Source organism: Sphingomonas lacusdianchii (genome assembly GCF_022664395.1).
Lineage (GTDB): Bacteria > Pseudomonadota > Alphaproteobacteria > Sphingomonadales > Sphingomonadaceae > Sphingomonas > Sphingomonas lacusdianchii.
In genome coordinates, this window is the sequence record NZ_JAKRET010000002.1 from 336174 (window position 1) to 393301 (window position 57128).

Below are 57128 nucleotides of genomic sequence, written 5' to 3' on the forward strand. Positions count from 1 at the left end.
AGGACGACGACGACGATCTGTGATCGGTGACACTATCGGGCGGCCAAGGTGCCGCCCGATCCTTGTTCGCTTATCGCTTACCGGTTGATCGAAGACGATTTTTCGTCGCCGATCCGGACCCGTCCAATGTCCGTTCCGTGTAACCTTCGTCAACTTCCACCGATCCGGTAACGTCCTCGTGCAACCTCGTTCGGCCTGCCGCATTGATTCGGCCAAGCCGCTGACCGCACACAGGGATGTTCCGATGATCGTCGTCCACCACCTTGAAAACTCCCGCTCGCAACGCGTCCTCTGGCTGCTTGAGGAACTGGGGCTTCCCTATGAAGTGAAGCGCTACGAACGGAACAAGGCGACGATGTTGGCGCCCCCTGAACTGCGCCGCATCCATCCCCTGGGCAAATCCCCGGTGATCGAGGACGATAGCGCCGCCGCGACCGGCGGGCCGCTGGTCGTCGCCGAAACCGGTGCGATCGTCGAATATCTGGTCGAGAAGGCCGATGGCCGGCTGGGATTACCCGCACACCGCCGTGCCGCGCTCCATTACCGTCACTTCCTCCATTATGCCGAAGGCTCGCTGATGCCGCCGCTCCTAGTGAAGCTGGTACTCGGCCGCGTCCCCCTGCTGGGCAAGGCGGCGCAGAAGAAGATCCAGCCGATGATCGACGTCCATCTCGACTATGTCGAATCGCACCTGACCGCGAACCCATGGTTCGCCGGCGAAGCGCTGACCGCCGCCGACATCATGATGAGCTTCCCCCTCGAAGCCGCGCGCAGCCGCGCCGGCCTCGACGCGACCCGCCCCCGCACAATGGCCTGGCTGGACCGCATCCACGCCCGCCCCGCCTATCAGGCCGCGCTGAAGGCCGGTGGGGTCTATGCCTATGCCTGATCGACGGCGGTGGCGCGCCCGAGGTGAAAGCGATGGGCACTCGGATCATTGGGAAATTCTGGTCGAGATGCCGGGCTCAAAGCCGATGAGCAAGGTCGATAATCACGGGATGTGCTTTGGATGTTTCGGGCGCGAACGGCAACGTGCGGTACGGTTCGAGATGGGGGAAACAGCCGCACACCTATAGAAGCGCTATTATAGCCTTCGCCCATGCCGCAACGGGATCGACATCCCGCTGCGGCATCGTCATCACCTTGGGAAGGAGGGCAGAACACGCTCCCGTTACCAGCGATGGAGGAAGTTCACCTTCACGCCATGATCCTGCGTACGCTGGCTGCCCACCTGACCGGTATAGGCGAGCGACAGGGTGGTCGCCGGGGATACCCGCCAGTCGATCCCGCCCTGTGCCACCATCGCATCCCGGGCGATCGGTACACCGGCTACGGTGAAGCCTTGATCAGCTTCGGCGAAACGAACCAGTGCCGAGGGATGCACGTCGCCATAGGCGTGGCGATAGGCGAGAAGCCCGCGCAGCAGCAGCGGCGTTTCGGTGCCCAGCAGGGCACGGGGGCGATCCTGGACCTGCATACCCACGGTCGAAGTGGCGATGTCATAGGCCGAAGAATTTGCCGTCAGTGCCGATGCGCCGCCGCGTTCCGCGAAACCTTTACGCGTCATGTGCAGCACCGCGCCGCCGATGAACGGCTCGACATAGCCGGTCGCGGATCGGATCAGGTAGCCGGCCTCGCCGAACGCCTGTCCGAGATCGCCGCCATAACGGGACGATGCGGTGTCGCTGAGCGTCGGGAAGGACGGTATCCGCTTCGTCCTGAGGTTCGCATCGCTATAGCTGACGCCAAGCCGTAGCTGTGTCGCGCCGAACGTGGTGCCAGCATAGGCGCCGCCGAAGACGCCGTCGATCGACGCATCGGAATTGCGGTCCGCTATGTCGAGTGAGCTATGGGTGTAGCCGCCCGCGATGCCCAGCCGCCATGTCGAGCCGGCCAGGGTATCGATGCCGAGCAGCAGCCCGCTGTGCTGCTGCCGCAAGCGTGCGGCGTTGTTGTCGCTGCCGGTCGTGCCGAATGTGCCGAAGCCTTGCCCCCAGATCGCCGAGCGGCGCGGCCTGACGCTCTGCGCAGATGCGCCAGCGCCACCCTCGCTGCTGCCGATCTCACCATAGCGCAAGCGGTCCAGAATGGCCTCACGCACGATATGGGCGGTTTCATAGCGGGCGTTCACGGCGCTGGCGTGGACTTCGCCCGACAGCATGTCGAAGGCCCGCCGTCCCTGATCGGCGGAAAGGGTGACGATCGCGTCGTACAACGTGCCGCCGACGCCCAACGATTGCGACGCCACGCCTGCGGCACGCTGGTTGGGCGTCGACGCGACGGTGCTGAACTGCACATCGTTGCGCGAGAGCGTCAGAAAGGCATTGTTCGCGTCATACGAGAGGTTCGGCGTCAGAAAGGCGAAATTTGCGGTCACGTCGGCGAACTGCCCCGCCACTCCGCCCGCCGCCGTGAGGATCGTATAGCGTGTCCGGGGCGCATACACCCCGGTGTCGGCATTCACCATCACGGTGCCGCCCTGAAGCGTGGCGACGCCGGAGGACAGCAGGCGGTCGGAGGCTCCGGCCGCATTGTCGTCTATCCGGTAGAACGACCCTGCGGCGAACAGCAAATCGCCCTTCACCGACAGCGCGCCGATCGTCCCGTTCGTTCCCGGTGCCACGGAGGCGCCCGCCGCCACGACGAGGCCACCGACGCTTCCCGTGCCGCTGAGCGTCGCGCCGCGTGCGACCGATACGTTCGAGGCGAGCGTGCCGGTGACATGCAGCGTGCCGGCATCGACGGTGGTGCCGCCGGAGTAGCTGTTGTTGCCGGAGAGGATGAGCGTTCCGGTGCCGACCTTGGCAAGGCTGGTGGTATTGGAGCCATCGACGATGGTGCCGGCATAGACGGTGGTGGTGTCGGCCGATCCGATCACGATGTGGCCGTTGCGCAGCACCGCGCCGCTGCTGCTGCCCGCCAGCGCACCGACGCTGAGGGTCGTGCCGCCAAGATCGACGAGCCCGTCGTTGGTCAGCGTGCCGATGCCGGTGACGGGCCCGGTGACGGACAGGCTGCCGGTATTGGCGACATCGCCGGTCAGGGTGCCGGAAAGCTGCGCGGTGCCGGTGTTGGCGAGGCCACCGGCGAGCGTGCCGGTCGAGACGAGCAGCCCGGCATTGCGGAAAGCCTGGCTGGCGGTCGCCAACGTCCCGGTGTTGGTCACGGTCGCCCCGGCCGCGTTGGTCACGTCGCCCAGGAAGGAGCCCGCGTTGGTCAGGCTGCCGGCATTGTCGAACAGCCCGGCCAGTCGATAACTGCCCGTATCCGTCACCGCGACGGCGGCAGCGGCGGTGTTGGCCAGCGTGGCATTGCCGGTGGCGGAGCCGGTGATGGTCAGGCTGCCCGCCTGGTTGACGACCGCGCCGTCGATCTGTCCGCCCGACACGATGACCGTGCCGCCGTTGGTCAACCCGCCGGTGAGGATGCCCGAGGTGGTGAAGCTGCCGCTGTTCGACACCGGACCGCTGATGGTGCCGGTGTTGCTGGCGGTGCCGGCGTTGGTCAGCGCCGCCGCCAGCGTCCCGGCATTCCGGAAGGTCGCGCCGCCGGCGACCGAGACGGTCGAGACGAGCGAGCCCCCGGTCCCCAGCACCAGCGTGCCCGCGGTGACGCTGGTCGCGCCGTCGTAGCTGTTGGCGCCGGTCAGCGTCAGCGTGCCCGCGCCGATCTTGTTCAGCCCGAAGCTGCCGCCGGTGCTGGTCAGGGCGCTGTCGATCGTCGCGCCGACACCGCCGTCGACGTTGACGAAGCTCTGCCCGGGGGTCGAGAACGGGTCGCCGGTCAGGTTGAGGCTGCCGCCGGTCAGGCGATAGCCATCGACCGTGAACTGCAGCCCCTGCATGTCGGGCGTGCCGGCCAGCGTGACGGTGCCCGCCGTGCCGCCGAAGATGCCGACGCCCGACTGCCATCCGGTATTGACGACGCTGGCCGGACCGCCGGTCCAGTTGGTGTTGCCGGCATTCCAGGTGGCGGTGCCCCCCTGGCCGCCCGGCCCGGCGCCGGTCGTGTCGGTGCCGTCCCAGAATTGCAGCGCCTGCCCGCCATTGGAGACGAGCAGGTTCACCTGTCCCGGAATGTCGGTGAAGACATGGTAGGTCTGCGCGGTCGGCGAGGTGATCGTCGCGAAGGCACCACCGAGCGCACCGCCATAGTCGAACAGGCGATAGCTGCCCGCGACCGGGGAGGCCGCCGCATTGGCGCTGTTGACGAGGCTGAGGGTGCCGCCGAGCGTGAGGTTGCCGCCGACCGTGACCAGATCGTTGGTCGACCCGCCCACCACGCCCGGCGTGCCGAGCTCGAACAGCGACGTGGCCCCTCCCGTCAGCGTGTAGTTGCCCGCGACGGTCAGGGCGCCGGGCGAGTTGCCCGCCGACACGATGCCGCCCGTATTGACCGTGACCGAGCCCGCGAAGCTGCCCGAACCATGTAGCGTGCCACCGGCGTTGACGTTGAGCGTGGCGGTGTTGGCCGCGGTGTCGCCGAACACGCCGTCAATGGCCAGGATGCCGGCATTGACGTTGGCGGTGCCGGTGAACTGCCCCGCCGTCGCGCCGTTCGTCCCCGTCAGCCGCAGCAATCCCGCACCCGCCTGCGTGAAGGTGCCAGCGCCGCTGATCGTATTGGCGAAGGTGACAGCGTCCGAGCGGTTGAAGACCAGCGCCGCGTTGGTGGCGATCGTGCCGTCGACCCAGCCGATGGCACCGCCATTACCGATCTGCAGCGTGCCGGCATCGACGGTGGTGCCGCCGGAGTAGCTGTTGTTGCCGGAGAGGATGAGCGTTCCGGTGCCGACCTTGGCAAGGCTGGTGGTATTGGAGCCATCGACGATGGTGCCGGCATAGATGGTGGTGGTGTCGGCCGATCCGACCACGATGTGGCCGTTGCGCAGTACCGCGCCGCTGCTGCTGCCCGCCAGCGCACCGACGCTGAGGGTCGTGCCGCCAAGATCGGCGAGCCCGTCGTTGGTCAGCGTGCCGATGCCGGTGACGGGCCCGGTGACTGACAGGCTGCCGGTATTGGCGACATCGCCGGTCAGGGTGCCGGAAAGCTGCGCGGTGCCGGTGTTGGCGAGGCCACCGGCGAGCGTGCCGGTCGAGACGAGCAGCCCGGCATTGCGGAAAGCCTGGCTGGCGGTCGCCAACGTCCCGGTGTTGGTCACGGTCGCCTCGGCCGCGTTGGTCACGTCGCCCACGAAGGAGCCGGCGTTGGTCAGGCTGCCGGCATTGTCGAACAGCCCGGCCAGTCGGTAATTGCCGGTATTCGTGACCGCGACGGCGGCAGCGGCGGCGTTGGCCAGCGTGGCATTGCCGGTGACGGAGCCGGTGATGGTCAGGCTGCCCGCCTGGTTGACGACCGAGCCGTCGAGCTGTCCGCCCGACACGATGACCGTGCCGCCGTTGGTCAGCCCGCCGGTGAGGATGCCCGAGGTGGTGAAGCTGCCGCTGTTCGACACCGGACCGCTGATGGTGCCGGTGTTGCTGGCGGTGCCGGCGTTGGTTAGCGCCGCCGCCAGCGTCCCGGCGTTCCGGAAGGTCGCGCCGCTGGCGACCGAGACGGTCGAGACGAGCGAGCCCCCGGTCCCCAGCACCAGCGTGCCCGCGGTGACGCTGGTCGCGCCGTCGTAGCTGTTGGCGCCGGTCAGCGTGAGCGTGCCCGCGCCGATCTTGTTCAGTCCGAAGCTGCCGCCGGAGCTGGTCAATGCGCTGTCGATGGTCGCGCCGGCACCGCCGTCGATGTTGACGAAGCTCTGCCCGGGGGTCGAGAACGGGTCGCCGGTCAGGTTGAGGCTGCCGCCGGTCAGGCGATAGCCATCGACCGTGAACTGCAGCCCCTGCATGTCGGGCGCGCCGGCCAGCGTGACGGTGCCCGCCGTGCCGCCGAAGATGCCGACGCCCGACTGCCATCCGGTATTGACGACGCTGGCCGGACCGCCGGTCCAGTTGGTGCTGCCGGCATTCCAGGTGGCGGTGCCCCCCCTGGCCGCCCGGCCCGGCGCCGGTCGTGTCGGTCCCGTCCCAGAATTGCAGCGCCTGACCGCCATTGGACACGAGCAGGTTCACCTGCCCCGGAATGTCGGTGAAGACATGGTAGGTCTGCGCGGTGGGCGACGTGATCGCCGCGAAGCTGCCGGCGAGCGCCCCGCCATAGTCGAACAGGCGATAGCTGCCCGCGACCGGCGAGGCCGTCGCATCGGCGCTGTCGACGAGGCTGAGCGTGCCGCCGAGCGTCAGGTTGCCGCCGACCGTGACCAGATCGTTGGTCGCGCCGCCGACGACGCCCGGCGTGCCGAGCTCGAACAGCGACGCGGCCCCTCCCGTCAGCGTGTAGTTGCCCGCGACGGTCAGGGCGCCGGGCGAGTTGCCCGCCGACACGATGCCGCCCGTATTGACCGTGACCGAGCCCGCGAAGCTGCCCGAACCATGTAGCGTGCCACCGGCGTTGACGTTGAGCGTCGCGGTGTTGGCCGCGGTGTCGCCGAACACGCCGTCAATGGCCAGGATGCCGGCATTGACGTTGGCGGTGCCGGTGAACTGCCCCGTCGTCGCGCCGTTCGTCCCCGTCAGCCGCAGCAACCCAGTGCCCGCCTGCGTGAAGACGCCCGTGCCCGTCAGCGTGTTGGCGAGCGTAAAGTTGCTGGTGCCGTTCACGACCAGCGCGCCCGCAGCCCCGATCGCCACCGAGCCGACGAGGTTGCCCGGCGTCGTGCCGATCGCGAGGGTACCGGAATTGACCTCGATCGCGTTCCCACCGGCGCTGGCGGCGGCGATGGTCCCGGCATTCGCCAGCTGCGTCGTGCCACTGCCGGACAGGCGCAGGCCGACCGCGCCCTGCACCCGTTGCCCGGTGGCTACCGTGACGAGGTTGCCGGCACCGTTGCCGCTCAGGTCGATGCCCGCGTTGCCTGCACCGCTGGAGGTGATGGTGCCGGTCGCGCGGACCTGCACCGTGCCCGCCCCGGCAGAGACGAAGATCCCCGCGCCGTCCGCCGCCGTGGTGGTGCCGGCCGTGATGGCGACATTGCCTGCCCCGGTGGTCGTCGCGGAGATGCCCCTGGAGGCGCCGACCACCGTGCCGGCGGTGATGGCGATCGCGCCGCTGCCGCTCACGGCGACGTCGATCGCACGGCCGCCGCCGCCTGTCACCGTGCCTAGCGGCGCGGCCGAGGTTCCGAGCGTGATGTTCCCGCTGGTCGTGTCGGCGTGGATACCGATGTAGGAGGTGCCGGTCACCGCGCCGTTGCCGCTGACGGTGACATCATTCGTCCCGGTGCTGGCGTAGATGCCGTAGCCACCGGAGATCAAACCGCTGCCGGTGTTCGTTATCGTGCCGCCGAGCTGCGCGTACACGCCGCTGCGGACATTGTTCGGCGCGATCACCGACCCGGTGTTGTTGAAGGTACCGCCCTGAAGGTGGATGCCGTCCGACACCAGGCCGCCCACGGTGATAATGCCAGCGTTGGAGAACGTGCCGCCCGCGGTGAGTTCCACCGCCTGTATGGTCCCGCCGGGGACGAGCTGAACACCGTTGGTAGTGAGTGTTCCAGCGGCGCCGAGCGCGATGGTGCCGGCGTTCGCCACGATCGAGCCACCTGATATCGCCCCGGTCAGGGTCGTGGTGCCACCGCCGATCTGCTGCACCACACCGCCGCCGGTGATCGCCCCCGCCACCGTCAGCGCGTCCGACCGGTTCAGGGCCAGAACGCCGTTGTTCGTGATCGCGCCGGGCAACGTGCCCGCCGTGCCGCCCGCACCGATCTGCAAGGTGCCCCCCGCCGTGATGGTCGTGCTGCCCAGGAAGCCGTCGTTATTACCGCTGAGGAGCAGCGTGCCGCCATTGACTGAAATCGTCGACGCATTGGATCCCAGGCCGCTCAGGCTGCCTGAAATGGTCCAGGTGCTCGTGCCGTCCTTGATGATCCTGCTGAAGTTGAAGAGGCTGCCCGGGATGATCGAGGATGGTCCGGGGTCGCTCGCGTTGCCGAGCAGGCGCAGTTCGTTCGTTCCGCCACCGCCGTTGATGGTGCCGGTGAAGGTCGCTCCCTTGTAGAATTGCAGGAGATCGTCACCGGATCCCATGGACATGGAGCCGTTGAACTGCGACCCTCCGTTCAGGGTGATGGAATTCGCGCCACTGCCCAGGCTGAGGTTTCCGTTGACGACGCCGGTTGCGCCGTTCGTGAAATTGACGGCGACGTTACCGCCGCTGTCGATGACCGCGCCGTTCCCTGACGTTCCGGCCTGGATGGTGCCGTTATTGCTGATGGTGTTCGCCAATGTATTGGCGCCGGCGAGATTCTGAAACCAGATCGTGGGGCCGCTGTCGTTCAGCGTGGCGATTTTACCGCCCTGATAGATATTGATCGTATTGCCGTTGCCGGTCGGGTTGATGACCTCGTCGCCTTGGCCGGTCCGACCGAGCCCCAGCGCGTCGGATTGAACGATGCCGTAGATGTCGATGACCGAGTTGTTGCCGACCTCGATCGTATTGGCGCCGATCCCCTGAGGGCCGGTGCCCGTCGGGTGCCCGTTCAGCGCCGGCCCGCCGCTATGGCTGTGGACCGTCGCCTTGGCGTTGATCGTGATGTGGGTGTTATCGCCCAGGCTGATCGCAGTGCCATTACTGTCGAAGGTGCCTTCGGTGGTACCGTCGCCAACCGTGACCGTGGTGATCGTCGTCCCCCCAGCCGATGGACCGATGACGCCGTCACCATTGTTCGTCGGTACGGTGCACGTGACGCTGCCCGCGCTCCGGGCGCACGCAGCATGCGCGTCCGTGGCCCCCATCGCAACGATCAAGGCGGTGATCGATACACCGATTTTCCCCCGGGTCCGGCTATTGTTCGGAAAGGGAAAGAGGGCGCAAGCGGCAATTTTGCGCGACGACGTACCAAGACTTTTATTAGTGTGCATGTGGTCCCGACCGGTGCATCAACAATGAAAGTATCGCTAGCACTTCTCCTGCCATGCAATGGTAAGCAATCAATTAACTAGGGATTCCTACTTATAAGCAACTGAATATACTTTTGATATTCCATGAAAAATATATACGGAGATCGATGTTAAGATTAGACCAGTGGTACTGCTGTTTATGAGGCCAGTTCGATCGCGGGTCTCTGGTCCATTAATGTCGGCGGAGACGAGCCGGACATGAAAATGTTCATTTATGTCGCACAAAAAAAGCCTTTATTCTGAAGCAGGCCAAGGCAGACACATCGTTCGCTGAGGCGATCCGCCGGATGGCGACTCCGGTCCGGGATCGAGACCGTCCGAAAACGTTCCAGCGGCGGAGCGGGGGCGAGCGCTGTGCGGGAAAGTAGCACGAGAGCCGGCGTCCTCACGCCCCCGGGCGCAAGATAGGGCGGGATGAACGTCGTGGAAGGCCGTATCGGGCGTGAGGGTGGCACGTTCGGGGTCGGATCAACCCTGCACCGCTCGGGTCAGTCCCGGCACGCCGGTGAGGGTGATGGCGCGTCTGAGATTATTGGCCGACGCGGTCAGGCTGAACTCGGCGCGGACCTTCTCCCAGCCCACGCATTAGGTAAGCACCCCGGTTCATCCACTGCTTGATCCAGCCGAACGAGTGTTCGACCGTGCATTCGCGGATGATGAGGATGCCCGCCGTTTCGCGAGGTGTGCTGACATGCGCTCGGTGATCCCCGCGATTGATACGCCGCCAACGACCCTTGGTACAGCGCGCCCTGATCTGGCAGCCAGCGAAGGCGGCGGGACAACAATACTGGACCGGTAGATGCCCGTGCGTCACCAGGCGTAGCGGGTGTCCAGCACCTGTCCGCCGAGCAGTGATAGACGTTGGCCTCGGAATCCTAGCGGAACCGCTCCGAGGGGAAGAGACCGTTACCGACGGCAGTGCCCCGGTGCGGGCGCGGAATGTGCGGCGTGATGGCGCTCGCCTCGTACGCGACGATATCATCGCCCGAGTGATACCCCATGTCGGCAACCGCATCGATCAGCTCGATGCCGCGTGCGTCCATCGCTGCTATGGTGGTGGACGTCAGCAAGCCCCAGTCGTTGCAGGCATTGGTGACGTGCTGCTCGACGATCGAGCTGCTTCGCATTGACCGCCAACCGTGCCCTCGAACGCCCTGGCGTCGGCGATATGTCCGCCGATGACACGGTTCGTACCTTCTTGGGTAGTTGGCGCACCCGGAGGGATTCGAACCCCCGACCAAGGAGGTAGAAGCTCCTTGCTCTATCCAGCTGAGCTACGGGTGCCCGCCGCTTCGTTAGCGTGGATTGCGGCATAGCGGAACCGCTATCATAACGCCGCCATGCACGAACCGTCCGATCCCCCCTTGTCCCGAATCGACGCCGGTACGCTCCCGGCGCAGGGGTTTCGCCATTTCGATATCGTCATGGCGGCGTTCGTCGCGATCCTGTTGCTGTCGAACATCATCGGCGCGGGCAAGGTCGCGGCGATCGACGTCGCCGGCACGCCGTTCGTGTTCGGCGCGGGCATCCTGTTCTTTCCGGTGTCCTATGTGATCGGCGACGTGCTGACCGAAGTCTATGGCTATGCCCGTGCGCGACGGTGCATCTGGGTGGGGTTCGCCGCGCTGCTGTTCATGGCGTTCATGGCCGCCACGGTCGTCGCCATGCCGCCGGCGCCCGGCTGGGTCGGGCAGGGTGCCTATGAAACCGTGTTCGGACAGGTGCCGCGCATCGTCTTCGCCTCGATCGCCGCCTTCTGGGCCGGCGAGTTCGTCAACGCCTATGTCCTTGCCCGGATGAAGATCTGGACCGGGGGGCGCGCGCTGTGGACGCGGACGGTCGGATCGACGGTGGTGGGGCAGGCGGTCGACAGCGTGATCTTCTATCCGCTGGCGTTCCTCGGCGTGTGGCCGACGGGGCAGGTGCTGACCGTCATGGTGACCAACTGGGCGATGAAGGTCGGCTGGGAAGTCGTGCTGACGCCGGTCACCTATGCCGTGGTCGGCTGGTTGAAGCGGCGCGAAGGCGTCGACGTGTTCGATGCCGCGACCGACTTCTCGCCCTTTGCGGGCGAGCGTCGGTCGCGATAATTCAGGCGCCGACGCGCGCCAACAGCCCTTCGAACAGCGCGCGACCGTCGCGGCCGCCATGCGCTGCTTCGATGCGGCGTTCGGGATGCGGCATCATGCCCAGCACATTGCCCCCGGCATTGACCAGTCCGGCAATGTCGCGCGCCGATCCGTTGACCGGTTCGGCATAGCGGAACGCCACTTGACCCTCGCCCTCGATCCGGTCGAGCGTCGCATCGTCGGCGACATAATTGCCGTCATGATGCGCCACCGGCACGCGGATCGTGTTGCCGGGGCGATAGCCGCTGGTAAAGGCCGACTTGGTCTCGCCCACGCGCAGCGCGACGTCGCGACAAACGAAAGACAGGCCGCGATTGCGCATCAGCGCGCCCGGCAGCAACCCCGCTTCGGTCAGGATCTGGAACCCGTTGCAGATGCCGAGGACCGGCAGCCCCTTGCCCGCTGCATCGACCACCGCGCGCATCACCGGCGATCGCGCCGCGATCGCGCCCGAGCGCAGATAGTCGCCATAGGAGAAGCCGCCCGGCACCGCGACCAGCCCGATATCGTCCGGCAGGTCGGTGTCGCGGTGCCACACCATGGTCGGCGCGGTGCCGGTGACCGATTCCAGCGCCACCGCGATGTCGCGGTCGCAGTTCGAGCCCGGAAAGACGATGACGGCGGTCTTCATGCCCGTTCGACCCGATAGTTTTCGATCACCGTGTTGGCGAGCAGCTTGCGGCACATCGCGTCGATCGTCTCGTCGTCGGTGCCATCGGCTACCTCCAGTTCGATCAGTTTGCCGACCCGCGCCTCGCCCACGCCCGCAAAGCCGAGCGAGGCCAGCGCATGTTCGATCGCCTTGCCCTGCGGATCGAGTACGCCGTTCTTGAGCGTCACGACGATGCGGAGTTTCATGGAAATTGCCTCAAGTCCGAATGGGGAGTTGTCGCGGGCGCTATGGCCCCCCATGCGCCCGCGCACAAGAGGCGTGGGGCTCCACCGCCGGATTCGCTTGAGCGCGCCGTATTGCCTGCCTATCACACTGCCATGGACCATATGCCTCTTACGCTTGCGCCGCTCGACCGGCGGTTCGTCACCGTCCTGCGCTGGCGGGCGGCGGTCGCCGCCCTCATCGTCCTGGTCGTCTGCGGTATCGGGGAGGCGATCCTGTATCGACAGGGCTGGCCGAACGGGATCGCGGGGGCCGTGGCGATCGCCATCGCGCTGTGGCTGGTCGGGATCGCGCCGCCGCGTCGCTTCGTCCATTGGGGGTTCGCGCTCGACGAACGCGAACTGCATATCGCCCATGGCTGGCTGACGCGGGTGCATACCATCGTGCCGATCGGCCGGGTGCAGCATATCGACCTGACCCAGGGGCCGATCGAGCGCGGCTGCGGCGTCGCGACGCTGGTTCTGCACACCGCCGGTACCGACCATAGTCTGGTTACCGTGCCCGGGCTGGCGCGCGAACAGGCCGAAATGGTCCGCGATCGCATCCGCACCGCGATCGAAGCATCGCCGTGGTGAATGAGGGGCCACGCCGGCTGCATCCCGGCACCATCGTCCTGCGCATCGTTACCAAGGCACCGCAACAGGTCGCCGGACTGGTCGCGCTCGCCGCCGCCACATCCCGTTCCGGTACCGAGGTGATGTTCGGCATCGTCGCTGCGCTGATGATCGGGGCGGGGCTGTTTACCTGGATACGGTGGCGATCCTTCACCTATACCATCGCCGATGGTGCGTTGACGATCGCGGACGGCGTTCTGCAGCGCAAGCGCCGGTCGATTCCGTTCGAACGGATCCAGGACGTCTCGATCGACCAGAAGCTGCTGGCGCGACCGTTCGGGCTGGCGCGCGTGCGGATCGAGACCGGCGGCGGCGAAGCGGACGAGGCGACGCTGGACAGCGTGACGCTCAGCGAAGCGGCGCGGCTCCGTGCTGTTCTGCGCGGGGCCGTGCCGTCGGTCGCTGTCGATGCTGCCGCGGAGGGACCGGCGCGCGACGTCGTGTTCGCCATGTCGCCCCGGCGGGTCCTGACGATGGGGATGTTCGGCTTCTCGCTGGTCTGGGTCGGTCTGTTGTTCGCGGGTCTCAACCAGGTCGGCGACGTGATCGGATGGAACTGGATCGATGTCCGCGACTGGGCCGGTGTCGCGCGGCAGGAGGCGATGGCGCTTGCCACGCCGTTGTTCGCGGCGATGGCGGCGGTCGTCGCGGTGCTGGTCGGGGCGATCAGCGGCGTCCTGCGCACCCTGCTGGTCGAACATGGTTTCCGGCTGGAGCGCGAAGGCGATCGGTTGCGTCGGGTCCGGGGCCTGGCCACCCGGACCGAAATCGTGCTGAGCCTGCGCCGCGTCCAGCTGGCGCTGATCGAACGCGGGATGGTCAGCGGGCGGCTGGGCTGGGCCGGGCTGCGGTTGCAGACGCTGGGCGGCAGCGACGATGCCTGCGGACGGCAGAGCGTCGCCCCGTTCGCGCGCGAGGATGAGGTTGCGCGCGTGCTGGCGGCGGCGGGCTATGCCCCGTTCGATCCGCTGCCGCTGCGGCCGGTGGCGTTCGGCCATGTGCTGCGGACCGGGCTGGTCCGGGGCGGATTGCCGCTGATCGGCGTGATCGTCGCCATGGTCTTCCTGCCGCTGGCCGGGCTGGCGCTGTTGCTGGTGCCGATCCCGGTCGTCCTTGCCGTACTGGCCCGGCGGCGGCACCGCTATGCGATTGTTGGCGATACGTTGCAGGTGACGCGCGGCGTGTTGTCGAAACAGGTGTGGATCGTGCCGCTCGCCCGTATCCAGGCGGTGTCGGTGCGGCGGTCGGTGTTGCAGCGGCTGCTCGGGCTGGCGACCGTCCATGTCGATACGGCCGGTGCCAAGGGGTTGGGCCGGCCGAACATCGTCGATGTCGCGATCGACGATGCCGAGCGGCTGGCCGCGACCCTACTCCGCTGACGGGGCGGGAGCCGGATCGCCGGTCCGGCGTACGCCCGAAAGCGGTGGCACCTCGCTCCGCGCGGCGGATGGCGCGGGTGGCGGGGCGGACAGGGCGCGGCGCATGCATGATGCGGCGGGCCGCGAGACGAGCTGACAATTCCACAGCTGTTTCTCGACGCCCGCGCCCCGGTCGCGCAAATAGCTGAACGACATGGTATTGAGCGCGGCCGGCTCCCATGCCAGCCCGGCACGCGCTGGAACGGCGGCGGGATCGCGCCAGCCAAGGAACTTGCACCGCGTCCGCTCGCCACAGGTCGCCTGTGCCAGTGCCGGCCATTTGTCGGGGGTCAAGCTGTCCAACGGCACGAGGAAGGTGACCGGATCGTCGCTGCTCGGGCGCGGCAGCGCAGCGGGCGCGAAGCTGCCGGTCAGCACGCCCGCCTCCTGTTCGACCGCCAGCACTTCGGGCAGTTTGTGCGCAGACGAATAGGGCGCAAGCTGTTCGATCCGCGGCTCGACCGTGCCGACGATCCGGCGGAACGCGCCCGGCGTGCCCCACCATCCTGCCCAGCGGAAGAACAGATGCGTGTCGACCGCCGCGATCTTGTCGAGGCTCGACTGCCAATAGGGAACGACCCAGTCGGTATGGTAATGCGTCGCATAGCCGACCGGCGCATAGACGCTGCCCGCCAGCGCCGCCGCCGCGACCTTGCGCGCGCGGTCCCAGAAGGGCTGCGGATAGACGCGGGCGAGCGCACCGTCGCAGGTGAAGGTGAACTGGCAACCGGTGGTCCGCTCCGATCCCTGAAACACCACGCCGCACACGCTCTTGGGAAAGGCCGGATGGCGCAGCCGGTTGAGCACGACCTGTGCGACCGCGCGCTGCCCCTTCGCATCGTCGCCCGCTTCGTAGAGGACGGCGGCGGCAAGGCAGTCGGTCGCGCGGGTGCGGTTGTCGAGGTCACCGGCAAAGCGGAACGGCCGCGCCGCCGGGTTGGGACCAGTGACGAACGGCACCGTCGCATTGAAGGCGCGCGCGTCGTCCGGCTCCAGCGCACGATATTCGATCGGTTCGACCGGGGGAGGGGGCGCTTCGGGCGACGACGCTGTCACCTGTCGCCGTTGCTCGTTCTGCTCGGCAGCGGCGTGGATCGGCGGGGTCGATCGGATCAAAATCGCGGGCACGGCGACCGCCGCGACCGACAGCGCCACGAGGACGCCGTCGATCGCGATCGATCCGCTGCCGATCCTGTGCCGTTCGACCACCGCCGCGTCGCTCATTGTTCGGGCAGGAAGTCGGGGACCGACAGATAGCGTTCGCCGGTGTCGTAGTTGAAGCCGAGCACGCGGACGCCGTCGGGCAGGTCGGGCAGCTTCTGCAGGATCGCGGCCAGCGTCGCCCCGGACGAAATGCCGACCAGCATGCCTTCCTCACGCGCCGAGCGCCGCGCCATGTCCTTCGCCACGCCGGCATCGACCTTGATGACGCCATCGATCGCGCGGGTGTGGAGGTTGGCGGGGACGAAGCCCGCACCGATGCCCTGGATCGGGTGCGGACCCGGCTGCCCACCCGAAATGACCGGGGAAAGGTCGGGCTCGACCGCATAGACCTTCAGGTTCGGCCACTGCGCCTTCAGCGTCTCGGCGACGCCGGTAATATGGCCGCCGGTGCCGACGCCGGTGATGATGACGTCGATCGGCGCATCGGCGAAGTCGCTCAGGATTTCCTGTGCGGTCGTGCGCACATGGACGTCGATGTTCGCAGGATTTTCGAACTGCTGCGGGATCCACGCATCGGGTGTTTCGGCGGCGAGTTCATGTGCCCGCTCGATCGCGCCCTTCATCCCCTTTTCGCGCGGGGTCAGATCGAAGGTCGCGCCGTAAGCCAGCATCAGGCGGCGGCGCTCGATGCTCATGCTCTCGGGCATGACGAGGATCAGCTTGTACCCCTTGACCGCCGCGACCATCGCGAGGCCGACGCCGGTGTTACCGCTGGTCGGTTCGATGATCGTGCCGCCGGCTTTCAGGTCGCCCGACGCCTCGGCCGCCTCGATCATGGCCAGCGCGATGCGGTCCTTGATCGACCCGCCGGGATTCGACCGTTCGGACTTGATCCAGACCTCGGCATCGCCGAACAGCCGCTTGACGCGGATATGCGGTGTATTCCCGATCGTTTGCAGGATGGTATCGGCCTTCATGGCTGGGTCTCCTTAGCCGTGACTTCGAGATCTTTGGGGGGCGTGAAGCTACGCGCGGCGCGCAGTTCGGGGAAGAGCTTCGACCAGAGCATGGTGACGCCGATCGCCAGCACGCCGCCGCCCGCCACGGCCACGACCGGCCCGACCAGCGCGGCGAGGAAGCCCGAGCGTGCCTCGCCCAGTTCGTTCGAACCCGATACGAACAGCGTCGACACCGCACCGACCCGCCCGCGCATCGCATCCGGCGTATGCAGCTGGATTAGCGACTGGCGGACATAGACCGACACCATGTCGGTCGCGCCGACCACGAACAACGCGGCCAGCGCCAGCAGTGCGGCAGGGGCGAAGTCGCTGCCGATCGCCGCCTGCCCGAATATCGGGAGCAGCAGCGGCGCGGACAGGCCGAACAACGCGGTCGCCGCACCGAAACCCATCACCGACAACAGCATCTTGGCACCGACATCCTTCGACAGCGGCTTCACCGCGAACACCGCCGCCACGACCACCGCGCCCAATGCCGGCGCGGCGCGAAGATGGCCGAGGCCGTCGGCGCCAATCTGCAGGATGTCGCGGGCATAGATCGGCAGCATCGCCGTCGCGCCGCCGAGTAGCACCGCGAACAGGTCTAGCGAGATTGCCCCGAACACCAGCCGGTTGCGCCGGACATAGGACAGTCCGTCGAGCATCTGCCGCCAGGGATTGGCCTTGCCCGCGATCACCGCACGCGGGATCGGCGGGATCAGGAACAGCATTGCCAGCCCGAACAGGAACAGCCCGGCCGACACCGCATAGGGGACGTAATGGCCCGCGGCGTACAGATAACCGCCCATCGCTGGGCCCAGCACCGATCCGCCCTGCCATGCGATCGAACTCATCGCGATCGCGGTCGGCAGCACGGTGGCGGGGACAAGATTGGGGGCGAGTGCCTGCAACGCCGGACCGGCAAAGGCGCGCGCGACGCCCAGCATCGCCGCGACGAAGAACAGCCACGGCAGGGTGATGCCGCCGCTATAGGTCAGCCAGGCGAGCAGCAGCGCGCAGCTTCCCTCCAGTGCCACCGATCCGCGCGCGATCCAGCGCCGGTCGATCCGGTCGGCGATCCAACCCGCTACCAATGACAGGACAAGCAGCGGCAAAAACTGCGCCACGCCGATCAGCCCCAGCTGAAACGCCGATTGCCGGATCGTCATCGTCTCGCGCGCGATGTCGTACACCTGCCAGCCGATGACGACGACCATCGCGATCTGCGCCAGCGTGTTCGACAGCCGGGCGAGGAAATAGGCGCGGAACGCCGGAATGGCGAAGGGGTGCGGGGACGCGGACATGGGGTGGGGGTTTAGGTCCGCTGTTGGGCCGGGGCAATGCAGATCGGCTTGGGGGGTATTGGTTTGGGCTTTGGCGGCGTCATCCCGGCCTGCGCCGGGATGACGCCGGTCGTTACCGCCGCCCGAGGAACGACAGCAGGTCGTCGGTCAGCCGGTCGCTCTCGGTCGCGAACAACCCATGTGGCGCGCCGTCATATTCGATCAGTTCGGCATTCGGCAGCGCGTTCGCCAGTGCGCGGCCGGTCGCGTCGATCGGCACGGTCTGGTCCGAGGTGCCATGGATGATGAGTGTCGGCACGGTGATCGACGGCAGGTCGGGGCGGAAGTCGGTGGTTCCGAACGACTCGGCACAGGCCAGCGTCGGCTTCAGCCCCGCGAGCATCGCCGTATTCCACGACAGGTCGAGCACCTCCTCACTCACCGGGCTGGTAATGAAGCCCACGCCGTAGAACTGGTCGAAGAAGGTACGGAAGAATTTCGGGCGATCCGCCTTGATATTGTCGGCTATCTCCTGAAGCTGATCCTGCGGCACGCCGTCGGGATTGTCCTCGGTCTGGAGCATGTAGGGCACGACCGAACCGATGAAGCCGACCCGGCTGACGCCCTTGCCGCCATGGCGCGACATGTAGCGCGCGACCTCGCCCCCGCCCATCGAGAAGCCGATCAGCGCCGCATCGTCGCTGACGCCGCTTTCGGCCATCACATCGGCCAGATCGTCGGAAAGGCTGTCATAGTCATAGCCCGACCATGGCTGATCCGACCGCCCGAATCCGCGCCGGTCATAGGCGATGACCCGATATCCGGCATCGGCGAGCGCCATCGCCTGCGGGTCCCAGCTATCGGCCGACAGCGGCCAGCCATGGATCAGGACGACCGGGCGACCCTGTCCCCAGTCCTTTACGAACAGGTTGGTACCGTCGCGGGTCTTCACATAGGGCATCGATCGATCCTTGTCCGGGAATTGCCCGACCTGAACGACCGACATGCGCGGGGGTTGCCTGTCGCTCCGCCTTCGTACGCCGCGTCAATCCCGCGGAACGATGCCAAGCACCGGGGGCGCAGGCCGGCCGCGCTCCGCATCCTGCAACATAATCGAGTAGCGCTCCGCCATTTCGCGATGGACGCGCCGCACCTCCGGAAGCAACGCGCTGTCCGCACGCGTCCGGGCTTCATCCAGCCGGCGGCGGTAATATTCGGTATTGTTGATCGTCGACATCGGAACCTCCTGACGGTCCGCAGTTTGCCGGCCGAACAATATACCAAGCTGAAAATCGGGTCGCTGACATACGTTAAGCACGGCTTCACGATGCAGTCGAAACGTCAGCCCGGCGTCACGAAACTGTCGAGCACCCGTTTCTGTCCGGCGGTCTCGAACTGTACTTCCAGCTTGTTGCCCTCGATCGTCTCGATCGTGCCGTAGCCGAATTTTTGATGGAACACCCGCTGCCCGGTCGACAGATCGCTGCGCCCTTTATTGCCGAGGCTGATCGCGCTCGCGCGCGCCTCGACCACCCGCGACGGGGTGGTGGTGAAGCTCGACCCCTGCGACGCGGCGCGCTGCCAGCCCGGACCGCGCCCCGTCCCGCGCGCGACATCGGCGAACGGGTCGGCGCGCTCGCTCCAATTGGCACGCCACAGGCTTTCGCCACCCGCCATGGTGGTTTCCGTCTCGATATGCTCGGGCGGAAGTTCGCTGACGAAGCGTGACGGCAGTGACGAATTCCACTGACCATAGATGCGGCGATTGGCGGCATGGAACACCACTGCCAGCCGCCGCGCGCGGGTGATCGCGACATAGGCGAGGCGGCGTTCCTCCTCGAGGCTCGCCGTGCCGCCTTCATCGAGCGAACGCTGCGACGGGAACAGCCCTTCCTCCCAGCCGACGCAAAATACCGTGTCGAATTCCAGCCCCTTGGCGGCATGGATGGTCATGATCGTGACCTTCGGCTCCTCCGCCGACGCCTCATTGTCCATAACCAGCGAGACATGTTCGAGGAACGCACCGAGCGACTCATATTCCTCCATCGCCCGTACGAGTTCGGTGAGGTTCTCCAGCCGCCCGGCGGCCTCGGCGGTCTTTTCCGCCTGATACATGGCGGTATAGCCGCTTTCGTCGAGCAACTGCCGCGCGAGTTCGGCATGGGGCAGGCTCTGCGCCATGTCGCGCCACCGCGCGAAGTCGCCGACCAGCCGCCCCAGCGACTTGCGCGCCGCGCCGGTCAGTTCGTCGGTGTCGAGGATGCGCGCGGCGGCGGTCATCAACGAAGAGCCGGTGGCGCGGGCATAGCGGTGGACGGTCTGCACCGCCTTGTCGCCCAGTCCCCGCTTGGGCACATTGACGATCCGTTCGAAGGCGAGATCGTCAGCCGGCTGGTTGACGACGCGCAAATAGGCGAGCGCATCGCGGATTTCGGCGCGTTCGTAGAAGCGGAAGCCACCGACGATCCGGTACGGCATGCCGATGCCGATAAAGCGTTCTTCGAACTCGCGCGTCTGGTGCTGCGCGCGGACGAGGATCGCGAACTGGTCGAGATTCCTGCCGTCGCGTTGCCCGCGTTCGATCATCTCGCCGACGCGGCGCGCTTCTTCGGGGCCGTCCCACACGCCGATGACGCGGACCTTCTCGCCGACATCGGTTTCGGTCCACAGCGTCTTGCCCAGCCGCCCGCCATTATGCGCGATCACGCCCGATGCCGCGCCCAGGATATGCGGGGTCGACCGGTAATTCTGTTCCAGCCGCACGATCTTCGCGCCCGGAAAGTCGCGTTCGAAGCGCAGGATATTTTCGACCTGCGCACCCCGCCACGAATAGATCGACTGGTCGTCGTCGCCGACGCAGCACAGGTTGCGGCGTTCCTGCGCCAGCAACCGCAGCCACAGATACTGGACGCTGTTCGTGTCCTGATATTCATCGACCATGATGTAGCGGAAACGCTGCTGATACTGAGCCAGCACCTCGCGATGGGTGCGCAGGATCGTCAGCACATGCAGCAACAGGTCGCCGAAGTCGCAGGCATTCACCGCCTTCAACCGGTCCTGATATTGCTGGTACAATTCGCCGCCGCGCCCATTGGCGAAGCGTTCGCTTTCCCCGGCATCGACATCGGCCGGGACCATCCCCTTGTTCTTCCAACCGTCGATCAACCCGGCCAGGCTGCGCGCCGGCCAGCGTTTTTCGTCGAGGTTCGCGGCGACGATCAACTGCTTGAGCAGCCGCAACTGGTCGTCGGTATCGAGGATGGTGAAGTTGGATTGCAGCCCGACCAGTTCGGCATGCCGCCGCAGCATCTTGGCACCGATCGCGTGGAAAGTGCCGAGCCACGGCATCCCCTCCACCATGTCGCCGACCAGCCGCCCGACACGCTCGCGCATCTCGCGTGCGGCCTTGTTGGTGAAGGTCACCGACAGGATTTCGGATGGATACGCCTTGCGGGTATAGAGCAGATGCGCCAGCCGCGCGGTCAGCGCCGCGGTCTTGCCGGTGCCCGCGCCCGCCAGCACCAGCACCGGGCCGTCGGTGGTCAGCACCGCATCACGCTGCGGTTCGTTCAGCCCGCGCAGATAGGGCGGATCGGCAGGAGTGGGAACAAGCGACATTGCCGAACAGGTAGGGAACGAAACGTAAAGCGACAAGCAAGATAATTGTTTCGAAACCGTCATCGTCCTGCCATCGACGGTTCGCTGCGTTGCAATAATTCCGGCCTATCAGCGCGTTGCCGGCGGACGGCGGCGTCCGATACACGGGCGACCGCTGCCGCGACGGGCACCGAATTCGCAGGAGCTACCATCATGACCATCCGTATCGTCGCCCTTGCGGCGACCGCTTTCGCGTGTCTGTCGTCCGTTGCCCATGCCGAAGTGCGCGAACCTGTCTCGGTCCGCGTGTCCTATGCCGGACTGGACCTGACCAAGGTCGACGACCGTCGCATTCTCGACGCGCGTATCGACCGTGCGTCGCTCAAGGCATGTCGCTCGACCGCGTTCGGTCTGCGCCGGATCGCCGACGAAAACCGCTGCCGTGCCGAAATGCACCGCGACGGCCAGGTCCGGGTCGCGCAGTTGCAGCCGGTGACGGTCGCCAGCGCGAAGTAAACCGGGCGGTTCGCCACCCCGGCCCCCGCGCCGGGGGTGGCGACACCAATAGTTGCGTACTGGTGCGTATCGGGGAAACCTTCTTGCGCAACGGTGCCAAATCGTTAGGCGGGGGCATGATCCGTCCCCATCCCATGTTGGCCCACCGCCGCATCCTGATCGCCAGCTTGATCGGCACTTCGGTCGAATTCTACGACTTCTATATCTACGCGACCGCGGCGACCCTCGTCTTCGGATCGCTGTTCTTTCCGTCCGAAAGTGCGTCCGCACAGTTGATGGCCAGCTATCTGTCGATCGGTCTTGCCTTTGTCGCTCGGCCGCTCGGCGCGGTGGTGTTCGGCCATTTCGGCGACCGGCTCGGCCGCAAGTCGACGCTGGTTGCATCGTTGATGCTGATGGGCGGATCGACCCTGCTGATCGCGTTCCTGCCCACCTATGCGCAGGTCGGCTGGGTCGCGCCGCTGCTGCTGTGCACGTTGCGGTTCGCGCAGGGGCTGGGGCTGGGCGGCGAATGGGGCGGGGCGGCATTGCTCGCGGTCGAGAATGCGCCGCCCGGCTGGCGCGGACGGTTCGGCATGGTTCCGCAACTCGGCGCGCCGGTCGGCTTCATCGCCGCCAACGGGCTGTTCCTGCTGCTCGGCCTGACCCTGTCCGAGGCCGATTTTCTTGCCTGGGGCTGGCGCCTGCCGTTCCTGTTTAGCGTCGCGCTGGTCGGGCTGGGTCTCTGGGTCCGGGTGAAGCTCACCGAAACCCCCGCTTTTGCGCAGGCGCTGGCGCATGAGGCTCCGCCCAGCGTTCCGATCGCCGAACTGGCCGGCAGCCATTTGCGCGCGACCCTAGCCGGCACCTTCGGCGTGATCGCCTGTTTCGCGCTCTATTACATCGCGACGACCTTCGTGCTCGGCTACGGCACCACCACGCTCGGCTATCCGCGCGGCGCGTTCCTGCAGACCCAGTTGGTCGCGATCCTGTTCATGGCGCTGGGCATCGCGCTCGCCGGCTGGCTGTCCGATCGCTTGACGCCGACGCGGGTTTTGGCAGGCGGTTGTATCGGCGTGGTGCTGGCGGGCGGCCTGCTCGGACCGATGATCGGCGGCGGATCGCTGTTCGTCATCGGCGCGTGGCTGTCGTTCGCGCTGCTGATGATGGGCTTCGTCTATGGCCCGCTCGGCGCGTGGCTGCCCGTGCTGTTCCCGGCGCGCGTGCGCTATACCGGTGCGTCGATGGGGTTCAATATCGGCGGCGTCATCGGCGGCGGGCTGACCCCCAGTATCGCGCAGGCTTTGTCGATCGATTATGGCCTGTGGTCGGTCGGCATGGTGCTGGCCGGGGCAGGGGTGGCCAGCCTGATCGGCCTCACCCTCGTCCCGCGCGCCCGCTGACGTCAGCCAGCCCGGCTGACTCGGCTCGGTTCGGCGTTCGGTTCGACGCCGACCGGATCGGGTACCGGCAGGATGCGGTTGCGCCCGGCATCCTTGGCGGCATAGGCGGCGCGATCGGCACGCTCCAGCAGGCTGTCGATCGTGTCCGCCGGCTCCAGCACCGCCAGCCCGGCGCTGATCGTCACCGCCGGCAGATGCGAGGAGGTTTCCGACAACGCCGTCCGCACAGTCTGCGCGCTCAGCCACGCCCCGCGCAGCGTCGTGCGTTCGAGCAGCGCGACGAATTCCTCCCCGCCCAGCCGGCCGACCGCCGCGCTCGCGGGCAGGCGATCGGCAAGGATCCGGGCAAAGGCACGCAGCACCGCGTCGCCGGTGGCATGGCCGTAATTGTCGTTGACCCGCTTGAAATGGTCGAGGTCGAACAGGATCGCTGCCAATGGTTGCGCGCGTGCGCGGGCATCGGCCGTCATCGCCCGTGCGCGCCGGTCGAACCCGCGGCGGTTGGCGATGCCGGTGAGCGGATCGGTCTCCGATTCGGCGATCGTCCGTCCCATTGCCGCCTGCACGACCAGCAACAGGACCAGCAACCCGACGGTCACGATCAGCATCCCGCCGACCGATTGCGACAGCAAGGCATAGCTGCTCGCGGCATAGGCGATCGCCGTCGCCCCCGATCCGAACGCCGCGGCGAACAGCGGCTTGATGATGAAATAGGTCGTCATCAGCGCCAGCGCGATGCCCAGCGCCAGCCATAGCGGGTCGCGCCGCCGCCGCACCGCGTCGACCGCGATGACCGTCGCCAGCGCCGATCCGACCATGAAGGGCGACTGGAACGCCAGCTCATACCACAGCTCGTTGCGCGGACCGTCCCAGATCGCCGCCCGCAGCAGCGCGCCGCACAGGATCAGCAGCGCGACCGCCCCCCAAGGCCGCCGCCGCCCCGCCATCGGTGCCAGCCCCAGCAGCAGCATCGCTATGCTGACGAGGAACGATCCGTAGCTGAGCATCATGAACGGCGTCGTGAATGGTGTCAGCCGGACGCCCAGCTCGCTGAGCGGCGTCATCCCACCGATCAGATAGGTCAGCGCGAAATAGGTGACATAACGCTGTCCCGGATAAGACAGGCGGATGATCGCGAACGTTACCGCGAACAGACCGGCGACGACCGCATTGACGATCAGGGCGTAGACCGCACTATCCATCCTTGCTTGTCCGGTATCCGTCTTTGCCGCGTCTGCAAGCGATCTTCGCCGCGAACGCGCCGGTCCGTCAATCCCCGTCGTTCATAGCAAGTCGCAATAGCGTTATCTTGGCCTTGCCATAGACACGCTCGGCATCGACCGTGAAGCGGGGCAGGTCGATCGGCTCGGCCTTGGCGGTTTCGATGCTGACCCAGGTCGCCGGCCCGATCCAGCCGAGCCGCGCCAGCTTGTCCGCCGCCACCGCGCCGGCGCCGCTGCCATAGGGCGGGTCCATCATCACCACGTCGAGCGGACGCGGGGCGGGGCCCAGCGCCAGCACCGAGGTCGCGCGCACGTCGCCGCCCGCCGCGTCGAGCTTGGTCAGATTGGCGCGCAGCGCGTCGAGCGCCGCCCGGTCCTGTTCGACGAACAGACATGTCGCGGCACCGCGCGACAATGCCTCGATCCCCAGCGCCCCCGATCCGGCGAACAGATCGGCGACCGCCAGTTCGTTGAAGCTGCCGACCCGGCTGGCCAGCATCGAGAACAGCGCCTCGCGCGTGCGATCGGCGGTGGGACGGGTCGCATCGCCCTTCGGCGCGACGATCGGCCGGCCGCGCCACATGCCCGAAATGACCCGCATCAGCGCTTGCCCCCGCCCGGACGGCCGCCCTTGGGCTTGCCCTTGGCGGGCTTGTTCGACGGCGTGGCCTTGGCCCAGCCGGTCGGCTTGCGCTTCGGCCGGTCGACGAAACTCGCCCGGTCGGCATCGGCCGCCTGTTCGCGCGTCATCCGCTTTTCGACCGGACCGCGTGGGGCCTCGCTGCGCTCGACGCGGGGTTTGCGGGCGACCCCGTCATAGCCCGGCCGATCGGCATGGGCGGCGGCACGGCGCGTGCGGGCATTGTCGGGCCGTTCGCCATAGGCCCGTCGGTCGCCCAGTCCCGGCTGACGCCGTTCGGCGGGCGTCTGCCCCGCCTGCGTCAGCGGATCGAAGCCATCGCGCCGTTCGACCGGGCGTTCGGTCGCATGGGTGCGCGGACCGACCCGGCGCTGGTCCGGGCTGCGCGACCGATCGCCGAAGCCGACGCGTTCCGGCCGCGCCCCGAAGTTGCGCCGTTCGCCATCGCCCTGTGGCCGCGCCCCGAAGCTGCGCCGTTCGCCATCGCCCTGTGGCCGTGAGCCGAAGCTGCGCCGTTCGCCATCGCCTTGCGGACGTCCGCCGAAGCTGCGCCGCTCGCCGTCCCCCTGCGGCCGGCCCGGACCGTCGCGGTCGGGACGGCGGCCGCTGAAGCCCGACCGTTGCCCGTCGCGTTCGGTCCGGGGTCGCCGTTCGTCGAAGCGCGCCGCCACCGGTTCGGGACGCGGCAACGGCGTCGCGCGCTTCCATGCCTTCAGTGCCGCCGGATCGGCGCCTTCGGGGGTCGGCTTGCTGGTCGGCTTGTTGGCTAGCGTCTTGCGGAACGCGACCAGCTCATGCTGCTTGATCTCGTCCACCTCGCCCTCGGGGAGGTCCTCGAGGAAGAAGGGGCCGTAGCGCGTACGGATCAGCCGCGACACCTTCAGCCCCAGATGTTCGAGGACGCGGCGAACCTCGCGGTTCTTGCCCTCGGTCAGCGTCATCTCGATCCAGGTATTGGTGCCGGTGCGCCGTTCGAGATTGGCGTTGATCGGGCCATAGCGCACGCCCTCGATCTCGATGCCCATCATCAGTTCTTCGAGCGTCTGCTGGCTGATCTCACCATAGGCGCGCGCGCGATAGGTCCGCTCGACCCCGGTCGCCGGCAGTTCCAGACGGCGCTTCAATTCGCCGTCGGTGGTCATCAGCAACAACCCCTCGGTATTCAGATCGAGCCGCCCGACCGGGATCAGCCGCGGCAACCCCTTGGGCAGCCGGTCGTAGATCGTCTCGCGCCCGGCGCCGTCGCGCTCGGCGGTCAATGTGCCGGCGGGCTTGTGGAAGCGGAACAGGCGGGTCGGTTCGGGCGCGGCGACCGGCGCTCCGTCGACAGTCACGCCCTTCAGATTGGGCAGGATGGTCGCGGGCGTTTCGAGGACGACGCCGTCCAGCGCGACGCGCCCGGCGGCGATCATGCGTTCGATGTCGCGGCGCGATGCGACGCCGGCACGCGCCAGCAGCTTGGCGATTCGCTGGCCTTCACGGGGGGAATCGGTCGTGGATTCGGGTGGGGTAACGATGGTCAGGGTATCCGTTTGCGGCGATGTGACGAAAGTTTCAGCCGAAGCGGTTCCTTCGTCGCCTTCGCGAGTTTGTGCGTTCGTATAAGCTGTAAGCATCCCGGTGGAAAGCGAGTGGGGCAATGTTGTTCGGGCGCAAGAAGCGGCACATCAACCGGATCCTGGTCGTCGAGGACGAACCCCTGGTCGCGTTCGACACCGAACATTTCCTGGGGGCCTCGGGTTTCGAGATCGCGGCGACGGTCGACACCGTGGCGGGCGCATTGGCGACGCTCGAATCCGGTTGCGACCTCGACCTCGTGCTGGTGGACATCAACCTGTCCGACGGCAGCGGGCTGGACGTGGCGCGATCGGCGCATGAACGCGGCATGCCGGTGTTGCTGGTCACCGGTGCCTGTCCGCAGGAGGCGCAGGTCTTCGCCGCCGGATGCCTCAGCAAACCCTATCCGCAAAAGGATCTGCTGAGCGCGATCGACGCGATCGACGCGGTGATCGGCGGCGCGAAACTGCCGCGCCGGTTGCCGAGCGGGTTCAACCTGTTCCGCACGGCGGCGTAGCCTAGCTCTCCCGCGCACCCCGTTCGGTTCGAGCAGCTTCGAGCCTGTCGAGAAGCGTCCGTCGAGAACGCCGGTCCACGGGCAGCCCGTTCTCGATACGCGCTCTCGACAAGCTTGACCGCTACTTGAACCGAACGGATTGGATTGGGGGAGGGCACCGCCCACCACCTTGCCGCCACCGCCAACCCCTTCTACGGTCCGCCCCCTTCCTGGAGGACTTGCATGACCGAAGCCGCGCCCAAGGGGCTGGCGCTGATCCATATGGGGCTGGGCAATCGCAAGACGGCGGCGATGTTCGCCTTCGGTCTGGCGGCCGGGCTGCCCTTCACCCTGTTGCTTGGCACGCTCAACGCGTGGCTGGCGGAGGCGAAGATCAACCTCGCGACCATCGGGCTGTTGTCGTGGATCGGGCTGATCGCGGCGTTCAAGTTCCTGTGGTCGCCGGTCGTCGACCGGCTGCGCCTACCGCTGCTCGAACGCTTCGGACGGCGAAAGTCGTGGCTGCTGCTGTGTCAGGCGGTGCTGGTCGCGACCTTCCTGACCCTGTCGGTCAGCGATCCGGCGACCGCCATCGGCTGGTTCGCGCTGGTCGCGGTGATCGGCGCATTCGCGGCGGCGACGCAGGATACGGTGATCGACGCCTGGCGGATCGACGTCGCCGACGAACGCGCGACGCTCGGCATCCTGTCGTCGATCTACCAGCTGGGCTATCGCATCGCGACGCTGATCGGCGGGGCGCTGGCGCTGGTGCTGGCCGATGCGATCACCTGGCCGCTGGTCTATGCGGTGATGGGCGCGTTGATGGCGGCGCTGCTAATCGCGACGCTGTTCGCGCCCGACACACCGCGCCCGGTCATCGAACGGGTGGTCGGCGGCGCGGTAGGCCCAAGCACCTGCGACAAGCGCACCGGCCTGCTCATCGTCGGCCTGTGCTGGGGCTGGGCGATCGTCACCATCGGCGCGTTCATGGTCCGCGTCCTGAACGTCGCGCCCGGCGAAACCCCGCCCAGCGTCGGCGACTTCACCCGGCTGACCGGACCATGGATCATCGTCGTCACCGTCGTCGTGCCCGCGCTGGTCGCGGCATGGCTCAACCGGCAGGCGCAACTGGCGGAATGGCTCGGCTGGAACCGCGACGGGGCTGCGGCACCGACGCCCGGCGTCATCGAACACGGCTATCGCGCACTCATCCTGCCGCTGTCCGAACTGGTCGGGCGGCTAGGGTTCGGCGCGATCATCGTCCTCGGGCTGATCCTCAGCTACCGGCTGTGCGATTCGATCTGGGGGCCGTTCGCCTATCCCTTCTATCTCGAGGAGTTGCAGTACACGAATGCTGAGGTCGCCTTCGCGTCCAAGATCTTCGGCGTCGGCATGACCATCCTCGGCGTGTCGCTGGGTGGCATATCGTTCGCGATGCTGGGACGGATGCCGACGCTACTGATCGGCGCGATCGTCGCGGCGGCGAGCAACCTGCTCTATGCCGATCTGGCATCCGGATCGCCGGTCATCGACGCCGTGGCCGGGGCGACCGGCTTGCTCAACCTCGGCGTCGATGCGCGGATGATGCGGCTGATGATCGCGATCTCGGGCGAGAATATCGCGGGCGGTTTGGCCGGCGCGGCGTTCGTCGCCTATCTCTCCTCGATCGCGAGCAAGGAACATAGCGCGGTCCAATATGCGCTGCTGTCGTCGCTGACGCTGCTAGTCGGCTCGCTCGGCCGGGCAGGGCTCGGCGAGGCGGTCGAACGGATGGGCTATGCCCCGGTCTTCCGCTTCACCGCCGCTTTGGGGCTGGTCGCCATAGTGTTCGTGCTGCTCGAATGGGTGCGGTGGCGGCGCGAGTTGAAGAAGGGTTGATTCACGCGGAGGCGCGGAGGCGCAGAGGGGGTACTCGCTCGGGTGCCGCCTGTCAGGCGAAGCCTTTATCTGTTGTCGGCCGTGATAGGAAAGCCGCTGTCGCGGCGGGCGCAACATTTCTGCGCCTCCGCGCCTTTGCGCGAACAACCTACTTCTTCTTCCTCCGTGTCTCCGTGCCTCCGCGAGAACCCAACCGCTAAAACGGCACCTCGTCATTCGCGGAAAGCACGGTGCCGGCCAGATACAGCGACCCCGCGATCAGCACCCCCTCCGGCTTCGACCGTGCCAGCAGATCGAGCGCAGCCGCCGGATCGGTCGCGACATCGGCGGTCAGCCCCAGCCCCCGCGCCTGCCGCGCCAGTTCGGCCGGCGGATGGTGCGCATGGCCCGGCACCGGAACCGCGACGACGTGGTCGACCACCCCGGCCAGATGCCGCAACACCGCGCTTGCATCCTTGTTGGCCAGCATGCCGAGCACCAGCGCCGAACGTTCGCCGCGCGTGATCCGGGGCCAGCCCCGCGCCACTTCGATCGCGGCGGATTCGTTGTGCGCCCCGTCGAGCCACACGCCATGGCGCGGATTCACCCGCCCGGTCAGCGGCCCGCCGGCGCGTAGCCGCTGCATCCGCGCCGGCCAGCGCGCGGTGCCGGCGGCGGTGCGGATCGCCGCGTCCGACGCCGGCACCGCCGACTGATGCCGCAACATCGCCGCCGCCAGCGCTAGATTGTCGCGCTGATGCACCCCCGCCAGCGCCGGTTCGGGCAGGTCGAGCGTCCCCATCGCATCGCGATACCGTCCGTCGACTACGTCCCAAGCCGATCCCCGCGCGATCAGCGCCGCCCCCGCCGCGTCGGCCGTCGCCTCGACCCGAGCGGCGATCTCCGGGGGATAGGCGAGGGTGACGACAGGTACGCCCGGCTTAGCGATGCCCGCCTTTTCGCCCGCAATCCCGACCAGCGACGATCCCAGAAACGCCTCATGATCGATGCCGAGCGCCGCGATGCCGCACGCGACGGGCGCGGGCAGGACGTTGGTCGCATCGAGCCGTCCGCCCAGCCCGACCTCGATTACGCACGCATCGGCCGGCGTGCGTGCGAAGGCGAGAAACGCGGCGGCGGTCGTGATCTCGAAGAAGCTTGCCCCGATCCCCTCGGCGGCGTCGAGCACCTCGCCCAGCAGCGCCGCGAGCGACGGATCGTCGATCAGCGTCCCCGCCAGCCGGATACGTTCGTTGAACCGCACCAGATGGGGGCTGGCATAGACATGCACCCTGAGCCCCGCCGCCTCGATCGCCGCGCGCAGATAGGCGCAGGTCGACCCCTTCCCATTGGTCCCCGCGACATGGAACACTGGCGGCAGATATAGATGCGGATCGCCCAGCCGCGCCAACAGCCGGGTGATGCGATCGAGGCCGAGAATATCGGCACCGGGCGACAGCAAGGTCAGCCGGTCGAGCTGCGCCTGCACGGCGGGATCGGTCGAGATGGCGAAATCGGGCATTCCAAATCCTCCCCGGCACGGGGAGGGGGACCATGCGCAGCTTGGTGGAGGCGGGTGACCACCTCCACAACGGTTGCGTTTCGCCGCCATCCCCCTCCACCACCGCTACGCGGCGGTCCCCCTCCCCGCAGAGCGGGGAGGAATTGGCCGTTACGCCGCTTCCTTGCGCCCCAGAAACTCGATCAACTGCGCCAGTTCGGCCGGCAGATCACGCCGATGCGTCACGCGGTCGATCAGGCCGTGGTCGCGATAATATTCGCTGGTCTGGAAATCCTCCGGCAGCTTCTCGCGGATCGTGCTTTCGATCACGCGCCGTCCGGTGAACGCCAGCGTCGCCTTCGGCTCGGCGATCTGCACGTCGCCCAGCATCGCATAGGCCGCCATCACCCCGCCCGAGGTCGGGTCGGTCAGCACCACCAGATAGGGCAGGCCGGCATCGTGCAGCATCTCGATCGCGACCGTCGTGCGCGGCATCTGCATCAGGCTGAGAATGCCCTCCTGCATCCGCGCGCCGCCGCTGGCGGTAAACACGATATAGGGCACGCCGCGCGCGATCGCGGCCTCGACTCCGGCAATGAACGCCTCGCCGACGAACTGGCCCATCGACCCGCCCATGAACGCGAAATTCTGCACGCCGATCACGCAACCCCGCCCGGCGATGGTGCCATAGGCGTTCTGATAGGCGTCCTGTTCGCCGGTATCGGTCCGCGCCGCCTTCAGCCGGTCGACATAGCGCTTGCTGTCGCGGAACTTCAGCGGGTCTTCGGCGACCTTCGGGTTCGGCAGGATCTCGACGCTGCCGTCATCGAACAGCTGCTGGAACCGCTCTTTCGGCCCGATGCGGCCATGATGGTCGCATTGCGGGCAGACGTGCAGATTCTCTTCCCACTCCTTGTTGAAGATCATCTGCCCGCACCCCTTGCACTTGTGCCAGAGATGGTCAGTCGTTTCCTTGCGCGCGACGAAGGGCAGGGCGTTGCGGACGCGGTTGAGCCAGCTCATGCGGGTTCCTTGCTCGCCGTCGCGATCGCCGCGGCGAGGCTTTCGATATAGGATTGGACGGGGGCGGCGGCGCGTTGCCCATGCTGCGCGACGATCTCGACGATCGCCGATCCGACGACGACGCCATCGGCGACGCGGGCGATATTGGCCGCCTGTTCGGGGGTGCGCACGCCGAAGCCGACCGCGATCGGCAGGTCGGTCGCGGCCTTCAATCGGGCGACGGCATCGTCGATCGACGCCTGCACCGCTTGCTGCTTGCCGGTGATCCCCGCGACCGAGACGTAATAGAGAAAGCCGCCGGCCCCCGCCAGCACGCGCGGCAGCCGGGCGGCGTCGGTCGTCGGCGTGGCCAGCCGGATCGCGGCGACATCCTGCGCGCGCAACTGTTCGCCCAGGCTGTCGTCTTCCTCGGGCGGGATGTCGACGCAGATCACGCCATCGACTCCGGCGGCGGCGCAGCTCTGCGCGAACCAGTCGGCCCCGCGCCGGACCATGGGGTTGGCATAGCCCATCAGCACCAGCGGCACGTCGGGGTGGCGTTCGCGAAAGCCCGCTGCGATGCGCAGCACATCGGCGGTCCGCGTTCCCGCCGCCAGCGAACGGATGTTCGCCGACTGGATGGCGGGACCATCGGCCATCGGATCGGTGAACGGCATGCCTAGTTCGATCACGTCGGCTCCCCCCGCGACCAGCGCGTCGAGGATGGCAGGCGTGGCGTCGGGCGTCGGATCGCCGGCGGTGACGAAGCACACCAGCGCTGGACGGCCCTTCGCAAAGGCAGCGGCAAGGCGGTTCAAAGCCCTCTCCCCTTCAGGGGAGTTGCAGGTCGGTTGTGCCCCCGGCACAACCTCAACAGCGCGGGGCGCTGTTGACCTGCAACTGGTTGGGAGAGGGGATGAGTCACGATACTTTCCAACAAGCGCAACACGCCTTCCAAATTATGCATCACGTCAGCGTTAGCGAACCGCACTACCCGATAGCCGAGTTCGGTCAAATAGGCGCTGCGCGCTTCGCCATACTCGACGGTTTCGCCGTGCAAATGCCCGTCGACCTCGATCACCAGTCTCGGCACGTTACTGGCAAAGTCGGCGATAAACGGCCCGATCACCTTCTGCCGCCGAAACTTCACACCAGCGAACCGCTCAGCTCGCAACGCGAACCACAGTTTCTGCTCGGCAGGGGTAGGGGCTTTGCGCACGGCCTTCGCCCGTTCGATCAAACCAGCGTCGCGCACTGCCCCTCTCCCAACCCTCTCCCCTGAAGGGGAGAGGGCTTAAATCGAAACCCCCAGCGCGCTCGCGACGGTGAAGATATCCTTGTCCCCGCGGCCGCACAGGTTGGCGAGGATGATCTGGTCGATCCGCATGGTCTTCGCCCGCCGCGCCACTGCCGCAATGGCATGGGCAGGTTCCAGCGCCGGAATAATCCCCTCGGTCCGGCACAGCATCTGGAACGCGTCGAGCGCATCGACATCGGTCGCGCTGTCATATTCGACCCGGCCGATATCGCGCAGCCATGCATGTTCCGGCCCGATCCCGGGATAGTCGAGCCCCGCCGAGATCGAATGCCCCTCGGCGATCTGCCCGTCCTCGTCCTGCAACAAATAGGTCTTGTTGCCATGCAGGATGCCGGGGAACCCGCCGGCCAGCGACGCGGCATGGTCCTTGTCCAGCCCATGGCCCGCCGCCTCGACGCCCAGCATCGCCACGTCGGGATCGTCGAGGAACGGGTGGAACAGCCCGATCGCGTTCGATCCGCCACCGATCGCCGCGACCAGCAGGTCGGGCAGGCGGCTAGTTCGCTCCAGCATCTGCGCGCGCGCCTCGCGGCCGATGATGCTCTGGAAATCGCGGACCAGCTCCGGGTACGGATGCGGCCCGGCGGCGGTGCCGATGATGTAGAAGGTGTCGTGGACGTTCGCGACCCAGTCGCGCAGGCCTTCGTTCATCGCATCCGACAGCGTCGCCGCGCCACTGGTCACCGGCCGCACCTCGGCCCCCAGCAGCTTCATGCGGAACACGTTCGGCTGCTGCCGCTCGACGTCCTTGGCACCCATATAGATGACGCAGGGCAGGCCGAAGCGCGCGCAGACGGCGGCGGTCGCCACGCCATGCTGGCCGGCGCCCGTCTCGGCGATGATCCGCGTCTTGCCCATGCGGATCGCCAGCAGGATCTGGCCGATGCAATTGTTGATCTTGTGCGCGCCGGTATGGTTCAGCTCGTCGCGCTTGAACCACACCTGTGCGCCCATGCCCGGCTCGGCCGAGGCGCGCAGCGTCTCTGACAGCCGTTCGGCATGATAGAGAGGGCTGGGCCGCCCGACATAATGCGTCATCAGGTCGTCGAACTGCGCGGCAAAGGCGGGATCGGCCTTCGCCGCCTTATATTCGCGGTCGAGGTCGAGGATCAGCGGCATCAGCGTCTCGGCGACATAGCGGCCGCCAAAGGCACCGAAATGACCACGATCGTCGGGCTGGGCGCGATAGCTGTTGGGAGCGTTCATAGGGTCGCTCGTTACGCCCGGCGGCGGGCGCTGTCGAGTATCAGCCGCTGGTCACGCTGCGTACGAACGCGGCGATGCGCCCGGCGTCCTTGACCCCCGGCGCGCTTTCCACGCCCGACGACACATCGACCAGCGGCACGCGCGTCACCCGGATCGCCTCGGCGACGTTGCCGGCATCGAGCCCGCCCGACAAGGCCCAGGGCAGCGGATGGACGAAGCCGTCGAGCAGCCCCCAGTCGAACCGCAGCCCCATGCCGCCCGGCAGTGCCGCGCCGGGCGGGGTCTTGGCATCGTACAGCACCCGGTCTGCCGCCCCGACCAGCGTCCGCGCGCCGTCCAGATCGGCCCGCGTCTTGACCGCGACCGCGCCCCAGACGTCCTTGCCGGTCCGCGCCCGGATCGCGGCGATCCGATCGGGCGCGGTCTTGTGGAGCTGGATCGCGTCCAGCCGGGCGGCGGCCAACGCCGCATCGAGCAGCGCGTCGTCGGGATCGACGAACACGCCGACCTTCGCGACCTGTCCCGGCACCTGCCGCGCCAGCCCCGCCGCCGCATCGAACGCCAGATTGCGGGGGGAGGGGGCGAAGAAGACGAAACCGACATGGCTCGCCCCGGCGGTCAGTGCGGCGGCCAGCGTTTCGGGCGTCGACAGGCCGCAAATCTTGATGAGGGTCATGGCTCGCGGCTTAGCGGGCGGGGCGGCGCGGCGATAGGGCGTCGACCCCTGGAAAAATGCGCATGCTATGTCCGCACTACGCGATTGCCGACAATCGATCTCGAATTGCTATGTCGCGGTAAGTAGCTGGAATGGCACGGCCGCAACGGCGACCGGGTCCATCGAAGGCAATGGTATATGGAATCTGCAACGCAATCGGATATCGCGGAACCCGACCTGTTCTATGTCGGGCAGGACTGTGCCGGGCACTGGCTGGTTCAGGACCGGCATCGGCGACTGGAGGGACGTTTCGTCTCGTTTTCGGCGGCGTTGCGCTTCGCGGAGGCGGAGCGGCAAAGCTATCATGCCGGCATCGAACTGGCGACGGTCCCGATGATCCCGATCATTCCGTTCGGACCGGTTGCGGGCGAACCGCGGGAGGCAGCGCATGGCGCGTAACATCGCCCTCCGCGATCCGCGTTGGGATGCGATCGCCGCCACCTTGTCGGGATTGCGCCAGCGCCGCCGCCGGGCGGTGCGGATCGTCGATGCCGATTGCGGGTGCGGAACCCTGCTGCTCGCGGTATTGACCCATGCCCGCGCGCTCGGTTTCACAGCAATCGAAGGCCGGGGCCTCGACCGGTCGCCGGTGCGGATCGGGCGTGCGCGGCGTGCCGCGACGCGGCTGTGCGATCCGGCGATCGGCGTGACGTTCGATGCGGGCGACGCGCTCGGCGCGCTGGTCGACGAAGTCGACGCGCCGGCCGATATCCTGCTGTGTCACACCGCCGTTCCGGGATCGATCATGGCGGCGGCCGGGGACGTCGTGATCGACGATCCGATCCCGTCCGGGCAGGGGGCGGAATGATGCGTCGTCGCGATCTATGCTGGCGCGCCGCGGGCATGGTGCTGATCGTCAACGCCTGTGCGGTCGCGGTCCTGGCTTATGGGTCGGCGTCGGCCCTGTTCGCCCTGCCGGCGGCACTCGCCGGCCTGACGCTGGCGGTACAGGGCAAGCGGGTGATGCAGGCGATCCGGGCCACCCGTCACGGGCATGCCGATACCGCCGCTGCCATCCATCTCGGCCGGCGGCGGCACGGTCGATCCGGTTAATGGCCTATAGCGTAGCCTCGATCGCGCGAGCCGCCTGATCGGGGTTTTCCGCCTGGGTGATCGGCCGTCCGATCACCAGCACCGACGCGCCGCCGTCCAGCGCGGCGCGCGGGGTCACCACCCGCTTCTGGTCGCCGACGGGGCCGTCCGCCGGCCGCACGCCCGGCACGACGAAGAACCCCTGCGGCCACGCCTTCTTCGCCGCCGCGACCTCGGCCCCCGAACATACCACGCCGTCGATGCCGGCGCTCTTCGCCAATTCGGTCAGCCGCACCACCTGCTCGTGCGGATCGGGGGCAAGGCCGATCGACGACAGGTCATGCGCGTCGAGGCTGGTCAGCATCGTCACCGCCACCACCTTGGTCCCGACCGGCGCTGCCGCTTTCGCATCCTCCAGCATCGCTCGGCCCCCGGCGGCGTGGACGGTCAGGATGGCGGGGTCGAGCGGCCCCAGCGCCTGGATCGCCTTTGCCACCGTGTTCGGAATGTCGTGAAATTTTAGGTCGAGAAAGATCGGCAGCCCCAGATCGGCCATCGTCCGCACCCCCGCGCGGCCATTGGCCATGAAGAATTCGAGGCCGAGCTTCAGCCCGCCGACATGGCCACGCACCGCCTGCGCCAGCGTCTTCGCCCGGTCCAGATCGGGGGTGTCGATCGCGACATAGATGGGCGAACGGCTCATAGCGTGGCTCCCGGATTCGTCGTGGGTATCGCCTCGGCGGCGATGACCGGCGCCGTATCCGCCCGGTGCAGATCGGCAAGCGTCCGGTCGGTCGCCGCGATCCGCTGCCGCAGCCGCCAGCGGGTCAGGTGCAGCGCGACGAAGGTCGGCAGGAACCCGGCCAGAAAGGTCACGAGCAGCAGCAGCGGCAGGTTCACATCGGCATAGAGCGTGCCCCACAGCTTCAACGGCACCATCGTCATGTTGTTGAGTGCAAAGGCGACCATCACCCCCACCAGCAATGCCCAGAACAGGGTTTTCAGGAACTGCATCGCTCAGGGAGCCTTCGTCGTTGTCGTCCGCCCTTCCTTACGCCCGTCGCGGCGGCTTTTCCAATAGGCGAAGGGTCAGCCGATTTCGGCGCGGAGTTCGTCGAACAGCGGCTGGATCGCCTGCAACCGCGGCTGTTCCTCGTCGAGGATCGCTGTGAATGCGGCCCGCTTGTGCCGGGTGATCCAGCCGGGCGGCAGGCGGACTTCGGGCGGCAGGGTCGACAGCGCGATGTCGATCATCCGCTCGGCCCCGTGCAGCCGCCCCCACAGATAGTCGTTCTCGCGATAGGACCGGCTGAAGAACGCACCGAAGTTGTTAAAGCGTATCCCTTTCAGCGTCGCCTCCGCGCCGCCCGCCCGGATCGAAGGCGCGTCGTCGGGCGCGATCCGGTCGACCCGCACCGGATCGAATTCGTCCAGCCCTTCGCCGCCCAGCAGCGGCAGCGTGGCGATGTCGAAGAAGGGAAAGCCGAGATAGGCAAGCAGGATCGGCCGCCGGATATCGCGCGAGGTGGCGGACAGCGCCTCCGACATGCGCGCATCGGTCTGCGCGTCGAGCGTCGCGAGGTCCATCGCGTCGGCCATCGCCGTCAGCAGGTCGGCGGGATCGGCGCGCTTGTCCGCCGCCAGCGTCCGCACCGCGGCGAAATGGTCGGCATTCTCGCACGCCAGATAGGGCGTCAGGCTGGCGAAGATCGCCTCGCGCACCGGCGCCAATGCCGCCGCGTCCTGTTCGGGCTCCATCGCCGAAATCGTCCGCACCAGCAGCCGCAACCGCCGGATGCGAAAGGCGAGATCGTGCGCGCGCAGAAACGCGACCGCCTCCGCCGACGCGCCGTCGCCATCGAACCGGACGCCACCGCGTTCCGCGACGACCCCGGCGAAGCCGTCGCGCAACCGCCGTATCCGGTCGGGCGAGGCATCGTCCGCCAGTGTCGCGACGCGTTCGGCCAGTCGGTCCAGCACCTGATCGACCTTGAGCAGTCCATAAGCGGCATGGCCATATCCGGCGCGCTTGACCGCCTGCGCCTGCGCCCGCTGTCGCCAGCCGGCCAGCCGCGCCGGCGTCGGCCAGTCGAGGAACAGCGTATAGCCGAACAGCTGTTCGACCTCCGCCTCCACGCCGCCGCGCAGTTGCTCGACGATCGCCAGCATCCGTTCGATCCGTTCCGACCTTCGCTGGATCGCGTCCAGATTGTCGCGGATCGGCTGTTTGCGCGGCAGTTCGGACAGCGCGCCGAGAATCGTCTGGAAAAAGCCGGGGGGACCGTCATGCGCGGTGCCAATGCCGAATTTGTGGTTGGGGGCGGGGTCGAGATAGACGAAGCGCCGGTCGATCTGCCGCCGCGCCGGGCGTTCGCGCAGCGCATCGATCGCGGGGGCGAAGGGCGCATTGGCCAGCACCGATCCGTCGATCAGTGTCGCCTGCTCCGCCATGCCGACCGCCGACTGGCGCGGCAGCACCCGGCGCAGAAACGCATCGCGTCCCGGCCACTCGACCTTCCGATCTGCCAGTGCCCCATCCAACTCGCCGACCCGGAACGGCGGAAACGCACCGGGAAAGCTCGACGTCGCCCGCGCCGCGAACACCAGTTCTGCCGTATCGGCCAGCCGTTCTCCGCCATGGTCACGGAAGCCGATGACGAGCCGGTGCTCGGTCTCGACCACTTCCGCCGGTGAATTGAGCCGCAGCGTTTCGGGATGCCCCGCGAAATCGGTGACGGTCACGAACAGGTCGAGCGGCTGGCCGGGCGGCAGCAGCCGCGGTCCGGCGGGGGGCGCAGCCATCGCGGCAAAGGCGTCGAGCAGCATGTCGACCATCGCCCGCCCGCCAAAGGGCGGCTCGAACCACCGTGCCCGGACGAACCGGTCGAGCTTGGCGCGCAGTTCGTCGCGCGCGGCGATATCGACGCTCGACGCATCCTCGTCCTCGCGGCCCAACGCCATCCATGCGATCGGTCGCGCCCAGGGGCGCGACAGCGCACTTGCCGGCGCCTGTGCCGGATCGATCAGCGCCTCGATATCCGCGCCGTCGAGCCACAAATCGGTCAGCGGATCGAGCGACTGGCCGGTCGACACTGCCTGCGCCAGAAACACGCCGTTGATTCCGCCCGCGCTCGCCCCGGCGACGATATCGACCAGCACGCGCAGGCGGATACCGGTCAGCGCGGCCAGATCGGTCAGCATCGACTGATACACCGCCGCGCTGCCCGTCAGCGGCTCGCCCGCGTCCTGCACCGCCCGGCTGGCGCGGGCGATGTGCCAGATTTCCTTGACCAGCCCGTGCATATAGACGGCAAGGCTGATCCCCCCGTAGCACACCAGTGCCAGGCGCAGTTCGCGTTCGTGGAGCGGGGGCGGCGCGTCGGTCATGCCGGGGCGAGCGTCGCCCAGATCGGCAGATGGTCCGATGCCTTGCGCGCCGCCGCGCTGTGATGGACGCCGGCATCGACGATCTTCAATTCGCTCGACACCATGATCCGGTCGAGCCGCCCGACCGGGTGGCGCGCGTGAAAGCTGGGGCCGGTCTCGGCAAAGCAATGCGTCCGCCCGAAGTCGCGCAGACACCCCGATCGTGGCGTCCATTCGTTCAGGTCGCCCATCAGCACGCTCGGCAGTTTCGGCGAACAGCCATCGACCTCGCTCAGGATCGCATGTGCCTGTTTGCGTCGCCACAGCCCCGACAGGTCGAGATGCATGCCGACCACGCGCAAGGCTATGCCGTTGGTGGTGACGTCGGCCCGCACCGCACCGCGCGGTTCGAGCGCCGGTATCTCGATCCGCCGCTGCCCGCTGACGCTCGCTTCCTTGCGCACCAACAGGGCATTGCCGTGCCAGCCCATCGATTTGGCGCGGATTGCCAGCGGCACCGCGACCCATGGGCTGTGTTCGTCGAGCAGATGCGCGGGGATCACGCCGGCCCGCTCGCCCAGCCGCCGGTCGCATTCCTGCAACGCGATAATATCGGCATCGATCTCGCGCAGCACCTCCAGCGTCCGCTCGGGCATCCGGCGGCGATCGGTGCCGATCGCCTTGCGCATATTGTAGCTGGCTACTTTTATCATCGCTCGGCACTCAACGTCGCGATACCGTATTTCGTTTCGCAGCCGTTCAGCGCGGCAACCGGATGGTCGCGTTCAATCCGCCGCCGTCGCGGTTTACCAGCGTAATCTCGCCACCGGCATCGCGAACGATCGCCCGTGCCAGCGCCAGTCCCAGCCCGATCCCGCCGGTTTCGCGATTGCGCGACGTTTCCAGCCGGGTGAACGGATCGAACACCGCATCCATCCGGTCGACCGGAATGCCCGGCCCCCGGTCGGCGACGACGATCGCCACCGCCCGCGCGCCCGTTTCGACCCGCACTTCCGCTGCGCCGGCATATTTGATCGCATTCTCGATCAGATTGCGCACCGCCCGTCGCATCAGATTGGGACGCAGGTGCAGCGGTACGCGCGCCGCCTCGACGAAATCGACGTCATGGCCAAGGTCGCGAAAATCGTCGACCACGGCGTCGACCAGCGCGGCGACATCGACATCGGTCGCCGCCTCGCTCGGCCGCCCGAGCCGCGCCAGCGACAGGATATCGTCGAGCGTCGCGTTCATCTCGTCGATCGTCTCGGCCATGCGTGCCCGGTCGGTATCGTCCTCGACCGATTCGATCCGGACGCGCAGCGCCGCCAACGGCGTCCGCAGGTCATGGCCGATCGCGCCCAGCATCCGGTCCTTTTCATCGACCATCGCATTCACCCGCTGACCCAGATCGGTGAAGGCGGAGATCAGTAGCCGCACATCCTGCGGCCCCGAAGGCTCGATCGCCGGCAGCGGCCGGGCGGGGTGGAATTCGCGGGCCGCCACCGCCAGCCGGCGCAGCGGCTTGGCGATGCGCCGCCCGATCCACAGCACCGGCAACAGCACGATAACATAGAGGATGAAGGTCTGCGCCAGCGACTGCCACAACAGCCCGCGCTCCGCCATCGGCCATGGGGTATGCGACACCAGCCAGCCGCGACCGGGCAGTTCGACCGCCGCGTCCAGCACCGCCCCCATGCGCCGCAGCCGTTCGGCACGCTGTCCGCCGATCCCGCGTTCCTGAATTTCAGCCTCGTCGATTGGACGGATTCGCGCGGCGATCCGGCCGGGGCGAATGCCGGCATCGGCGAAGCCGGCGCGGATCGCCTGTTCGACGTCGCGTTCCGGTTCGCCGCGCAGCGCGGGCATCCGGTCGGTCACCAGCCGCACGCCGCGCATCCGGTCGCGCGTCGGCACGGGGCGGGGCGCCGTGGTCCGCTCGGCGGCATCGATCAGGCGGGTGACCGCGGGCAGGGTGATTTCGGCAAAGCGAAAGGCGCGCCGTTCCCGCAGCAGCAGCGCGAAGTTCAGCGCCTGCGCCACGAACAGCGCCACCGCGACCAGCAGCGCGATCTGACCGGGCAGGCTGGTCGGCCCCGGCCGCCTCACAGGCGGGTCACTTCGGTCGCCAGCGTATAGCCGCCGCCCCAGACGGTCTTGATGATCTCCGGATTGCGGACGTCGGTTTCGATCTTCTTGCGCAGCCGGCTGACCTGATTGTCGATCGCGCGGTCGAACGCAGCGGCCTCACGCCCCTGGGTCAGGTCGAGCAACTGGTCGCGGGTGAGCACCTGGCGCGGACGGGTCACCAGCGCATGGAGCAGATTATATTCGCCGGTCGACAGCGGCACCGACACGCCCTCGCGATCGACCAGCGCGCGCTCCCCGGTCTTGAGCACCCATCCGGCAAAGGCGAACGATCCTGCTTCGGGCGCATGTTGCCGGACCGCGCCACCGGCGGTCCGGCGCAGCACGACCTTGACCCGCGCCGCCAGTTCGCGCGGGGAAAAGGGTTTCACGACATAATCGTCGGCGCCCATTTCCAGCCCGACGATGCGGTCGGTTTCCTCCGCGCGGGCGGTCAGCAGGATGACCGGCGTCTCGCTGGTCTCGCGAATATGGCGGCATAGCGACAGTCCATCCTCGCCCGGCATCATGATGTCGAGGATGGCAAGGTCGATCGCATAGGCGTTGAGCCGCGCGCGTGCGCCCTCGGCGTCGCCCGCCTGGGTCACGCGAAACCCCTGTTTCGTCAGATACTGGGCGAGCGGTTCGCGGATCGATCGTTCGTCGTCGACCAGCAACAGATGCGGGATATCGGCCATGTCGGACATGCTAGGCGCGGAAGCTCCTGAATGGAAAGGCCGGACGGCAAGCTGGCCTTGCCGTCCGGCGTGGATCAGCCGGCGATCTGCGGACCGCGACGCTGCATCCGCTTCTCGCGCGCCATGAAGCGTTCGGCCGGGTCGATCTGGCCGTCCTTGTTCGCGTCCATGCGGTCGAACCGGGCCAGCGCGCGCGCCTGGAACGCGGCGCGGGTGACCGTGCCGCCCTTCGCCCCGCGCTGGCTCATCCGCTGTTCCCGCGCCTGGCGACGTTCGGACGGGTCGATCTTGCCGTCGCGGTTGACGTCCTGCCGGTCGAAGCCGGCGGCGGCCATCGCACGGAACTCGCCGCGGGTGATGACTCCGTCGCGATTGGCATCGGCGCGCTCCAGCATCCGCGCGCCACCGCCGCCCCGGCGCGGCGGACCGGCCTCGCCATCCAGCCCGCGCGGTCCGCGCTGCGGCAGCGCGGCGCGCTCGGCGGCGCTGATCTTGCCGTCATGGTCGGTATCGAGTGCGTCGAAACGCTGGTCGGCACGCGCCATCGCGTCGGCGCGGGTAACGACCCGGTCGGCACCGGGCGGCGGGGGCGGGGTCTGCGCGGCGAGTGCGACGCCCGGCAGGGCAATGGCGGCAAGCGAGGCGGCGACGATGAACGATCGCATGGAAAGCGAACCTTTCGAAAACGGGGAGCACCCCGATGGATGATGCTCCCCATTTGCCCGCGACTTGTCGCCGACCTATGTCGTCGCGGCCGATATTTGTCGCAGTTTGTCGCAGCCGGTTCAGCGCGCGGCCGGCGTCCCGAACAGGACGCGGCGTTGTTCCTCGCTCATCGGCTGGTTGCCGCTGCTGACCGCCTTGCCCTTCTCATATGCCGTGATCGTCGCGGGACGCGCCGCGATCGTTTCGAACCAGCGCTTCAGGTTCGGAAAGTCGTCGAGCTTCTGCCCCTGCGCCTCGTGCGGCACGATCCACGGATAGGCGGCCATGTCGGCGATCGAATATTCGCCCGCGACGAACGGCCGGTCGGCCAGCCGCTTGTCGAGCACGCCGTACAGCCGCGCCGTTTCGCGGACATAGCGGTCCTGCGCGTACGGAATCTTCTCCGGCGCATAGATGTTGAAATGATGGTTCTGTCCGGCCATCGGTCCCAGACCGCCCATCTGCCACATCAGCCACTGGATCGCCTCGAATCGTCCGGGCAGGTCGGCAGGCAGAAAGCGCCCGGTCTTCTCCGCCAGATACAGCAGGATCGCACCCGTTTCGAAGATCGCCAGCGGCGCCCCGCCGCCGGCCGGTTCATGATCGACGATCGCCGGCATCCGGTTGTTGGGCGCGATGGCGAGGAATTCGGGGCGGAACTGCTCGCCCTTGCCGATATCGACCGGATGGATGGTGTAGGGCAGCCCGGCTTCCTCGAGGAAGAGCGTGATCTTGTGGCCGTTGGGCGTCGGCCAATAGTGCAGATCGATCATGAAGCAGCCTCCGATTGGTTCGCGCCGCACATGGGGGCGGTGCCGGGTAGCGCCAAGGGTCAGACACCCAGCCATTCGAGACCGCCGCGCCCTCGCGATCCAGCATGAACGTCATTTCGCGAACAAGGTCAGCGGTACGGCGTCGGCCATCGCCTGATAGCCCGCCATCGACGGGTGGAGATGGTCGCCCGAATCATAGGCGGGCAGCAGCCGGTCGGGCTGTGCCGGGTCGCGGACGATGCGGTCGAAGTCGATCACGGCATCGAAATGGCCCGGCGTGCGGATCCATGCATTGACCGCCTGCCGCGATGCCTCCGCCGCCGCATCGGGATGATAATAGTCGTTGCCCATGAACGGCATCACCGTGCCGCCGATCACCTTCAGCCCCTTGGCCCGGGCGCGTGCGACGATCTGGGCGTAGCCGGCGATCATCCGCGCGACATGCGCGCGGCGTTCCTCGTCCGTCGCCGGCTTTTCGCGGGCGAGGCCGCCCAGATCGTTGATTCCCTCGAGCAGGATCAGATAGCGCGCGCCGGGCTGGCTCAGCACGTCGCCGTCGAAGCGTGAAAGGGCATTGGGGCCGAGGCATTCGACCAGCAGGCAGTTGCCGCCGATGCCGTGGTTCAGCACCGCCACGTCGCGGGTCGCGCGGTTCGCCGACAGCCGCCTGGCCAGACCGTCGGTCCAGCGCTGATGGCGGCCATCCTTCACGCCGAACCCGTCGGTGATCGAGTCGCCCAGCGCGACGATCGCGCGCGCGGCCGGTGCCGCATCGACCTCCACCGCCGCGATCTGGAACCAGCGTTCCACCGGGACCGCATCGGCGAAGGCCGCATCCGACAGCCGGTCGCCCGGTGCGATCCAGCTGCGCGTCCGCGCACCGGGATGGCCGGTCTGTTGCTGCGGCAGGTCGGCGAAGCGCGTGCTGATCGCCAGATCGGCAAGCGCCGTCACCGGCAGGGCAACCGGGTCCGACCAATAATCCGCCCCCGCCGGTATCTCGACCATCGCCCTGCCGCCGAAGCGCAGCGGCCGATCGCTGCCGGCGCGGATCGACGCGGCCGCCGGGCCGGTCGCCAGGGCGACGCTTGCGCCCGCGATGCGCAGCGGTGTCGCACCGAAGCGGTTGGAGAACCGTACGCGCACCGCCCGTCCGCCGATCGTGACCCGCACGATCTGACGCAGCGTCGCGTCGCGATATTGCGCATCGGCCAGCACCTGTTCGGCATTGGGTTTGATCGGCGACGCCGTCCAGCCCGCGACCCACGGCTCCGCCTGCGCGGGAATGGCAATCGTCGCCAGCGCGGCGGCGCTCAGCAGGATGCGCATATTCTTCTCTCCCAGATCCTCGCCGATTCGGCGCCGGCGGTACCGCTATCACATCCATCGTGGTGGTTGTTTGCGTCCGTACGTATTGATTCGATCCGGCCACGGCACTAGTTCGGATTTTGCGGATAAACGCCCGTATAATCAGCATGATGACATCGATCGATCGGGGTGTTCGGCCAACAAGCAATACAATGGGGAGAACAGGCTATGGCGTTGCAGGATCGGGAAGTCGCGAACCATGTCGAAACCCAACACCCGATGGTATCGTCCGCCGACTTCGCCGGAAAATTCGGTCAGCTCCGACAGATGCAGGATGACGAGGCGATCTTCGTCACCCATCACGGCCGCGCAACCCATGTATTGACCACGGTCCGCCACTATACGGCGCTGCAACAGGCCAACGGTGCCGACCGGGCAGAGACGATCGCGACGACCAGCGTGCACGAACTCGCCAACTGCCTCAGTATCGGCGTGCTGCTGATCGACTATGACCTGCGGATCGTCGCAGCCAACCGTGTTGCCCATGTCCAGCTCGACCGGCAGGACGGTGACCTGACCGGTCGCAAGGTGTTCGAGGCGCTGCCGAGGCTGCGCCGGTCGTTGATCGAAACCTATGTCCTGAGAGCGGTTGCGAGCAAGGAGCCCTATTCGGCTGAGATACCGTCGCTGTTTCGCGAAGGTGCGTGGGTCCGCGCAGAAATCCATCCGTTCGCGCACTATGTCACGGTATTGTTCCACGACATCACCGACGACATGAAGATTCACCGGCTCGCCGATGCGCGCAAGTCGCTGCGCGAGGCGATCGCGGTGCATGACGGCATCGGCTATATCTGCCTGAACACGCGTGGGCATATCGATCAGGCCGAACCGACCTTTTGCGAGATGATCCATCTGCCCGAGGAACGGCTGCGGCACGTCGCGCTGGCCGATCTGATTCCGGTGGGCCAGCGCGTCGCATTTCGCGAAGCGCTGGATCGCGTGCTGAGCGGCGAGGGCGCCCGCACGATCGACAGCGCCATCTTGTCGAACGAGGGACGCGCCGTCCCGGTCCGGATCACCATCGCCGAATTGCGCGGCACCTATGGCAATGAAGGCGCGATCGTCCTGCTGACCCGGCAGTAGCGCCGCTTACCGTACCAGCATCGGCGCGCCGCACCGCACGCCGTCGACCCGCACATCGGCCTGGCCCAGATGCACGCCGGCCAGCGCGCCGACCTGTCCGACGACCAAGTCGAGCGCCGGCGCCGCGACCGTCAGCGTGTTGCCCAGCGTCGTGGTCAGCAAGCCACCCGACAGCCCGATGCCGAGGACGTTGGCGCGGATATCGACGTTGCGCAACAGGCTGCCGGCGATGCCGGCGGCGATATCGTTGGTCGCGACCGATTTGACTACGTCCCCGTCGATCTCGGCACGCGAGAAGGTAACGCGCTGCGCCGCCGTGCCGCCCAGTTTGATATCCGCGAACCCGGTCAGCGTGGCGAGCGGCAACGTCACCATCCGGGCCGGACGCAGCGCCATCGCCTGCTGGAAATTGCCGAGCAGCGTCGGATCGAGATCGGCGATCGCCGCACGGCCGAGCGAGGGCGTCACGTCGAGGCTGACGGCCGAGTTGCCCGAGCCGCCGACGCACGCGATCGATGCCAGTCGCGCTTCCGCCTCGGCCAGTTCGACATAGATCGGCACCCTGACCGACCCCAGGCTGAGCGGTGCGTTCAACAGCGCGATATCGATCCACAGTCGCATCTGCGCGCTGCGTACCGCAGTGCGACCGGCTTGTCCGATCGACAGCCATGGGCTGTTCGCCGGCCGCTCGCCGATCTGCAGCCACAACCGGGTCCGCCCGATCCCGGCGATCCCCAAATCGATATCGCTTTGTATCTGGCGGTTGCCGGTGCCGATCTGCACCGCTTCGCGCAGGATCGCATAGGCATCGGCCCGGATCGGGCGCTGCGGATCGGCGCTGGTGCGGTCGGCCAACGGGCCGAGATCGAGGATCGATGCCAGCCGGATGCTGCGCGACGGCAGCTTGGTCGACAAAGTGCGCAGCGTCGCCGCGGCGCTGTTGCTCGTCGTTGCCCCCGCCATCGCGATCGCCAGTTGCGGCAGGGTGATATCGCTGGTCAGCACCTCCCCGAACGCCGCGGCACGGACACCGGGACCGGTACGCAGCAGTTCGATCGTCTTGAGCAGGTCGACCTGTCCCGACGCCAGCGCATTGTAATCCATCACCGACAGCGACAGGTCGCTGCCCGCCAGTTGCGACAGCAGGGCGCCGGGCATGCGACCCTGCGCCGATGCCAGTCGCGTCCCGATCGAGAAGGCGGCGAGATCGATCCTCGCCGCCGTCGCCTGCGCGGCGATCGCCACCTGTTGCGTCCCGAAAATCTGCGCGAAGAAGGGGCGTAGCTGGCTTTCGACCGTAACCTGCGCGGCGTTGGCCGATGCCGTGCCCGCGACGAAGCGCGCATCGACCGTAACCGATTGATCGCGTTCGAAATGCCCCGGGGTCAGGTTGACCATCCGCGTGCCATTGTCAGGCGAAAGCGCAACCGCCACCTGCGCGCGCGCGGTAGCATTTGCCGGATCCTGTGCCGCCGCCAGCGCCGCTGCATCCGCCACCCCCTGCAACCGGCGTTTTTCAAGGAACATCGACGCGGTATCGATGCCGATCACGGCGGTGCCGGTCAGCATCGCCATGCCCCCGGCGACGATCATCGCGACATTGCCGTCGCGCCGGCGGACGAACGTTCGCAACCGGTGCATCGCGGTTACAGTCCGTTGAGCACAACGCTGGCCTGCCGGCGGATCGTCGTGCTGTTGGCGGGCAGGATCGGCAGCTTCATCAACGGGTTCGTCGATCCGTCATAGGTGACGTTCAGCGTCAGTCGCTGTCCGTCGTCGTCGACCTGCATTCCGACATCGGTCTGCGATATGCCGTATGTGCCTGCCAGCACCGTTCGCGCCGCATCGCTCGCCAGCGCCGCGCGTTCCGGCGCGTTCATCCCCGCCAGCGCGGCGCGCGCACCTTCGTTCGCGCTTTCCTGCACGACATGCGCGATGGCCAGCCAGCAGCCGCCGCTCAATATGCCGAACAGGAACATCGGCAGGATCGGCAGGGTCAGCGCAAGTTCGACCACGGCCAGACCGCGCCGATCTTTGGCGAGGCGCGTGGCAGCATGTCGACAGGTGCGCGACGCCCCCACGCAAGACCGGAAAATCCTTACCCGATAACCCATGCAGCAACCCTCCGCCGCTGCATCCTATCGCCGACCCATCAACCCGGCGTTTGTCGGGATCGGGCAGAATATACGGAAATTATGAAACGATCGCAGAACCTTGTGCGAGGCGGCTGGTGGACGGACCAAATCGATTGCTACCCCGCAGGCGCGGTGGCGATCCGTATCGAGCGGCAGTTCGCCGCAATCGGAAAGACCGGAATTTACGCATGGCGCCGACGAACGCTTCGCCAAGGACGGCCGGACCCTGCAAAGGACGATACGGGGCATTTGGCGGCTCGACCGCCGATGGTCCGGCTTGCCCGAACCGGTGCGAGCGGTTACGCGAACGTGACGACCCTATGGTGCAACGCGCCCCAATCCCGATTTGAACGAGTGTCGAACGTGACTGCTGCCTTTCGCACGACCGATTCCAGGCTGTGGTGGCTCGGGGACCGGATGGCGGTCCTCGTTCTCGGCCTGATCGCCGGCTTCGTGGTCGGGCTGTCCTTTGCGGGGGGCGGACACATCGCGCTGCCGGACATGCCCACTCCGACCGCTTCGCCGACGCCGCCGGTCGCCCCCGGTGCCTCCTCGACCGGCAATGACGTGATCACGCCCGCCCCGCCGCCGCCTGCCACCGCGCGAACCGTCGACGGCCCGCTCGACCCGCGCGTGATCGACCGGATGCGGCAGGGCGGCGTGTTGCGCGTGGGCGTGTTCGGTGACAGCTTCGGCAACGGCATCTGGGACGCACTCTATCGGCAACTGCCGGGGAGCGACGGGTTCGAGGTTCTGAAGTTCGCCAAGGAAGCCACTGGTTTCACCCGCTATCGCACCCTCGACCTCGAAAAGCGCGCGCGCGAACAGTTGCGGCAGCAGCCGGTCGACGCCGTCGTCATCAGCTTCGGCGCCAACGACAATCAGGCGGTGTTCGCCGACGGCCATCTCCATCCGTTGATGAGCGACGGCTGGAAACGGGTGATCGGCGAGCGCATCGACAAGTTCGTGGCGGCGGTCCGTTCGACCGGCGCGGTCGTCTATTGGGTCGGGCTGCCGGTGATGCGCGACCCGCAACTCGATGCCGACATGCAGGCGATGGACGCATTTTACGAAGACCATATGCGCCGCCTCGGCGTGCCGTTCGTCGACTCCCGGCCGCTGACGCTCGATGCGGAGGGCAAGTATAATGCCTATCTGCCTGATCTGAAGACGGGCAAGCCGGTGTTGCTGCGGACCGGCGACGGGTTGCACATGATCGGGGTCGGCTATCAGCGGCTGACCAACGGCGTCGCCGCCGATTTGCGCCGCTATGCCGATCGTGTGCGCCAGGCGGCCGGGCGACCGGCACCGGGCGGAGGGACCCGCTGATGTCGGCGTTGATGGCGATCGCGCTGGCGCAGGCGGCGGCATCGACCTGTTACGGCGCGCTGTGCGACGCCGAACGCATCCGCCCCTTCCTCGAAAAGCTGGCGACCGCCCGCAGCAGCCCGGCGCCGGTCCGCATCGTGCAGATCGGCGACAGCCATACCGCCGGCGACCAGATCACCGGCAGCTGGCGGACGCTGTTGCAGGCGCGCTACGGCCGGGCAGGGCGGGGAACGCTCGCCCCCGGAAGGCCTTATGCCGGTTACCTGACGCGCGATATCACCGCGACGCAATCGGCGGGGTGGCGCGTCAACGGCATCTTCGGATCGGCCTATCAACCGACCGGCGGCGTGCGCATGGGGCTGAGCGCCTATAGCCTGACCAGCTACACTCCCGGCGCGGCGGTGACGCTCAGCGCCGATGGCGGGCGGACCTTCGACCGGCTGACCGTCTGCGCCCTGACCGGGCCGGGGGCGGGGACTGTGCAGTTGAGCATCGGCGCGGCTGTGGTCGAATGGCCGCTGGCCGCGCTGGAGACCAGCAGCCGCTGTCGCACGCTCGATGCCGACGGCGAGGCGGCGATCGCCTCGGCCACGGTCGTACGCGGTCCGGTGACGCTGACGTCGTGGAGCACCGAACGCAGCCTCGGTGGTGGCGTGATGCTGTCGAACCTCGGCACGGTCGGCGCGCAGTTCACCCATTTCGACCGGACCGACGACCGCGTTGTCGCAACCGAACTTGCCGCCTATCACCCTGACCTGATCGTAGTCGCGTTCGGCACCAACGAAGCCTTCCGCCCTGGTTTCTCGGCCGCGGCGTACGAAGCGACGCTGCGCGCCGATCTGACCCGGCTGCAGCGGCTGGCCCCTGGCGTGCCGATGCTCCTGTTCGGCGCGCCCGATTCCGCAACGCGTACCCCCGGCCTGCAGATCGGCGAGAGCGGCACCAGCCTGCCCTGCGCCTCCTCCGCGCTGTGGCGACCGACGGCGGCACTGGCATCGGTGCAGGCGATTCAGCGGCGACAGGCGAGGGCATTCGGCATCGCCTATTGGGACTGGGCGCAGGCGATGGGCGGGCGCTGCGTCGCCGATGGCTGGACGCAGGGGGCGACCCCGCGCATGCGCGGCGACCATGTCCATTTCACCAGTACGGGCGGGGCGGAGATCGCCCGGTTGCTCCAGGCCGATATCGATCTTGCCATGAACAGCCTGCTGGCACCGACCGTTCCCTCATCGCCAGTCCGCTAAATGCTGTTCCCTACGCTCAGCTTCGGGCTGTTCTTCCTGATCGTCTATGCGATCACCTGGTCGCTCGGCCGTTCGAACGAATGGCGCAAGATCGCGCTGCTGCTGGCCAGCTGGTTCTTCTATGGCGCGTGGGACGCGCGCTTCGTCGCCTTGCTGTTCGTCTCCGCCGTCATCAACTGGGGGCTGGCGGCGGCGATCGTGCGCAGCGAAGACCGGCGCGGGCGCGCGCTGGTGACGCTCGGCGTCGCCGCGAACCTCGGCGTGCTCGGCTATTTCAAATATGCCGGCTTCTTTCTCGAACAGGTCGCGGCTTTGTTGCAGCCTTTGGGCTTCGGCCGCGATCTGCCGCTGTTGCAGGTCGTGCTGCCGGTCGGCGTATCCTTCTTCACCTTTCAGGCGATCTCCTACCTCGTCGACGTCCATCGCCGTCGCCTGCCCGCCGCCAGCCTGCTCGACCTGACGCTGCTGATGTCGTTCTTTCCGCATCTGGTCGCCGGACCGATCGTGCGTGGCGCCGACCTGTTGCCGCAGTTCCGCCGCGTGCCGACCATCAATCGGGGCACCGTTGCCGCCGCGCTGCTGCTGATCCTGTGGGGACTGTTCAAGAAGGCGGTGATTGCATCGCAGCTGGCCGGTGCGCTGGTCGATCCGGCCTTCTTCGATCCGGCCAGTCGCTCCAGCTTCGACCTGCTGATCGGTGCCTATGGCTATGCAGTGCAAATCTATTGCGACTTCTCCGCCTATTCGGACATGGCGATCGGGCTGGCGGCGCTGCTCGGCTACACCTTCCCGCGCAATTTCGATCAGCCTTACCGTGCCGCCTCGCTACAGGATTTCTGGCGGCGGTGGCACATCAGCCTGTCGAGCTGGCTGCGCGACTATCTCTACATTCCGCTGGGCGGCAGCCGGAAGGGGGCGGTGCGCACCTATCTGAACCTGTTCCTGACGATGTTGCTCGGCGGGCTGTGGCATGGCGCGAGCTGGAGCTTCGTGATCTGGGGCGCGCTGCACGGCGGCTGGCTGGCGATCGAGCGTTTCTGGTCGCGCCACCGCCCGGCCGGCTGGCGAGCGGCCCCACGCTGGTTGGGCATCCTCACCACCTTCCACATCGTGGTCCTCGGCTGGATATTCTTCCGGGCACAGGGGGAGGGGGAAGCATTCGCCTATCTCGGCCAGTTGTTCGCCGGTGACTGGCGCAATACGCTGGTGACGCCGCTGTCGCTGGGACTGGTCGCACTCGGGCTGGCGATCCATGCCATGCCCGTCGCCATCCTGCCCGCCATCGCAACCCGCGTGCGTGCGCATGCCGCGCCGATCGTCGGACTGGCGCTGGGCGTATCGATACTGATCGTCGACGCGATGCGACCCGATGGGGTCGCGCCGTTCATCTATTACCAGTTCTGATGGAAAGCGCAGCATGACCACCGGTGCCGAACAGGGAGAGATCGCCGAGGTCGGATCGCCGGTGCTGGTGCCGGCCGATCCGGTCGACGCCGTGCGGCCATGGCGCTGGATGACCGGCACGATCGCCACGGCGACGCTGTTCCTCGGCGTATTCAACGCCCATGCGATCGGCGCATGGTTCGACGAACTGCCGCCGTCGCCGGTCACCGAGCCGCTGCGCGCGCCGATCGCGTCGTGGGTCGCCCTGACGACCAGGCTGGGGTTCGACGCCCCGCGCACGGCGGTCCGCAAGCGCTGGGAAGCGGCGCAGGCGGCACGGTTCGGTACCGAACAGCCGGGCGAGGACGGCAGCGCGCGATAGGCGGCTTCCCAAACGGCAACGCCCGCGCGAGCGTTGCTCAGCGCGGACGTTGCGGTACGCGAACCTGCCGTACAGGCGGTTCAGCGATAGAAAGTGTGGTCGGCGATCTGGGTGACGCGGGTGCGCTTCGGCATTGAGGCACCGGCCGAATGGAAGAACAGCGCGCCCGGAGCTACGTCCTCGCCCTTGCCGCTCAGCGTGCGCTTGGCGATGTCGACGGCGGTGTCCCAGCGGCCATTGTTGCGGGGCGGGTTGTAAGCGTCGACGTTGAAGAACTGACCGCGCTGCTTGACCACGCCGCACGCGCTGTCGGCGAAGCGGCCGCTGTTCATGCGCGCGCGGATGACCTGCGCGACGGCGACCTGCCCGCGATGCGGCTGGTTGCCGGCTTCATGCACCACGACTTTGGCGACGCATTCGACCTCGCGCTTGTCGAGGCTGGCGGTGTCGGTGTCGGACAGGGCCGGTTCGGCTTCGGGAAGGGCCTGCACCACCGGGGCGGGTGCGGCGAAGGTAACGGGGGCGGGGGAACTCGGTGCTGGCGTCGATTGCGGGGCAATCTGTGGTTCGGAATCCGTGTTCATCGCGACATGGGCGCTCGCGACGCCGCTGACTGCGGTCAGGCTCCACAAAACCAATACGGACCAGCGCTTATTCATTCCCACTCACTGCTATTGCGCGAGGGTGCCCGCCATCGGCCGCAGAAACGCGGACAAATAGAGCGGCCGTCGGGATCCCCCACGTCTCGCCGTCCGTTACCCGTTGCTTGCACAAGCGGAGCGCCGGACCGGCTGAACTCGGCCCGGCTCATCGCCGCGGCGGGGCAAGCTGTCAACGCAGAGGCCGTTCATCGGCGACGAACCGTTCGGCACATCCGATCAATCCACGCCCGAAACGACAATTCGGGCAGGTGTTAATCGATTTAAACTATGATCGCTGTCCCCGGACGGACGCGAATCATCGATATGGCCGGTCGAATCCATCTTCCGTTCAGCTTCGCCGGTATCGAGATCGTCCCGCGCGCGTTAGGGTGTCGATGATGCTGCCACCCATGTCCCCACGACCAATGCCGCGCCGGATGCGGCTGGTGCGACTAGGCTGGATCGCGCTCGGATGGTCCTTCACCGGGCTGGGCGTGATCGGCGCTCTGCTACCGGTTATGCCGACGACGATCTTCCTGATCCTCGCCGCTGCCTGTTTCGCGCGCGGTTCGCCCCGGCTGGAGCGCTGGCTGCTCGATCACCCCCGTTTCGGCCCGACGCTCGTCGCATGGCGACGCGACGGCGCGATCGGCCGCCGGGCGAAGGGAATGGCGTGCGGCGGCATCGCCTTTGGCTTTGGGGCGTTCCTGATCGGCGCCCGGCCGGGAATGGAGCTGGCCGCGCTGGTCGGAGCGCTGATGACAGCCTGCGCCGCCTATATCCTGACCCGTCCGGCGCCGATCGACCGCTGACGACCAGCCATTCATGCTTCGTGGCGCATAGCGGCAGGGGCTGATGTCCGCACCGTCGCTCAGCCTATCTCGATGACCTGGATCAAGTCCGGCATTGGCGTGCCGTTGGTCGACAGCGCGGCGAGACTAGCCTGCAACTCGTCGTTGCGGAACGGTTTCGTCAGGCGAGGGACGTCGGAGTCAATTCCCGCCTCCTCGGCATAGCCCGATACGATCAGCACCGGCAGCGCCGGATGGCTTGCCTTCAGCATCCGCGCCAGCTGCGCACCGCTGATGCCGGGCATCAGATGGTCGGTGACGACGATATCAGGGGTCAGCCCCTCGCGCATAATGCGCAACGCATCCTCGGCCGATACCGCCTCGACCACGCGATATTGCAGATCGGTCAGCATGTGCGCGGTGCTCATGCGGACCAGTTCTTCGTCGTCGATCAACAGTACGGTGCCGATCCGCCCCGGCATCGCCAGCATGTCGGGCATGGGTTCGGCCTCGCAGATCGTCAGCGAGCTGACCGGAAACCACAGGCTGACCACCGTACCGTGACCGGGGGTGCTGTCGATCGTCAGACCGCCGCCGAGCTGCGCGGTCAGGCCATGGACCATCGACAGGCCAAGGCCTGTGCCCTTGCCAACGCCCTTGGTCGAGAAGAACGGTTCGATCGCGCGGCGGCGGGTTTCCTCGTCCATGCCGAATCCGCTGTCGCCGACGCTCAACCGGACATAGTCGCCCGGCGGAATGCCGGCGACATGGGTCGACAACACGCTTTCCCGCCGCGCCGTGATCGTCAGCGTGCCGCCATCGGGCATCGCATCGCGCGCATTCACCGCAAGGTTCAACAGCGCCATTTCGAGCTGGTTCAGATCGGCGCGTGCCGGGGGCAGGTCGGCAAAATCGACTCGCATCGCGATCGTCGGGCCCAGCGTCGACCCGATCAGCCCGGTCATGCTGTCGATCACCCGCGCAACGTCGACGGCGGTCGGTTGCAGCGGTTGCCGCCGGGCGAAGGCCAGCAGGCGCTGGACCAGTGTCTTCGCGCGCTCGGCCGATTGCAGTGCGCCGCCGATCAGCCGCTGTTCGCGCTCGGTGCCGACACCCTTGCGCACCAGCATGTCGAGCGAACCGATGATCGGAGTCAACAGGTTGTTGAAATCATGCGCGACCCCGCCGGTCAGGCTGCCCATCGCCTCCATCTTCTGGCTCTGCCGCAGCGCATCGCGCGCGACCTCCAGATCCGTTTCTCGCGCCTTGGCGTCGCTGAGGTCGCGGCCGACCGCGACGAAATTCATTCCGTCGGCTTCGGGCGCGACGGTCCATTCGATATGTTTCCAGTCACCGTCGCGGGTGGAGATGCGGTTCTCGAAACGCGCCGGCTGGCGGGACTGCGCCATGGCGGCGATCGCCGCCAGCGTCTGCGGCTCGTCGTCGGGGTGCATCAGGCTGGCATAGCCGCGCGACAGCAGCTCGGCTTCGCTCCAGCCCAGGATCTTCGTCCAGGCCGGGCTGACCGCCGACATCATGCCGGCATAATCGGCGCGCGCCAGCATGTCCTGCGACAGGTTCCACAACCGGTCGCGCTCGGCGGACCGGATCGCGACCTGCTCCTCCAGCGTTTCGTTCAGCCGGCGCAGACCCTCTTCGGCGCGGGCGCGTTCGACCGCGTTCTTCACGCGTTCGCCGACTTCGCGGATCAGGTTTTCCTCGGCCTGCGTCCATGTCCGCGGTGTTGCCGACTGCACGGCAAGTACCCCGACCCGATCCGTTTCATCGAACAGCAGGACGTCGACGAACGCCGCGACACAGCGTTCGGCCAGCCCCGACCGGGTTTCGTCGTTCAGGTCCATGTTGTTGGGAATGTCGCAGCATACCAGCGGTTGACCGCTGCGATAGGCCGTGAGCAGGCCGGGGCCGAAGGCAGCGAGGGAGTGGACGCCTGCGATGGAAGGGACTCCGCGACAATGGTCGCGTTCGACGACCATCATGCCTTCGTTGCTGATCTCGGCGTAGAAGACTCGCGACGCGCCCAGCCATTCGGCAATGCGTTCGGACGCGACGGTGGTGATCTCCGCCCGCGTGGCCAGCGGCCGCAGCGCATCGGACAGCGACAGCAGAAACTGGCTGTGGCGCACGCTCGCGAACCGTTCGGTCGTGTCGGCGAGGATGCAGATCACGCCCGCCGGGACGCCTGCTTCGTCGAGCACCGGCGAATAGTCGAGGTCCATCCACACCTGTTCGGGGCGCCCGCTACGTGCCAGCTTCAGTTCCTGATCGCGGTACCGCAACGTCCCGCCAGCCAGTACTGTCTGCATCACATGATCGTTGAACGCCGCGACCTCGGGCCATCCTTCGCGGACGTTCGAGCCGAGCAGAAGCGGGTGCCGGGCATCGGCGAACACCGAATAGGCGTCGTTATAGAGCATCACGCCCTCGACGCCCCATAGCAGCACCATGGGCACCGGCGAGCGGAGTGCCATGGCGAGCGTCGTGCGCAGGCATTGCGGCCAATCGTCGATGGGTCCGAGCGGCGTTCGCGTCCAATCGTGCCCGGCGATCAGCATGGCGCATTCGCCGCCACCGGCGAGAAACCCCGGCGTGGCATGCGGGGGTTGCGCCGGAGAAACGGGAAAATCCGACATTAGGAAGGTCAAGGTCCTGGACTAGGGCGCGTTCCGTGCAGTGCGTCACACGGGCCGCTCGGAGACATAATGCTCCTACCACGAATATGATCCGGATCATATTCTCATCCGATGGTTGGACGTGTACCGCGCCGCAATCTGGAACAGTCGTCGCTCCGGCGCGGCCGCATGGGTTGTTATCGTAGCGGATTTGCGCGTAATCCGCTGATTCGGAAAAGGAGCGCGCGTGCAACAGGAACCGCCAGGGTCGCTGGTCGACTATCTACGACAGTCGCGCGTGGCGTTGGCACTCGCGTCTGCCCATGGCGACAATCATCTGCTGATGGTCAACGCCCCGTTCTCCGCGCTGACCGGCTATACCGCCGAGGACGTGGTCGGTCGCAATTGTCGTCTGTTGCAACGCGAGGCGCCGAACGCGCAGCCACGCGCCAGGCTGCGCGAGTTCCTGGCGCAACCGGACCAGACCAACGTCAGGACCCCGATCGTCAATTTCCGCAAGGACGGGACACCGTTCGTCAATCTGCTCTACATGTCCCGTCTTCGATCGATCGACGGGCGATCGGATTTCATCTTCGCATCGCAATTCGACGTCAGCCGTTCCCAGCCCGAGATGCTGGCCGAATATGACGAACAGCTTCGCGCGACGCTCGGCAGGCTGGTGCCGATTGCCGGCGAGGCCGGGATCGTCGTCGAAGGTACATTGCTGACGATCGCCAACAGTGCCGCGATCGTTGCGCAGGCCAAGATGATGTTGTCCGATCTGGAGTCCGCGCCCGGTGCATGATGTGACGACGTCGCGCAGCAAGGCGGCACCGCCGACGGCAGCAGTGCCGATCGTCGGTATCGGCGCCTCGGCCGGCGGGCTGGAAGCGCTGCGCGAGATGCTGGCTCCGGCGACCTTGCCGACCGGCCTCGCCTTCGTCGTGGTCCAGCATCTCGATCCCAATCACGAAAGCAT

Annotated in this window: 52 protein-coding genes and 1 tRNA gene (2 of these 53 cut by a window edge); 20 read left to right on the forward strand and 33 right to left on the reverse strand. The window is 67.3% G+C overall.

Annotated elements, in window-relative coordinates; genetic code table 11:
* A protein-coding gene (recA, locus tag MF607_RS04310) for a recombinase RecA (protein WP_277925701.1) crosses the window boundary here: on the forward strand, positions 1–23 show its final stretch. 1072 nt of this gene lie to the left of the window's left edge; the window shows 23 of its 1095 coding nt (coding positions 1073–1095); its start codon lies off the left edge, out of view; the stop codon is at positions 21–23.
* A gap of 221 nt (positions 24–244) precedes the next feature.
* On the forward strand, positions 245–889 hold the full coding sequence (locus MF607_RS04315) for a glutathione S-transferase family protein (protein WP_242116246.1): 645 nt from the start codon (positions 245–247) through the stop codon (positions 887–889).
* A 282-nt stretch (positions 890–1171) separates the two neighbouring features.
* On the opposite strand, the gene MF607_RS04320 is transcribed toward MF607_RS04315, so the two are convergent.
* From MF607_RS04320 to MF607_RS04330, 3 genes are all read right to left on the reverse strand, one after another.
* Positions 1172–5701 (reverse strand): autotransporter domain-containing protein, encoded by a 4530-nt coding sequence (locus MF607_RS04320; RefSeq protein WP_242116249.1) that lies wholly within the window; start codon positions 5699–5701, stop codon positions 1172–1174.
* A gap of 4125 nt (positions 5702–9826) precedes the next feature.
* Complete coding sequence (locus MF607_RS04325; protein ID WP_242116252.1) at positions 9827–10078, reverse strand: hypothetical protein; 252 nt, start codon at positions 10076–10078, stop codon at positions 9827–9829.
* Positions 10079–10158: 80 nt separating this feature from the next.
* Positions 10159–10235 (reverse strand) — tRNA-Arg (locus MF607_RS04330).
* A gap of 56 nt (positions 10236–10291) precedes the next feature.
* Here MF607_RS04330 and MF607_RS04335 point away from each other — a divergent pair.
* Positions 10292–11041: a queuosine precursor transporter gene (locus MF607_RS04335; RefSeq protein ID WP_242116256.1), complete on the forward strand. Its 750-nt coding sequence runs from the start codon at positions 10292–10294 to the stop codon at positions 11039–11041.
* A gap of 1 nt (position 11042) precedes the next feature.
* On the opposite strand, the gene purQ is transcribed toward MF607_RS04335, so the two are convergent.
* Together purQ and purS are read right to left on the reverse strand one after the other, a co-directional pair.
* Positions 11043–11711: a phosphoribosylformylglycinamidine synthase subunit PurQ gene (gene purQ / locus MF607_RS04340; RefSeq protein ID WP_242116257.1), complete on the reverse strand. Its 669-nt coding sequence runs from the start codon at positions 11709–11711 to the stop codon at positions 11043–11045.
* Positions 11708–11938, reverse strand: coding sequence for a phosphoribosylformylglycinamidine synthase subunit PurS (gene purS / locus MF607_RS04345; protein ID WP_242116258.1), 231 nt, complete (start codon positions 11936–11938; stop codon positions 11708–11710). The genes purQ and purS overlap by 4 nt, the downstream gene beginning before the upstream one ends.
* Before the next feature lie 132 nt (positions 11939–12070).
* On the opposite strand from purS, the gene MF607_RS04350 reads away from it, so the two are divergent.
* Together MF607_RS04350 and MF607_RS04355 are read left to right on the forward strand one after the other, a co-directional pair.
* Positions 12071–12550: a PH domain-containing protein gene (locus tag MF607_RS04350; RefSeq protein ID WP_242116267.1), complete on the forward strand. Its 480-nt coding sequence runs from the start codon at positions 12071–12073 to the stop codon at positions 12548–12550.
* A complete protein-coding gene (locus MF607_RS04355; protein WP_242116273.1) occupies positions 12547–13968 on the forward strand; it encodes a PH domain-containing protein in 1422 nt (473 codons plus the stop codon). The genes MF607_RS04350 and MF607_RS04355 overlap by 4 nt, the downstream gene beginning before the upstream one ends.
* Here MF607_RS04355 and MF607_RS04360 read toward each other — a convergent pair.
* The 6 genes from MF607_RS04360 to MF607_RS04385 all read right to left on the reverse strand — a co-directional run bounded on the left by MF607_RS04360 (position 13957) and on the right by MF607_RS04385 (position 21070).
* Entirely contained in the window at positions 13957–15231 is a 1275-nt protein-coding gene (locus MF607_RS04360; RefSeq protein ID WP_242116277.1) for a cell wall hydrolase, read from the reverse strand. The two genes, MF607_RS04355 and MF607_RS04360, sit on opposite strands and share 12 nt — an antisense overlap.
* The gene (gene cysK / locus MF607_RS04365) at positions 15228–16148 is read right to left on the reverse strand and encodes a cysteine synthase A (RefSeq protein ID WP_242116279.1); all 921 of its coding nucleotides are present in this window, start codon (positions 16146–16148) and stop codon (positions 15228–15230) included. The genes MF607_RS04360 and cysK overlap by 4 nt, the downstream gene beginning before the upstream one ends.
* Positions 16145–17473: an MFS transporter gene (locus tag MF607_RS04370; RefSeq protein ID WP_242116280.1), complete on the reverse strand. Its 1329-nt coding sequence runs from the start codon at positions 17471–17473 to the stop codon at positions 16145–16147. Before MF607_RS04370 ends, cysK begins: the two co-directional genes overlap by 4 nt.
* Positions 17474–17585: 112 nt before the next feature.
* Positions 17586–18413, reverse strand: coding sequence for an alpha/beta fold hydrolase (locus MF607_RS04375; protein ID WP_242116451.1), 828 nt, complete (start codon positions 18411–18413; stop codon positions 17586–17588).
* 84 nt (positions 18414–18497) lie between these two features.
* Entirely contained in the window at positions 18498–18689 is a 192-nt protein-coding gene (locus MF607_RS04380; RefSeq protein WP_242116281.1) for a hypothetical protein, read from the reverse strand.
* Between the two features lie 104 nt (positions 18690–18793).
* The gene (locus MF607_RS04385) at positions 18794–21070 is read right to left on the reverse strand and encodes an ATP-dependent helicase (RefSeq protein WP_242116286.1); all 2277 of its coding nucleotides are present in this window, start codon (positions 21068–21070) and stop codon (positions 18794–18796) included.
* Between the two features lie 192 nt (positions 21071–21262).
* Between MF607_RS04385 and MF607_RS04390 the strand changes: the two genes are divergently transcribed.
* Together MF607_RS04390 and MF607_RS04395 are read left to right on the forward strand one after the other, a co-directional pair.
* Positions 21263–21565 carry a UrcA family protein gene (locus MF607_RS04390; protein WP_242116289.1) on the forward strand — a complete coding sequence of 101 codons (303 nt, stop codon included), beginning with the start codon at positions 21263–21265 and terminating at the stop codon, positions 21563–21565.
* Positions 21566–21681: 116 nt separating this feature from the next.
* Positions 21682–22947, forward strand: a complete 1266-nt coding sequence (locus MF607_RS04395; protein WP_242116293.1) for an MFS transporter — start codon at positions 21682–21684, stop codon at positions 22945–22947.
* A 2-nt stretch (positions 22948–22949) separates the two neighbouring features.
* Here the strand turns inward: MF607_RS04395 and MF607_RS04400 are convergent, their stop codons facing one another.
* The 3 genes from MF607_RS04400 to MF607_RS04410 all read right to left on the reverse strand — a co-directional run bounded on the left by MF607_RS04400 (position 22950) and on the right by MF607_RS04410 (position 26333).
* Positions 22950–24149, reverse strand: coding sequence for a GGDEF domain-containing protein (locus MF607_RS04400; protein ID WP_242116294.1), 1200 nt, complete (start codon positions 24147–24149; stop codon positions 22950–22952).
* Between the two features lie 67 nt (positions 24150–24216).
* Entirely contained in the window at positions 24217–24771 is a 555-nt protein-coding gene (rsmD, locus tag MF607_RS04405; protein ID WP_242116296.1) for a 16S rRNA (guanine(966)-N(2))-methyltransferase RsmD, read from the reverse strand.
* Positions 24771–26333 (reverse strand): pseudouridine synthase, encoded by a 1563-nt coding sequence (locus MF607_RS04410; protein WP_242116452.1) that lies wholly within the window; start codon positions 26331–26333, stop codon positions 24771–24773. The genes rsmD and MF607_RS04410 overlap by 1 nt, the downstream gene beginning before the upstream one ends.
* A gap of 116 nt (positions 26334–26449) precedes the next feature.
* Between MF607_RS04410 and MF607_RS04415 the strand changes: the two genes are divergently transcribed.
* On the forward strand, positions 26450–26884 hold the full coding sequence (locus tag MF607_RS04415; RefSeq protein WP_242116298.1) for a response regulator: 435 nt from the start codon (positions 26450–26452) through the stop codon (positions 26882–26884).
* Positions 26885–27106: 222 nt separating this feature from the next.
* Positions 27107–28741 carry an AmpG family muropeptide MFS transporter gene (locus MF607_RS04420; protein ID WP_242116305.1) on the forward strand — a complete coding sequence of 545 codons (1635 nt, stop codon included), beginning with the start codon at positions 27107–27109 and terminating at the stop codon, positions 28739–28741.
* A 196-nt stretch (positions 28742–28937) separates the two neighbouring features.
* Here the strand turns inward: MF607_RS04420 and MF607_RS04425 are convergent, their stop codons facing one another.
* The 6 genes from MF607_RS04425 to MF607_RS04450 form a co-directional block, all read right to left on the reverse strand.
* Complete coding sequence (locus MF607_RS04425; RefSeq protein ID WP_242116307.1) at positions 28938–30242, reverse strand: bifunctional folylpolyglutamate synthase/dihydrofolate synthase; 1305 nt, start codon at positions 30240–30242, stop codon at positions 28938–28940.
* Between the two features lie 150 nt (positions 30243–30392).
* Entirely contained in the window at positions 30393–31244 is an 852-nt protein-coding gene (gene accD / locus MF607_RS04430) for an acetyl-CoA carboxylase, carboxyltransferase subunit beta (protein WP_242116309.1), read from the reverse strand.
* A complete protein-coding gene (gene trpA / locus MF607_RS04435) occupies positions 31241–32041 on the reverse strand; it encodes a tryptophan synthase subunit alpha (protein WP_242116311.1) in 801 nt (266 codons plus the stop codon). Before trpA ends, accD begins: the two co-directional genes overlap by 4 nt.
* Positions 32038–32478: an endonuclease domain-containing protein gene (locus MF607_RS04440; RefSeq protein WP_242116312.1), complete on the reverse strand. Its 441-nt coding sequence runs from the start codon at positions 32476–32478 to the stop codon at positions 32038–32040. The genes trpA and MF607_RS04440 overlap by 4 nt, the downstream gene beginning before the upstream one ends.
* Before the next feature lie 39 nt (positions 32479–32517).
* A complete protein-coding gene (trpB, locus tag MF607_RS04445; protein WP_242116315.1) occupies positions 32518–33747 on the reverse strand; it encodes a tryptophan synthase subunit beta in 1230 nt (409 codons plus the stop codon).
* Positions 33748–33787: 40 nt separating this feature from the next.
* Entirely contained in the window at positions 33788–34423 is a 636-nt protein-coding gene (locus MF607_RS04450; protein WP_242116316.1) for a phosphoribosylanthranilate isomerase, read from the reverse strand.
* A 177-nt stretch (positions 34424–34600) separates the two neighbouring features.
* Here MF607_RS04450 and MF607_RS04455 point away from each other — a divergent pair, with 177 nt between their 5' ends.
* From MF607_RS04455 to MF607_RS04465, 3 genes are read left to right on the forward strand one after another with little or no spacing between them, the layout of a single operon-like run.
* A complete protein-coding gene (locus tag MF607_RS04455; RefSeq protein WP_242116318.1) occupies positions 34601–34861 on the forward strand; it encodes a hypothetical protein in 261 nt (86 codons plus the stop codon).
* Entirely contained in the window at positions 34851–35270 is a 420-nt protein-coding gene (locus MF607_RS04460; protein ID WP_242116319.1) for a class I SAM-dependent methyltransferase, read from the forward strand. Before MF607_RS04455 ends, MF607_RS04460 begins: the two co-directional genes overlap by 11 nt.
* Positions 35267–35515, forward strand: coding sequence for a hypothetical protein (locus MF607_RS04465; RefSeq protein ID WP_242116320.1), 249 nt, complete (start codon positions 35267–35269; stop codon positions 35513–35515). The genes MF607_RS04460 and MF607_RS04465 overlap by 4 nt, the downstream gene beginning before the upstream one ends.
* Before the next feature lie 4 nt (positions 35516–35519).
* Here the strand turns inward: MF607_RS04465 and pyrF are convergent, their stop codons facing one another.
* From pyrF to MF607_RS04510, 9 genes are all read right to left on the reverse strand, one after another.
* The gene (gene pyrF, locus MF607_RS04470; RefSeq protein ID WP_242116322.1) at positions 35520–36197 is read right to left on the reverse strand and encodes an orotidine-5'-phosphate decarboxylase; all 678 of its coding nucleotides are present in this window, start codon (positions 36195–36197) and stop codon (positions 35520–35522) included.
* Complete coding sequence (locus MF607_RS04475; RefSeq protein WP_242116325.1) at positions 36194–36508, reverse strand: lipopolysaccharide assembly protein LapA domain-containing protein; 315 nt, start codon at positions 36506–36508, stop codon at positions 36194–36196. The genes pyrF and MF607_RS04475 overlap by 4 nt, the downstream gene beginning before the upstream one ends.
* 75 nt (positions 36509–36583) lie before the next feature.
* The gene (locus MF607_RS04480) at positions 36584–38881 is read right to left on the reverse strand and encodes a patatin-like protein (protein WP_242116328.1); all 2298 of its coding nucleotides are present in this window, start codon (positions 38879–38881) and stop codon (positions 36584–36586) included.
* Positions 38878–39573 (reverse strand): endonuclease/exonuclease/phosphatase family protein, encoded by a 696-nt coding sequence (locus tag MF607_RS04485; RefSeq protein WP_242116331.1) that lies wholly within the window; start codon positions 39571–39573, stop codon positions 38878–38880. Before MF607_RS04485 ends, MF607_RS04480 begins: the two co-directional genes overlap by 4 nt.
* Before the next feature lie 46 nt (positions 39574–39619).
* Positions 39620–40966, reverse strand: coding sequence for a sensor histidine kinase (locus MF607_RS04490; protein WP_242116332.1), 1347 nt, complete (start codon positions 40964–40966; stop codon positions 39620–39622).
* Positions 40963–41682, reverse strand: a complete 720-nt coding sequence (locus MF607_RS04495; protein ID WP_066689608.1) for a response regulator — start codon at positions 41680–41682, stop codon at positions 40963–40965. The genes MF607_RS04490 and MF607_RS04495 overlap by 4 nt, the downstream gene beginning before the upstream one ends.
* A gap of 74 nt (positions 41683–41756) precedes the next feature.
* Positions 41757–42347 carry an EF-hand domain-containing protein gene (locus MF607_RS04500; RefSeq protein ID WP_242116335.1) on the reverse strand — a complete coding sequence of 197 codons (591 nt, stop codon included), beginning with the start codon at positions 42345–42347 and terminating at the stop codon, positions 41757–41759.
* A 120-nt stretch (positions 42348–42467) separates the two neighbouring features.
* Positions 42468–43160 (reverse strand): glutathione binding-like protein, encoded by a 693-nt coding sequence (locus MF607_RS04505; protein ID WP_242116339.1) that lies wholly within the window; start codon positions 43158–43160, stop codon positions 42468–42470.
* 111 nt (positions 43161–43271) lie between these two features.
* Positions 43272–44489: an SGNH/GDSL hydrolase family protein gene (locus MF607_RS04510; RefSeq protein WP_242116340.1), complete on the reverse strand. Its 1218-nt coding sequence runs from the start codon at positions 44487–44489 to the stop codon at positions 43272–43274.
* 207 nt (positions 44490–44696) lie between these two features.
* Here MF607_RS04510 and MF607_RS04515 point away from each other — a divergent pair, with 207 nt between their 5' ends.
* Positions 44697–45611 carry a PAS domain-containing protein gene (locus MF607_RS04515; RefSeq protein ID WP_242116344.1) on the forward strand — a complete coding sequence of 305 codons (915 nt, stop codon included), beginning with the start codon at positions 44697–44699 and terminating at the stop codon, positions 45609–45611.
* Between the two features lie 6 nt (positions 45612–45617).
* Here the strand turns inward: MF607_RS04515 and MF607_RS04520 are convergent, their stop codons facing one another.
* A complete protein-coding gene (locus MF607_RS04520; protein WP_242116348.1) occupies positions 45618–47252 on the reverse strand; it encodes a pilus assembly protein TadG-related protein in 1635 nt (544 codons plus the stop codon).
* Positions 47253–47257: 5 nt separating this feature from the next.
* Positions 47258–47626 carry a TadE/TadG family type IV pilus assembly protein gene (locus MF607_RS04525; RefSeq protein WP_242116349.1) on the reverse strand — a complete coding sequence of 123 codons (369 nt, stop codon included), beginning with the start codon at positions 47624–47626 and terminating at the stop codon, positions 47258–47260.
* A 483-nt stretch (positions 47627–48109) separates the two neighbouring features.
* Between MF607_RS04525 and MF607_RS04530 the strand changes: the two genes are divergently transcribed.
* From MF607_RS04530 to MF607_RS04545, 4 genes are read left to right on the forward strand one after another with little or no spacing between them, the layout of a single operon-like run.
* Positions 48110–49075, forward strand: coding sequence for an SGNH/GDSL hydrolase family protein (locus tag MF607_RS04530; protein WP_242116352.1), 966 nt, complete (start codon positions 48110–48112; stop codon positions 49073–49075).
* Positions 49075–50319 (forward strand): GDSL-type esterase/lipase family protein, encoded by a 1245-nt coding sequence (locus tag MF607_RS04535; protein ID WP_242116355.1) that lies wholly within the window; start codon positions 49075–49077, stop codon positions 50317–50319. The genes MF607_RS04530 and MF607_RS04535 overlap by 1 nt, the downstream gene beginning before the upstream one ends.
* The gene (locus tag MF607_RS04540; protein WP_242116357.1) at positions 50320–51723 is read left to right on the forward strand and encodes an MBOAT family O-acyltransferase; all 1404 of its coding nucleotides are present in this window, start codon (positions 50320–50322) and stop codon (positions 51721–51723) included. It abuts the gene before it with no gap.
* 13 nt (positions 51724–51736) lie between these two features.
* Positions 51737–52084 (forward strand): hypothetical protein, encoded by a 348-nt coding sequence (locus MF607_RS04545; RefSeq protein WP_242116358.1) that lies wholly within the window; start codon positions 51737–51739, stop codon positions 52082–52084.
* Positions 52085–52164: 80 nt separating this feature from the next.
* On the opposite strand, the gene MF607_RS04550 is transcribed toward MF607_RS04545, so the two are convergent.
* Positions 52165–52743: a cell wall hydrolase gene (locus MF607_RS04550; protein WP_242116359.1), complete on the reverse strand. Its 579-nt coding sequence runs from the start codon at positions 52741–52743 to the stop codon at positions 52165–52167.
* A gap of 392 nt (positions 52744–53135) precedes the next feature.
* Between MF607_RS04550 and MF607_RS04555 the strand changes: the two genes are divergently transcribed.
* Positions 53136–53537: a YbaN family protein gene (locus MF607_RS04555; RefSeq protein ID WP_242116360.1), complete on the forward strand. Its 402-nt coding sequence runs from the start codon at positions 53136–53138 to the stop codon at positions 53535–53537.
* Positions 53538–53596: 59 nt separating this feature from the next.
* Here the strand turns inward: MF607_RS04555 and MF607_RS04560 are convergent, their stop codons facing one another.
* The gene (locus MF607_RS04560) at positions 53597–56170 is read right to left on the reverse strand and encodes a GAF domain-containing hybrid sensor histidine kinase/response regulator (RefSeq protein WP_242116363.1); all 2574 of its coding nucleotides are present in this window, start codon (positions 56168–56170) and stop codon (positions 53597–53599) included.
* Positions 56171–56396: 226 nt separating this feature from the next.
* Here MF607_RS04560 and MF607_RS04565 point away from each other — a divergent pair, with 226 nt between their 5' ends.
* The gene (locus MF607_RS04565) at positions 56397–56954 is read left to right on the forward strand and encodes a PAS domain-containing protein (RefSeq protein WP_242116366.1); all 558 of its coding nucleotides are present in this window, start codon (positions 56397–56399) and stop codon (positions 56952–56954) included.
* Position 56955: 1 nt separating this feature from the next.
* On the forward strand, positions 56956–57128 hold the beginning of the coding sequence (locus tag MF607_RS04570; protein WP_347340858.1) for a CheR family methyltransferase. The gene runs 3262 nt beyond the window's last position; only the first 173 of its 3435 coding nucleotides appear in the window; its start codon is at positions 56956–56958; its stop codon lies beyond the right edge, outside the window.

Bases quoted from the DNA above. Each gene is read 5' to 3' on its own strand.
- MF607_RS04550 (WP_242116359.1), bottom strand. From the start codon at position 52,743: ATGAATAAGCGCTGGTCCGTATTGGTTTTGTGGAGCCTGACCGCAGTC.
- MF607_RS04390 (WP_242116289.1), top strand. From the start codon at position 21,263: ATGACCATCCGTATCGTCGCCCTTGCGGCGACCGCTTTCGCGTGTCTG.
- MF607_RS04555 (WP_242116360.1), top strand. From the start codon at position 53,136: ATGTCCCCACGACCAATGCCGCGCCGGATGCGGCTGGTGCGACTAGGC.
- MF607_RS04350 (WP_242116267.1), top strand. From the start codon at position 12,071: ATGGACCATATGCCTCTTACGCTTGCGCCGCTCGACCGGCGGTTCGTC.
- MF607_RS04375 (WP_242116451.1), bottom strand. From the start codon at position 18,413: ATGCCCTATGTGAAGACCCGCGACGGTACCAACCTGTTCGTAAAGGAC.
- MF607_RS04380 (WP_242116281.1), bottom strand. From the start codon at position 18,689: ATGTCGACGATCAACAATACCGAATATTACCGCCGCCGGCTGGATGAA.
- MF607_RS04400 (WP_242116294.1), bottom strand. From the start codon at position 24,149: ATGGATAGTGCGGTCTACGCCCTGATCGTCAATGCGGTCGTCGCCGGT.
- MF607_RS04495 (WP_066689608.1), bottom strand. From the start codon at position 41,682: ATGGCCGATATCCCGCATCTGTTGCTGGTCGACGACGAACGATCGATC.
- MF607_RS04450 (WP_242116316.1), bottom strand. From the start codon at position 34,423: ATGACCCTCATCAAGATTTGCGGCCTGTCGACGCCCGAAACGCTGGCC.
- purQ (WP_242116257.1), bottom strand. From the start codon at position 11,711: ATGAAGACCGCCGTCATCGTCTTTCCGGGCTCGAACTGCGACCGCGAC.
- MF607_RS04360 (WP_242116277.1), bottom strand. From the start codon at position 15,231: ATGAGCGACGCGGCGGTGGTCGAACGGCACAGGATCGGCAGCGGATCG.
- MF607_RS04505 (WP_242116339.1), bottom strand. From the start codon at position 43,160: ATGATCGATCTGCACTATTGGCCGACGCCCAACGGCCACAAGATCACG.
- cysK (WP_242116279.1), bottom strand. From the start codon at position 16,148: ATGAAGGCCGATACCATCCTGCAAACGATCGGGAATACACCGCATATC.
- MF607_RS04540 (WP_242116357.1), top strand. From the start codon at position 50,320: ATGCTGTTCCCTACGCTCAGCTTCGGGCTGTTCTTCCTGATCGTCTAT.
- MF607_RS04465 (WP_242116320.1), top strand. From the start codon at position 35,267: ATGATGCGTCGTCGCGATCTATGCTGGCGCGCCGCGGGCATGGTGCTG.
- pyrF (WP_242116322.1), bottom strand. From the start codon at position 36,197: ATGAGCCGTTCGCCCATCTATGTCGCGATCGACACCCCCGATCTGGAC.
- MF607_RS04415 (WP_242116298.1), top strand. From the start codon at position 26,450: ATGTTGTTCGGGCGCAAGAAGCGGCACATCAACCGGATCCTGGTCGTC.
- MF607_RS04500 (WP_242116335.1), bottom strand. From the start codon at position 42,347: ATGCGATCGTTCATCGTCGCCGCCTCGCTTGCCGCCATTGCCCTGCCG.
- MF607_RS04520 (WP_242116348.1), bottom strand. From the start codon at position 47,252: ATGCACCGGTTGCGAACGTTCGTCCGCCGGCGCGACGGCAATGTCGCG.
- rsmD (WP_242116296.1), bottom strand. From the start codon at position 24,771: ATGCGGGTCATTTCGGGCATGTGGCGCGGCCGGCCGATCGTCGCGCCG.
- MF607_RS04510 (WP_242116340.1), bottom strand. From the start codon at position 44,489: ATGCGCATCCTGCTGAGCGCCGCCGCGCTGGCGACGATTGCCATTCCC.
- MF607_RS04370 (WP_242116280.1), bottom strand. From the start codon at position 17,473: ATGTCCGCGTCCCCGCACCCCTTCGCCATTCCGGCGTTCCGCGCCTAT.
- MF607_RS04335 (WP_242116256.1), top strand. From the start codon at position 10,292: ATGCACGAACCGTCCGATCCCCCCTTGTCCCGAATCGACGCCGGTACG.
- MF607_RS04545 (WP_242116358.1), top strand. From the start codon at position 51,737: ATGACCACCGGTGCCGAACAGGGAGAGATCGCCGAGGTCGGATCGCCG.
- MF607_RS04515 (WP_242116344.1), top strand. From the start codon at position 44,697: ATGGCGTTGCAGGATCGGGAAGTCGCGAACCATGTCGAAACCCAACAC.
- trpB (WP_242116315.1), bottom strand. From the start codon at position 33,747: ATGAACGCTCCCAACAGCTATCGCGCCCAGCCCGACGATCGTGGTCAT.
- accD (WP_242116309.1), bottom strand. From the start codon at position 31,244: ATGAGCTGGCTCAACCGCGTCCGCAACGCCCTGCCCTTCGTCGCGCGC.
- MF607_RS04325 (WP_242116252.1), bottom strand. From the start codon at position 10,078: ATGCGAAGCAGCTCGATCGTCGAGCAGCACGTCACCAATGCCTGCAAC.
- MF607_RS04385 (WP_242116286.1), bottom strand. From the start codon at position 21,070: ATGTCGCTTGTTCCCACTCCTGCCGATCCGCCCTATCTGCGCGGGCTG.
- MF607_RS04475 (WP_242116325.1), bottom strand. From the start codon at position 36,508: ATGCAGTTCCTGAAAACCCTGTTCTGGGCATTGCTGGTGGGGGTGATG.
- MF607_RS04560 (WP_242116363.1), bottom strand. From the start codon at position 56,170: ATGTCGGATTTTCCCGTTTCTCCGGCGCAACCCCCGCATGCCACGCCG.
- MF607_RS04485 (WP_242116331.1), bottom strand. From the start codon at position 39,573: ATGATAAAAGTAGCCAGCTACAATATGCGCAAGGCGATCGGCACCGAT.
- MF607_RS04460 (WP_242116319.1), top strand. From the start codon at position 34,851: ATGGCGCGTAACATCGCCCTCCGCGATCCGCGTTGGGATGCGATCGCC.
- MF607_RS04425 (WP_242116307.1), bottom strand. From the start codon at position 30,242: ATGCCCGATTTCGCCATCTCGACCGATCCCGCCGTGCAGGCGCAGCTC.
- MF607_RS04480 (WP_242116328.1), bottom strand. From the start codon at position 38,881: ATGACCGACGCGCCGCCCCCGCTCCACGAACGCGAACTGCGCCTGGCA.
- MF607_RS04315 (WP_242116246.1), top strand. From the start codon at position 245: ATGATCGTCGTCCACCACCTTGAAAACTCCCGCTCGCAACGCGTCCTC.
- MF607_RS04535 (WP_242116355.1), top strand. From the start codon at position 49,075: ATGTCGGCGTTGATGGCGATCGCGCTGGCGCAGGCGGCGGCATCGACC.
- MF607_RS04455 (WP_242116318.1), top strand. From the start codon at position 34,601: ATGGAATCTGCAACGCAATCGGATATCGCGGAACCCGACCTGTTCTAT.
- MF607_RS04395 (WP_242116293.1), top strand. From the start codon at position 21,682: ATGATCCGTCCCCATCCCATGTTGGCCCACCGCCGCATCCTGATCGCC.
- purS (WP_242116258.1), bottom strand. From the start codon at position 11,938: ATGAAACTCCGCATCGTCGTGACGCTCAAGAACGGCGTACTCGATCCG.
- MF607_RS04420 (WP_242116305.1), top strand. From the start codon at position 27,107: ATGACCGAAGCCGCGCCCAAGGGGCTGGCGCTGATCCATATGGGGCTG.